Annotated in this window: 55 protein-coding genes (1 of these 55 only partly in view); 25 read left to right on the top strand and 30 right to left on the bottom strand. The window is 70.6% G+C overall.

The window, feature by feature from the left end:
* Together aspS and Ato02nite_RS40305 are read right to left on the bottom strand one after the other, a co-directional pair.
* Window positions 1-1,592 carry the 5' portion of an aspartate--tRNA ligase gene (aspS, locus tag Ato02nite_RS40310; RefSeq protein WP_213011977.1) on the bottom strand. The gene continues 211 nt to the left of window position 1, outside the view, so only the first 1,592 of its 1,803 coding nucleotides appear in the window; the start codon lies at window positions 1,590-1,592; its stop codon lies beyond the left edge, outside the window.
* Window positions 1,593-1,677: 85 nt separating this feature from the next.
* Window positions 1,678-2,388, bottom strand: a complete 711-nt coding sequence (locus Ato02nite_RS40305) for a hypothetical protein (RefSeq protein ID WP_213011976.1) — start codon at window positions 2,386-2,388, stop codon at window positions 1,678-1,680.
* A gap of 123 nt (window positions 2,389-2,511) precedes the next feature.
* Here Ato02nite_RS40305 and Ato02nite_RS40300 point away from each other — a divergent pair, with 123 nt between their 5' ends.
* Entirely contained in the window at window positions 2,512-3,522 is a 1,011-nt protein-coding gene (locus tag Ato02nite_RS40300) for an Lrp/AsnC family transcriptional regulator (RefSeq protein WP_213011975.1), read from the top strand.
* Here Ato02nite_RS40300 and Ato02nite_RS40295 read toward each other — a convergent pair.
* From Ato02nite_RS40295 to Ato02nite_RS40250, 10 genes are all read right to left on the bottom strand, one after another.
* A complete protein-coding gene (locus tag Ato02nite_RS40295) occupies window positions 3,519-3,908 on the bottom strand; it encodes a RidA family protein (protein WP_213011974.1) in 390 nt (129 codons plus the stop codon). The genes Ato02nite_RS40300 and Ato02nite_RS40295 overlap by 4 nt on opposite strands.
* Before the next feature lie 10 nt (window positions 3,909-3,918).
* Window positions 3,919-4,944 (bottom strand): glycosyltransferase, encoded by a 1,026-nt coding sequence (locus tag Ato02nite_RS40290; RefSeq protein ID WP_213011973.1) that lies wholly within the window; start codon window positions 4,942-4,944, stop codon window positions 3,919-3,921.
* Window positions 4,941-6,080, bottom strand: a complete 1,140-nt coding sequence (locus tag Ato02nite_RS40285; RefSeq protein ID WP_213011972.1) for a glycosyltransferase — start codon at window positions 6,078-6,080, stop codon at window positions 4,941-4,943. The genes Ato02nite_RS40290 and Ato02nite_RS40285 overlap by 4 nt, the downstream gene beginning before the upstream one ends.
* A complete protein-coding gene (locus Ato02nite_RS40280) occupies window positions 6,077-6,250 on the bottom strand; it encodes a hypothetical protein (RefSeq protein WP_213011971.1) in 174 nt (57 codons plus the stop codon). Before Ato02nite_RS40280 ends, Ato02nite_RS40285 begins: the two co-directional genes overlap by 4 nt.
* 189 nt (window positions 6,251-6,439) lie before the next feature.
* A complete protein-coding gene (locus tag Ato02nite_RS40275) occupies window positions 6,440-7,624 on the bottom strand; it encodes an esterase-like activity of phytase family protein (RefSeq protein ID WP_213011970.1) in 1,185 nt (394 codons plus the stop codon).
* Window positions 7,625-7,700: 76 nt separating this feature from the next.
* Complete coding sequence (locus Ato02nite_RS40270) at window positions 7,701-9,155, bottom strand: MFS transporter (RefSeq protein WP_246607999.1); 1,455 nt, start codon at window positions 9,153-9,155, stop codon at window positions 7,701-7,703.
* 161 nt (window positions 9,156-9,316) lie between these two features.
* Window positions 9,317-10,075, bottom strand: coding sequence for a 2-phosphosulfolactate phosphatase (locus Ato02nite_RS40265; protein ID WP_213011968.1), 759 nt, complete (start codon window positions 10,073-10,075; stop codon window positions 9,317-9,319).
* 62 nt (window positions 10,076-10,137) lie between these two features.
* Window positions 10,138-11,322 carry an alanine racemase gene (locus Ato02nite_RS40260; protein WP_213011967.1) on the bottom strand — a complete coding sequence of 395 codons (1,185 nt, stop codon included), beginning with the start codon at window positions 11,320-11,322 and terminating at the stop codon, window positions 10,138-10,140.
* Window positions 11,323-11,326: 4 nt separating this feature from the next.
* Window positions 11,327-11,713: a hemerythrin domain-containing protein gene (locus Ato02nite_RS40255; protein ID WP_213011966.1), complete on the bottom strand. Its 387-nt coding sequence runs from the start codon at window positions 11,711-11,713 to the stop codon at window positions 11,327-11,329.
* Window positions 11,710-12,660, bottom strand: coding sequence for a quinone oxidoreductase family protein (locus tag Ato02nite_RS40250; RefSeq protein WP_213011965.1), 951 nt, complete (start codon window positions 12,658-12,660; stop codon window positions 11,710-11,712). Before Ato02nite_RS40250 ends, Ato02nite_RS40255 begins: the two co-directional genes overlap by 4 nt.
* Before the next feature lie 61 nt (window positions 12,661-12,721).
* Here Ato02nite_RS40250 and Ato02nite_RS40245 point away from each other — a divergent pair, with 61 nt between their 5' ends.
* Window positions 12,722-13,318, top strand: coding sequence for a TetR/AcrR family transcriptional regulator C-terminal domain-containing protein (locus tag Ato02nite_RS40245; RefSeq protein WP_213011964.1), 597 nt, complete (start codon window positions 12,722-12,724; stop codon window positions 13,316-13,318).
* Here Ato02nite_RS40245 and Ato02nite_RS40240 read toward each other — a convergent pair.
* Window positions 13,315-13,767, bottom strand: coding sequence for an NUDIX hydrolase (locus Ato02nite_RS40240; protein WP_213011963.1), 453 nt, complete (start codon window positions 13,765-13,767; stop codon window positions 13,315-13,317). The genes Ato02nite_RS40245 and Ato02nite_RS40240 overlap by 4 nt on opposite strands.
* Before the next feature lie 48 nt (window positions 13,768-13,815).
* The gene (locus Ato02nite_RS40235; protein ID WP_246607998.1) at window positions 13,816-15,486 is read right to left on the bottom strand and encodes a beta-N-acetylhexosaminidase; all 1,671 of its coding nucleotides are present in this window, start codon (window positions 15,484-15,486) and stop codon (window positions 13,816-13,818) included.
* 99 nt (window positions 15,487-15,585) lie between these two features.
* Between Ato02nite_RS40235 and Ato02nite_RS40230 the strand changes: the two genes are divergently transcribed.
* From Ato02nite_RS40230 to Ato02nite_RS40220, 3 genes are read left to right on the top strand one after another with little or no spacing between them, the layout of a single operon-like run.
* Window positions 15,586-16,866 carry a MarR family transcriptional regulator gene (locus Ato02nite_RS40230; protein ID WP_213011962.1) on the top strand — a complete coding sequence of 427 codons (1,281 nt, stop codon included), beginning with the start codon at window positions 15,586-15,588 and terminating at the stop codon, window positions 16,864-16,866.
* Between the two features lie 52 nt (window positions 16,867-16,918).
* Window positions 16,919-18,127: an amidohydrolase/deacetylase family metallohydrolase gene (locus Ato02nite_RS40225; protein ID WP_213011961.1), complete on the top strand. Its 1,209-nt coding sequence runs from the start codon at window positions 16,919-16,921 to the stop codon at window positions 18,125-18,127.
* Window position 18,128: 1 nt separating this feature from the next.
* Window positions 18,129-18,506 (top strand): RidA family protein, encoded by a 378-nt coding sequence (locus Ato02nite_RS40220; RefSeq protein WP_213011960.1) that lies wholly within the window; start codon window positions 18,129-18,131, stop codon window positions 18,504-18,506.
* Window positions 18,507-19,099: 593 nt separating this feature from the next.
* Here Ato02nite_RS40220 and Ato02nite_RS40215 read toward each other — a convergent pair.
* Window positions 19,100-20,032: an alpha/beta hydrolase fold domain-containing protein gene (locus Ato02nite_RS40215; RefSeq protein ID WP_213011959.1), complete on the bottom strand. Its 933-nt coding sequence runs from the start codon at window positions 20,030-20,032 to the stop codon at window positions 19,100-19,102.
* 35 nt (window positions 20,033-20,067) lie between these two features.
* Between Ato02nite_RS40215 and Ato02nite_RS40210 the strand changes: the two genes are divergently transcribed.
* The 6 genes from Ato02nite_RS40210 (at window position 20,068) to Ato02nite_RS40185 (ending at window position 27,405) form a co-directional block, all read left to right on the top strand.
* Window positions 20,068-20,697, top strand: coding sequence for a DUF1961 family protein (locus Ato02nite_RS40210; RefSeq protein WP_213011958.1), 630 nt, complete (start codon window positions 20,068-20,070; stop codon window positions 20,695-20,697).
* A 103-nt stretch (window positions 20,698-20,800) separates the two neighbouring features.
* Window positions 20,801-21,397, top strand: coding sequence for a YesL family protein (locus Ato02nite_RS40205; RefSeq protein ID WP_213011957.1), 597 nt, complete (start codon window positions 20,801-20,803; stop codon window positions 21,395-21,397).
* The gene (locus tag Ato02nite_RS40200) at window positions 21,394-22,914 is read left to right on the top strand and encodes a type 2 periplasmic-binding domain-containing protein (protein ID WP_213011956.1); all 1,521 of its coding nucleotides are present in this window, start codon (window positions 21,394-21,396) and stop codon (window positions 22,912-22,914) included. Before Ato02nite_RS40205 ends, Ato02nite_RS40200 begins: the two co-directional genes overlap by 4 nt.
* A gap of 29 nt (window positions 22,915-22,943) precedes the next feature.
* On the top strand, window positions 22,944-23,879 hold the full coding sequence (locus tag Ato02nite_RS40195) for an ABC transporter permease (RefSeq protein WP_213011955.1): 936 nt from the start codon (window positions 22,944-22,946) through the stop codon (window positions 23,877-23,879).
* Entirely contained in the window at window positions 23,879-24,754 is an 876-nt protein-coding gene (locus Ato02nite_RS40190; RefSeq protein ID WP_213011954.1) for a carbohydrate ABC transporter permease, read from the top strand. The genes Ato02nite_RS40195 and Ato02nite_RS40190 overlap by 1 nt, the downstream gene beginning before the upstream one ends.
* 80 nt (window positions 24,755-24,834) lie before the next feature.
* Window positions 24,835-27,405, top strand: coding sequence for an exo-rhamnogalacturonan lyase family protein (locus tag Ato02nite_RS40185; protein WP_213011953.1), 2,571 nt, complete (start codon window positions 24,835-24,837; stop codon window positions 27,403-27,405).
* Here Ato02nite_RS40185 and Ato02nite_RS40180 read toward each other — a convergent pair.
* Window positions 27,392-28,030, bottom strand: a complete 639-nt coding sequence (locus Ato02nite_RS40180; RefSeq protein ID WP_213011952.1) for a TetR/AcrR family transcriptional regulator — start codon at window positions 28,028-28,030, stop codon at window positions 27,392-27,394. The genes Ato02nite_RS40185 and Ato02nite_RS40180 overlap by 14 nt on opposite strands.
* Window positions 28,031-28,064: 34 nt before the next feature.
* On the opposite strand from Ato02nite_RS40180, the gene Ato02nite_RS40175 reads away from it, so the two are divergent.
* From Ato02nite_RS40175 to Ato02nite_RS40165, 3 genes are all read left to right on the top strand, one after another.
* The gene (locus Ato02nite_RS40175; RefSeq protein WP_213011951.1) at window positions 28,065-29,477 is read left to right on the top strand and encodes an MFS transporter; all 1,413 of its coding nucleotides are present in this window, start codon (window positions 28,065-28,067) and stop codon (window positions 29,475-29,477) included.
* 67 nt (window positions 29,478-29,544) lie between these two features.
* Entirely contained in the window at window positions 29,545-30,462 is a 918-nt protein-coding gene (locus tag Ato02nite_RS40170) for an RpnC/YadD family protein (RefSeq protein ID WP_213011950.1), read from the top strand.
* Window positions 30,463-30,508: 46 nt separating this feature from the next.
* Window positions 30,509-31,372, top strand: a complete 864-nt coding sequence (locus Ato02nite_RS40165; protein ID WP_213011949.1) for an arylamine N-acetyltransferase family protein — start codon at window positions 30,509-30,511, stop codon at window positions 31,370-31,372.
* Here the strand turns inward: Ato02nite_RS40165 and Ato02nite_RS40160 are convergent.
* Window positions 31,359-32,525 carry a hypothetical protein gene (locus tag Ato02nite_RS40160; protein WP_213011948.1) on the bottom strand — a complete coding sequence of 389 codons (1,167 nt, stop codon included), beginning with the start codon at window positions 32,523-32,525 and terminating at the stop codon, window positions 31,359-31,361. The genes Ato02nite_RS40165 and Ato02nite_RS40160 overlap by 14 nt on opposite strands.
* 114 nt (window positions 32,526-32,639) lie before the next feature.
* Between Ato02nite_RS40160 and Ato02nite_RS40155 the strand changes: the two genes are divergently transcribed.
* On the top strand, window positions 32,640-32,984 hold the full coding sequence (locus Ato02nite_RS40155) for a VOC family protein (protein ID WP_213011947.1): 345 nt from the start codon (window positions 32,640-32,642) through the stop codon (window positions 32,982-32,984).
* Here the strand turns inward: Ato02nite_RS40155 and Ato02nite_RS40150 are convergent.
* Both Ato02nite_RS40150 and Ato02nite_RS40145 read right to left on the bottom strand, forming a co-directional pair.
* The gene (locus Ato02nite_RS40150) at window positions 32,957-33,523 is read right to left on the bottom strand and encodes a TetR/AcrR family transcriptional regulator (protein WP_213011946.1); all 567 of its coding nucleotides are present in this window, start codon (window positions 33,521-33,523) and stop codon (window positions 32,957-32,959) included. The two genes, Ato02nite_RS40155 and Ato02nite_RS40150, sit on opposite strands and share 28 nt — an antisense overlap.
* Window positions 33,520-34,647 carry an FAD-dependent monooxygenase gene (locus Ato02nite_RS40145; RefSeq protein WP_213011945.1) on the bottom strand — a complete coding sequence of 376 codons (1,128 nt, stop codon included), beginning with the start codon at window positions 34,645-34,647 and terminating at the stop codon, window positions 33,520-33,522. The genes Ato02nite_RS40150 and Ato02nite_RS40145 overlap by 4 nt, the downstream gene beginning before the upstream one ends.
* 288 nt (window positions 34,648-34,935) lie before the next feature.
* Between Ato02nite_RS40145 and Ato02nite_RS40140 the strand changes: the two genes are divergently transcribed.
* From Ato02nite_RS40140 to Ato02nite_RS40115, 6 genes are read left to right on the top strand one after another with little or no spacing between them, the layout of a single operon-like run.
* Window positions 34,936-35,238, top strand: coding sequence for an urease subunit gamma (locus Ato02nite_RS40140; protein ID WP_213011944.1), 303 nt, complete (start codon window positions 34,936-34,938; stop codon window positions 35,236-35,238).
* On the top strand, window positions 35,235-35,606 hold the full coding sequence (locus Ato02nite_RS40135) for an urease subunit beta (RefSeq protein WP_213011943.1): 372 nt from the start codon (window positions 35,235-35,237) through the stop codon (window positions 35,604-35,606). Before Ato02nite_RS40140 ends, Ato02nite_RS40135 begins: the two co-directional genes overlap by 4 nt.
* Window positions 35,603-37,321, top strand: a complete 1,719-nt coding sequence (locus tag Ato02nite_RS40130; protein ID WP_213011942.1) for an urease subunit alpha — start codon at window positions 35,603-35,605, stop codon at window positions 37,319-37,321. Before Ato02nite_RS40135 ends, Ato02nite_RS40130 begins: the two co-directional genes overlap by 4 nt.
* Entirely contained in the window at window positions 37,321-37,989 is a 669-nt protein-coding gene (locus Ato02nite_RS40125) for an urease accessory protein UreF (RefSeq protein WP_213011941.1), read from the top strand. Before Ato02nite_RS40130 ends, Ato02nite_RS40125 begins: the two co-directional genes overlap by 1 nt.
* Window positions 37,979-38,755: an urease accessory protein UreG gene (gene ureG, locus Ato02nite_RS40120; RefSeq protein ID WP_438873109.1), complete on the top strand. Its 777-nt coding sequence runs from the start codon at window positions 37,979-37,981 to the stop codon at window positions 38,753-38,755. The genes Ato02nite_RS40125 and ureG overlap by 11 nt, the downstream gene beginning before the upstream one ends.
* Entirely contained in the window at window positions 38,755-39,501 is a 747-nt protein-coding gene (locus tag Ato02nite_RS40115; protein ID WP_213011940.1) for an urease accessory protein UreD, read from the top strand. Before ureG ends, Ato02nite_RS40115 begins: the two co-directional genes overlap by 1 nt.
* 40 nt (window positions 39,502-39,541) lie before the next feature.
* Here Ato02nite_RS40115 and Ato02nite_RS40110 read toward each other — a convergent pair whose 3' ends face one another.
* The 7 genes from Ato02nite_RS40110 to Ato02nite_RS40080 form a co-directional block, all read right to left on the bottom strand.
* Window positions 39,542-40,444, bottom strand: a complete 903-nt coding sequence (locus tag Ato02nite_RS40110) for a sigma-70 family RNA polymerase sigma factor (protein WP_213011939.1) — start codon at window positions 40,442-40,444, stop codon at window positions 39,542-39,544.
* Between the two features lie 121 nt (window positions 40,445-40,565).
* Window positions 40,566-40,814, bottom strand: a complete 249-nt coding sequence (locus Ato02nite_RS40105; RefSeq protein ID WP_213011938.1) for a hypothetical protein — start codon at window positions 40,812-40,814, stop codon at window positions 40,566-40,568.
* Window positions 40,815-41,043: 229 nt separating this feature from the next.
* Window positions 41,044-43,050, bottom strand: a complete 2,007-nt coding sequence (locus tag Ato02nite_RS40100) for a serine/threonine-protein kinase (protein ID WP_213011937.1) — start codon at window positions 43,048-43,050, stop codon at window positions 41,044-41,046.
* A 506-nt stretch (window positions 43,051-43,556) separates the two neighbouring features.
* A complete protein-coding gene (gene cphA / locus Ato02nite_RS40095; RefSeq protein ID WP_213011936.1) occupies window positions 43,557-46,343 on the bottom strand; it encodes a cyanophycin synthetase in 2,787 nt (928 codons plus the stop codon).
* Window positions 46,340-47,137 carry a cyanophycinase gene (locus Ato02nite_RS40090; protein WP_213011935.1) on the bottom strand — a complete coding sequence of 266 codons (798 nt, stop codon included), beginning with the start codon at window positions 47,135-47,137 and terminating at the stop codon, window positions 46,340-46,342. The genes cphA and Ato02nite_RS40090 overlap by 4 nt, the downstream gene beginning before the upstream one ends.
* A 64-nt stretch (window positions 47,138-47,201) precedes the next feature.
* Window positions 47,202-48,776: an MFS transporter gene (locus tag Ato02nite_RS40085; protein ID WP_213011934.1), complete on the bottom strand. Its 1,575-nt coding sequence runs from the start codon at window positions 48,774-48,776 to the stop codon at window positions 47,202-47,204.
* Between the two features lie 10 nt (window positions 48,777-48,786).
* On the bottom strand, window positions 48,787-49,257 hold the full coding sequence (locus Ato02nite_RS40080; RefSeq protein WP_213011933.1) for a winged helix-turn-helix transcriptional regulator: 471 nt from the start codon (window positions 49,255-49,257) through the stop codon (window positions 48,787-48,789).
* Window positions 49,258-49,313: 56 nt separating this feature from the next.
* Between Ato02nite_RS40080 and Ato02nite_RS40075 the strand changes: the two genes are divergently transcribed.
* Window positions 49,314-49,817, top strand: a complete 504-nt coding sequence (locus tag Ato02nite_RS40075; RefSeq protein ID WP_213011932.1) for a PaaI family thioesterase — start codon at window positions 49,314-49,316, stop codon at window positions 49,815-49,817.
* Window positions 49,818-50,029: 212 nt separating this feature from the next.
* On the opposite strand, the gene Ato02nite_RS40070 is transcribed toward Ato02nite_RS40075, so the two are convergent.
* Both Ato02nite_RS40070 and Ato02nite_RS40065 read right to left on the bottom strand, forming a co-directional pair.
* On the bottom strand, window positions 50,030-50,371 hold the full coding sequence (locus Ato02nite_RS40070) for a cupin domain-containing protein (protein ID WP_213011931.1): 342 nt from the start codon (window positions 50,369-50,371) through the stop codon (window positions 50,030-50,032).
* A 118-nt stretch (window positions 50,372-50,489) separates the two neighbouring features.
* The gene (locus Ato02nite_RS40065) at window positions 50,490-51,416 is read right to left on the bottom strand and encodes an acyl-ACP desaturase (protein ID WP_213011930.1); all 927 of its coding nucleotides are present in this window, start codon (window positions 51,414-51,416) and stop codon (window positions 50,490-50,492) included.
* 136 nt (window positions 51,417-51,552) lie between these two features.
* Here Ato02nite_RS40065 and Ato02nite_RS40060 point away from each other — a divergent pair, with 136 nt between their 5' ends.
* Window positions 51,553-52,731, top strand: a complete 1,179-nt coding sequence (locus tag Ato02nite_RS40060; protein WP_213011929.1) for a serine hydrolase domain-containing protein — start codon at window positions 51,553-51,555, stop codon at window positions 52,729-52,731.
* Here the strand turns inward: Ato02nite_RS40060 and hisS are convergent.
* A complete protein-coding gene (gene hisS, locus Ato02nite_RS40055; RefSeq protein ID WP_213011928.1) occupies window positions 52,712-54,028 on the bottom strand; it encodes a histidine--tRNA ligase in 1,317 nt (438 codons plus the stop codon). The genes Ato02nite_RS40060 and hisS overlap by 20 nt on opposite strands.
* A gap of 11 nt (window positions 54,029-54,039) precedes the next feature.
* A complete protein-coding gene (locus Ato02nite_RS40050; protein ID WP_213011927.1) occupies window positions 54,040-54,723 on the bottom strand; it encodes an MBL fold metallo-hydrolase in 684 nt (227 codons plus the stop codon).
* A gap of 131 nt (window positions 54,724-54,854) precedes the next feature.
* Here Ato02nite_RS40050 and Ato02nite_RS40045 point away from each other — a divergent pair, with 131 nt between their 5' ends.
* Window positions 54,855-55,715, top strand: a complete 861-nt coding sequence (locus Ato02nite_RS40045; RefSeq protein WP_213011926.1) for a peptidylprolyl isomerase — start codon at window positions 54,855-54,857, stop codon at window positions 55,713-55,715.
* Window positions 55,716-55,748: 33 nt separating this feature from the next.
* The gene (locus Ato02nite_RS40040) at window positions 55,749-56,576 is read left to right on the top strand and encodes a peptidylprolyl isomerase (RefSeq protein ID WP_213011925.1); all 828 of its coding nucleotides are present in this window, start codon (window positions 55,749-55,751) and stop codon (window positions 56,574-56,576) included.
* Window positions 56,577-56,643 lie beyond the last annotated feature (67 nt).

Raw genomic sequence — 56,643 nt, 5'->3', positions numbered from 1 at the left:
TCCCAGCCCAGGGCGATGCCGGCGTGCGGCGGCGGGCCGTACTTGAACGCCTCGAGCAGGAAGCCGAACTTGTCCTGCGCCTCCTCGGGGGTGATGCCGAGCAGGTCGAAGACCCGGCTCTGCACATCGGCCCGGTGGATACGGACGCTGCCGCCGCCGATCTCGTTGCCGTTCACCACGATGTCGTAGGCGTAGGCGAGGGCCTGGTCGGGCGCCTCCTCGAAGCGGTCGAGCCACTCGTTGTTCGGCGAGGTGAAGGGGTGGTGGACCGCGGTCCAGCCGCCCTCGTCGGTCTTCTCGAACATCGGCGCATCGACGACCCAGCAGAAGGCCCAGGCGGACTCGTCGATGAGGCCGGCCCGCTTGGCGATCTCGATGCGGGCGGCGCCCAGGAGCTCCTGGGCCTCGCGGCGCTCGTTGGCGGCGGCGAAGAAGATCGCGTCGCCCGGCTTGGCGCCGGTGGCGTCCGCCAATCCGGACAAATGGTCAGATGACAGATTTTTCGCCACAGGTCCGCGGGCCTCGCCCGTCTCGGCGTCCAGCACCACGTAGGCCAGGCCCCGCGCGCCCCGGGCCTTGGCCCAGTCCTGCCAGCCGTCGAGTTCCTTGCGGGTCTGCGCGGCGCCGCCCGGCATGACCACCGCGCCGACGTAGCCGCCGTTGTCGATCGCGCCCGCGAAGACCCGGAACTCGGTGCCACGGAGATAGTCGGTCAGTTCGACCAGCTCCACCCCGTACCGCAGATCGGGTTTGTCGGATCCGTAGCGGTTCATCGCGTCGGTCCAGGTGATCCGCGGGATCGGGAGCTGCACCTGGTAGTCGGCCAGCTCGCTCCACAGCCGGCTGACGATCTCCTCGCCGAGCTCGATGATGTCGTCCTGGGTCACGAACGACATCTCGATGTCGAGCTGGGTGAACTCGGGCTGCCGGTCGGCGCGGAAGTCCTCGTCGCGGTAGCAGCGGGCGATCTGGTAATACCGCTCCAGGCCGGCCACCATCAGCAGCTGCTTGAACAGCTGCGGGGACTGGGGCAACGCATACCAGGTGCCGGGCTGCAAGCGGACCGGGACCAGGAAGTCGCGGGCGCCCTCCGGGGTCGACCGGGTCAGCGTCGGGGTCTCGATCTCGTTGAAGTCGCGGGCGTGCAGCACCTCGCGGGCAATCTGGTTGGCCCGGCTGCGCAGGCGCAGGGCGGCGGCCGGACCGGAGCGGCGCAGGTCGAGGTAGCGGTATTTCAGCCGCAGGTCGTCCGACGCGGTGATGGTGTCGTCGACCGGCAGCGGCAGCGGGGCCGCCTCGGAGAGCACGGTCAGCTCGGACACGACCACCTCGACGGCACCGGTGGCCAGGTCGGGGTTCTCGTTGCCGGCCGGGCGGGCGTTGACCTCGCCGACGACCTTCACGCAGTACTCGTTGCGGAGCGCGTGCGCGTCCTCCTCGCGGAAGACCACCTGCACGACCCCGGAAGCGTCGCGGAGATCGACGAAGATGACCCCGCCGTGGTCGCGCCGGCGGGCCACCCACCCGGCGAGCGTCACCGTCGTGCCGGCGTCGCTCGCGCGGAGGCCGCCGGCGTCATGGGTACGGATCACGGGAACTCGACTCCTCACCGATTCTTTTCAAAAACTACGCAGAGCGCTCCCGACATTCTGTCAGGAGCGCCCCGCGCGACCGCCGTCAGCCCGCGACTTTCCAGGAGGTGGCCCGCATGCCGGCGGTGCCGGTCCGCCCGACCTCGGTCACCTCCACCAGGGTCATCGCGGCCGGCTGGGCGGCGGTCAGCACACACAGCACGGCGCCCTTGCGCACCTCGACGCCGCCGCCGGGCCCGATCGGACTGTTCCGGATGGCCCGCGCGCAGCCGGCCGCGTCCAGGTCCAGATCCTTCACCTGGGCACCGGCGACCGCGCCCGGCCCGAGCGTCAGGCGCGGCAGGTCCGTGCCGCACCGGCTGTCGTACCTCAGATCGCTGACTTTCTCGTCGGCGTTGGCCCGCGGCTCGTCCAGATCGACGAACAGGACGGCGGCGCAGCCGACCTGCACCCGCAGCGGCTCCTGGGCGTAGCTGACCGCGAAGCCGGTGGTCCGGCTCTCCTGTTCCGCGTGGCTGACCGGTTCCCCGGCCATGGCGACCATCCGGGCCACCTTCATCGCCTGCCAGGCCGCCAGGGCGGCGATCGACGAGGTGATCAGCGCGAACACCGCGACCAGCATGCCGAGCCAGGCGAGCCGGTCGCGGAACCGCGACGGCCGGTCCTCGATGCGCTCGGTGGGCCCGTCCGGGACGGGCTCCTCCTCCCGCTGCCGATTGATCGGGTACGGATCCCGGGGTCCCGCGTTAGGGCCGGGCGGTCGGTTGACGTTGTTCGCGGCGCGGAACACGGACATAGGGGCGGCTCCGGTTTTGGGGCTTTTGGTCCGGGTTCCTGACGTTAGAGGTGTCGATCATTCGATCCCATCCCCCGCCCTGGTGACCCACCTCCCCGAGGGATGCCGCCGTACGCTGGCTTCATGGCGACGGAATCCCGCACGCTCGACGGCCTGGATCGGCAAATCCTCCACACCCTGCAGATCGCCCCGCGTGCGCCGTTCGCCCGGATCGCCACGGTGCTCGAGGTGTCCGAGCAGACGGTCGCCCGCCGCTTCCAGCGGATGCGCACGTCCGGGTTCGTCCGGATCGTCGCCCGGCCGGAGGCCACCCACCGCGAGGGCTCCAGCTACTGGACGCTGCGCATCGGCTGCCGCCCGGGCACCGCCGGCGTCCTGGCCGGCGCTCTCGCCCAGCGGGGCGACACCTCGTGGGTCAGCATCGGCGCCGGCGGCGCGGAGGTCACCTGCCAGGCCGAGGTGGGCGACCCGCAGTCCGGTCTGCTGCACCACCTGCCGAGGGCGGCCAGCGTGCTGGCCTTCAGCGCCCACCAGATGCTGCACCGCTTCGCCGGGCGCGGCGAGACCGACTGGGTGGCCCCCGACCACGACCTGTCGGCCGAGCAGCGCGCCTTCCTGCTGGACGGCGCCCCCGTGCAGGCCCCCAACCCGACCGGCGCGGCCCGCCTGGAGGCGTCGGACCGCCCGCTGCTGGACGCGCTGAGCCGGGACGGCCGCTCGAGCTGGGCGGCGGTCGCGGCGGCGGCCGGGGTGAGCCAGCGACAGGCCGCGCACCGGGTGAGCGAGCTGACCGCCGCCGGCGCCATCTATTTCCACGTGGACGTCGCCACCACGGCGGTGGGCATGCACGCGGTGGCCAACCTGTGGTTCACGGTCGCGCCCGCGCACCTGGCGTCGACCGGCGCCCGGCTCGCCGACCACCCCGAGCTGGCCTTCGTCGGCGCCGTCACCGGCAGCGCCAACGTGATGGCGTCGGCGCTGGCCACCGACGCCGAGGCGCTCTACCGATACCTCACCACCAAGGTGGCCGAGATCGACAGCATCCAGCGGGTCGAGATCGTGCCGCAGATGGTCCGGCTCAAGCATTCCCACTCACTGGTGGAGAACGGCCTGATCCGCGAGCCACCCGGCTAGTGCTCGGGCCGCCGGGCGTACGCCTCGATCTCGATCTTCATTCTGGGGTCGGACAGGCCGCACACCATCATCGTGGCGGCCGGCCGGGTCGTGCCGAAGGCGCGGCGCAGCGCCGGCCAGCAGGGCTCGAAGTCGTCGCGGTCGGGCAGCAGGTAGCGGACCCGGAGGACGTCGGCGAACGTGCAGCCGGCCTCCGCCAGGGCCGCCTCGATGTTGCGCAGGCACTGCTCGACCTGGTCGACGACGTCGTCCGAGATGGTCATCGTCCGGTAGTCGAAACCGGTCGTCCCGGACACGTGCACGTCGTCGCCGTCGACCACGGCCCGGGCATAGCCGATCTGCTCCTCGAACGTCGAGCCGCTGAGGATCACCCGCCGCTGCGTCATGCCGCCGACGTTAGCGGTGCTGCAGCGTCGCGATCAGGGCGAGGGTCGATTCGGCCCCCTGGTTGAGGTTGACGCCCTGCAGCGTCAGCCCGTCGTAACCACCACCGGTTTCCTGGTCCCACATGACGTGGTCGGCGTCGTTGTCGCCGAGGAACCACGCGATGCACCGGCTCACGCCGTCCCGCCACTCGTGATCGCCGGTGATGGAGGCGGCCGTGGCACAGGCGTCGGCCAGTGCGGCCACCTCGATCGGCTGCTGATCGTGCCGCAGCCGGGGACCGCCGCGCTGCCAGCCCGCCGCCGGCAGCACCGACAGGTGGTCGTCGCTGGTCTGGATCTCCAGCAGCCAGGTCAGCATCCGCAGGCCGGCGGCGAGGGCGGCCGGGTCGGCCAGGAGGTCACCGGCCGCGATCAGGGCCTCGGCCAGGGCGGCATTGGCGTAGGTGAGCCGTTCGTCCGGCCACGGCCAGCGCGGGTCGAGGCCGGGCCGCCCGATCGCCGTGGCGGCGTCGGCCAGCAGGTCGGCGGCCGGCTCGTGGTCCGGGTCGACCCGGAGCAGTTCGGCGGCGCCGAGCGCGGCGAAGACCATCGCCCGCGGGGCGGGAGACCGGCAGGTGGCACCGCGGGTGAAGGCCAGCAGCGCCTCCTCGCGGATCCACGAGGCCGGGCTGCGGGCCGCGGCCGTGCCCAGACCCCACAGGGCCCGTCCCCACCAGTCGCCGAGGCTGGGCTGGTCGGTCCAGGTCCGGTTGAAGCCGAGCCGGTTGTGGAAGGCTCCCTGGGCATCCTGCGCGTGGGTGAGGAAGGCCAGATATCGCTCGGCCAGCCGCAGGACCTGTCGGGACGGGTCGGATTCCCGGCTGGTGACGACGAGGCCGCGGGCGACGTCGTCGGTGCAGTAGCCGTGCTCGCGGCGGGGGATGGCGTGCCGGGCGTGTTCGAACAGCCCGGTGTCGTCGGTGAGCCGCACCAGGTGCGCGAAGGTGGGCGCCGGAACGGTCGGGGTCGGCGAGGATACGACGGCGGCGGCGGTCATGCCCGCGCCGCCGCGACCGGACGAGCGTGCAGGGCGACCAGCGTCTCCGCGAGGGCGTGGTACCGCTGCGCCACGGCCGGCCAGAGCAGCGTGGACTCGATCGAGCCGTTGCGGGCGAGCAGGGAGGCGGCCAGGCCGGGCTTGGTAAGGATCTTGCGGATGGCGGCTGCCATGGCGGCCGGATTCCGGTGCGGCACCACCAGGCCGGGCCCGTCGGTGAGCAACTCCACCGCGTGCGGGAACGCGGTCGCGACCACCGGGATCCGGGCCACCACCGCCTCGACCAGCACGCCCGAGCTGACCTGCTCGGTGGAGTCGTACGGCAGCACCACGACGTCAGCCGACCGGATCAGTCGGCCCAGCGCGGCGTCGTCGAGGTAGTCCGACTCGTAGTTGACCGTGTGTGCGACGCCGAGGGTCGCGCCGAGCCGGTGCAGGCTCGCCCGGTAGGCCTCGCCGTGCAGCTCGACCACCTTGGGATGGGTGCGGCCGGCCACGGTGTAGACCGGTGCCGGTTTGAGTTTCTGCAGCCGGGCCAGGCTGTGCAGGGCCCATTCGATGCCCTTGCCCGGTCCGAGCAGACCCCAGGTCAGCAGGTGCGGCCGGGCGCGCGGACCGGCCGGTACGCCGGCGTGATCGGCGGCACCGTGCGGGATGACGGAGACCTTCGTGGGGTCCACGGCGTAACCGAGGAGCAGCCGGTCGTGCGCGGTGGCGGAGATGGTGACGACCGCACCGGCGACGGCCACGATCTCCTCGAGCAGCGACTTCTGGCTCGGGGTGGGGCGGCTCAGCACGGTGTGCAGGACGACGATGCTGGGCACCGTGAGCCGGCGCAGCACGGCCAGGACCTCCCCGCCGTCCCGGCCGGGATAGATGCCGTACTCGTGCTGGACGACGGCGATGTCAAAGGTGTTCAGCACCTCGGCGGTCGCCCGCCAGCCGGCCGTTTCCCCGGCCGTCCAGGTGTGCTCCACGCCGGCCACCGGGGCGGGGTCGTCACCGCTCGCGGTCACCCGCACGATGCCGCCCGGCAGTCCGGTCCCGCCCAGGTGGGCGGCGAGGGAGGCGTTGAAGGTCGCAAGCCCGCAGCGAGTGGGCGGATGGGTGCTCAGGAATCCGTAGCGAATCGTCACCGAGTCGCCGCGGCGGCCAGCTCGGCGATGTCGAGGTGGAGTGTCGAGAGCAGCCCACCATGCTTGTCGGAGTCGATGAGGTCGGGCAGTTCCCGGTCGACGAAGTCGGCCCTGGCCTGCAGGCCGCGCTCACGGAGAACGGCTAGGACAACATCTTTTGCGATGATCATGATTTTGCTCTCAATGCTTGCCGACAGGGGCCAGAACGGCGCGTCCGTGTCGGAGGGCGGAGGTACGCGCGCTCCCTCGGAGATGAGGCGCACCCGCCGGCGGCGGCTGTGGCCACCGAAGTCTGGGGCAACCACCGCCATACTACGCCTGTCCGGCCCCGAGACCGCGAACGTGAATGTCGCCGCGCGCTACCTGTTCGCGACAACCCCGTAGGACTTCGGGAGGTCGATGGTGATCCACTCGTTGTTGTCGGCCGCGGTGGCCGAGCGGCCGGTGGAGAACGGGAAGTTGTTGTCGTTCAGGACGGCAATCCGGTTGTCGCCGAGGACGACGACGTCCTCGATCGTCTGGAACGGGAAGGTGAACGTGTCGCCGAAGCCGCCCAGGTGGCGCGGGTTGGCGATGTTCATGAGGTCGACCACGAGGGTCTTGTCCAGCAGGCCGTCGTGGTTGCGATCGCGCTTGTCGGCCAGGTAGATGCGCTTGACGACGGCCGTGGCACCCTGCCCGTTGTCCCGCTCGATGATCAGGAAGCGGTTGTCGTCGACCGCGATGGCGTCGCCGATCGCGTTCGCGGGGCTCTCCAGCTGGTAGGTGTAGCGCTTGCCGGTGTATCTCTGCGTGCGCAGGTCGAACTGGTTCAGGCGCAACCGACCGGCGACATCACCGTTGACCGTGCCCTCCAGCAGGCCGTAGAGGTAACGGCCGTCCGGGGCGGCGGCCAGACCTTCGTACCCCTTGCTGCTGTTCGTCGTGGCCGGGACGCCGGTGCGCGCGGCGGTCTCCGGGGCGACCACGCCGTCCAGCGGGATCGGGGCGGCCAGCAGCCGGCCGGCCCGGTCGAAGTGCAGCAGGTACGGGCCGAACTCGTCGCCGATCCAGTAGGTGCCGTCGGCGGCCCGGACGATCGACTCGACGTCGAAGTCGGCACCGGTCAGCACGCGGTCGGGGCGGGTCAGCGCCCACGGCACCTTCCCGGACGGGTCGCTCAGCGTGATGCCGCCGACCACGTCGACCGTGTTGGTGGCGAAGGCCGGGGTCAGGCGCTGGATGCGCAGCAGGAAGTCGCCCGAGTTGGCCTGGTTGCCGTAGCCGTTGTCGGAGAGGACGTCGAAGGAGCCGTCGCGGTTCTTGACGATGCCGGAGAAGCCCTGGATCGGCTGGTCGTCGAAGGGAACCGCGAACCCGTTGGTGTTGCCGGTGACCTTGGCGGCGGAGGGCTCGCTGCCCGGCACGAACGTGCCGGCCGGCAGCGACGCCCAGCCACTCAGGGTGGGGACGGTGAGGTGGTCGTGGCCACCGGCCACCGCGGCGGTGCCGCCCAGGGCGAGCGAGAGGGTGAGGGCGCCCGCGACGGCGGGGATCTTCATCATGTGCGCCGAGGCTAGGGACGACGGGTGACGGGAACGGAAACAGCCCGGGTCCGGAGTGGACCCGGGCCATGACCGGTCAGGACGCCATGGCCGGTTCCGGCGCGGCTGCCGGGGCGGGTGCCGGGCGTACCAGAAGGAAGACCGCGAGCGCGCCGACCAGGCCGACCGCTCCCCCGATGTAGAAGCCGGCGTCCAGGCCGGCCGCCGCGGCCGCGCGGATGACGTGCTCGGGGAAGGCTCCGGCCAGGCGGCCGGCCTGACCGCCGGCCACCGCGTGCGCCGCCTCGGTGCTGCCGCCCAGGTGAGCGGCCGCCCGGGAGGCGAAGACGGTGCCCAGAATGGCAATGCCGATCGCGTAACCGAGCTGCCGCGCCGTGGTCAGTGAACCCGCCGCCATGCCGCCGCGGGAGTGCGGGACCGCGCCCATCGCCGACGACGCCAGGGCCGGCATCACCAAGCCGACGCCCAGGCCGACGATCGCGTAGCCGGCCATCAGCGCCGGCCAGCTCGAGTCGGCGGTGATCAGGAAGCCGCTGAGCAGGCTGCCCAGGCCGATCAGCAGCATGCCGCCGCCGATGATCAGGCGCGGGGACCGGCCGTGCAGGCGGGCCCCGGCGAAACCGGAGGCCAGCACCGAGCAGATGGAGACCGGCAGCCCGGTGAGACCGGCCTGCAACGGCGACAGGCCGAGCACCGATTGAAGCCAGATCGAGGTGTACGTGAACGCGGCGAACGCCGCGAAGTTGACCAGCAGACCGGCCGTGAGGATGCCGCTGAACGAGCGGTTGCGCAGCAGGGCCAGGTCGAACATCGGGTTCTTGCCGAACCGTTCGATGGCGGCGAACGCGGCCAGCGCCACGCCGCTGACGATCAGCAGGCCCCAGGTCTTCGGCGACGACCAGCCCTCGTCGTTGGCGCGGATCACGGCGTACGTGAGGGTGCCGGCCGCGACGGTGAAGGTGACCGTGCCCCACAGGTCGAAGCTGCCCGGGCGGCGGGCGCCGTCGGCGCGCAGCGTGGTGACGCACATGACCACCGCGGCGATGCAGATCGGCAGGTTCACCAGGAAGATCCAGCGCCAGCTGAACGCCTCGGTGAGCAGGCCGCCGAGGATCGGGCCGATGGCGGTGGCGGCACCGGAGACGCCACCCCAGACGCCGTACGCGACACCCCGGTCGCGGCCCTGGTAGGAGCTGTTGAGCAGGGCGAACGTGGTGGTGAACATGGCCGCGGCCCCGGCGCCCTGCACCACCCGGGCGGCCACCAGCAGGCCCGGGTCGGCGGCCAGCCCGCAGGCCAGCGACGAGACGGCGAACAGGATGAGGCCGCCGATGTAGAAGCGGCGATGCCCGTACATGTCGCTGAGCGCACCGGCGCCGAGCAGCAGCACGCCGAGGGACAGGGCGTAGCCGTCCACCACCCACTGCAGGGAGCTGAACGACGTGCTCAGGTCGGTGGCCATCGGAGGCAGTGCCACGTTCACGATGGTCACGTCGATGAGCAGCATGAAGGTGCCGAGACAGACGGTCACCAGTGGCCACCATTTACGCATGGGGGTTCTTCCTCTCTTGGTTACGCCCCCAACGATCGGCCCGCGGTGGCCGCATCACCCAGCCAGGCTAGGGATTTCGCTACTTTCCGCCTTCGCGCCATTGAAATCCGCAAGATCCGCCGTTCGCGGCGAGGACAGCATCAAGAACCGCCATCGACGAACCAGCCGTCGGTCAGCACCGGCACGACCCTGCTCGCGCCCACCGCCGCGGCCACCGCGACATCGCCGGAGAAACCGAAGGCCCGCAGCTCGCGGCCGCTGACCGACTCGCGCAGGGCGTCGCTCAGGCTGGGCGAGATGCCGCGGTACGCCCACAGCGCCGCCTCCGCCTCCGGGGAGAACCCGTCGGCCGTCAGCCCGTCGAGGAACGCGCCGGCACCCCACAGGTCCTCCACCGCCGGCCGCAGCGAACCGTCCGGCCAGCGCTCGCCGGACGCCACCACCCCGACCGGGCGGTCACCGGCCCGATCCCGGACCCACGCCGCCGCGGCGGCCGCGTTGCGCAGCGACACCCCGATCACGGTCACCCCGGCGTCGGCGAGCCGGGCCGAGATGGCCGAACCGTTCGGCGACGGCAGCACCAGCCGGTCGATGCCGTCGGCCCGCAGATCGGCGTGCAGGATGCTCTCCGGCGACAGGGTGATCTGGCCGGGGCCGGTCTGGTTGCGCAGCACCGCGAGCATCGCGCCGTGCCGGCGGGCCACGTCGACGGCCGAGTCGTCGCGCCAGCGGTAGGGCAGCACGCTCAGGCCCTGCTCGACCGCCACGGTCAGGGTCGTGGTGAACGACAACACGTCGACCACCGCGACGAACGCGGCCCCGGCCGCCACCACATCGGCCCCGACCGGACCCCAGTCGAAGCGGACGCGATAGCCGCCCTGGCCGTCCGCCAGGCTCATCGGGGGCAGCCCACCGGATTGACCGTCACCAATGCAGTGTGCCAGTCGGGCGGCGTGCATCGTCAGAGGTACGTCTGGAGCACGTCCACCACTCGATGGTCATCGTCGACGACCGGGATGTAGCGCCACTTGTCGAACGCCGTGCACGGGTGCGAGATGCCGAACCGGATCAGGTCACCCGGCCGCAGGCCGTCGCCCTCCACATAGGTGTGATGATCGTTGAGCCGGGCCACCGTCAGCGGCCCGGTCTCGATCACCTCGCCGTGCCGGCGCACCTCCCGGGCCACCGGCAGGCCCTCGTCGAACGGGGCGTCGCGCTTGCCCATGCCGACGATCGCCAGCCCCTTCTCCGGCACCGACAGCACCTGCGCCCAGATCTCCAGGGCGGCGGTCAGCGGCCCCTCCCCGGGGACGCGCCGGAACGGCGTACGTTCGGCATAGAAACCGTCGTCGTGGGTGACCGACGCGCCCGACCGCAGGATCAGGCGGACGTCGCGCGGCAGCGCGGCGAGCCGGGCCACCACCCGGTCGAACCAGGCACTTCCGCCGGCCGACACCCGCGCGCCGGCCGGCATCAGGCCGGCGGCCTTCAGCCGCGTCACCCCGGCCACCAGCAGGTCGAGGAAGTCGTCCACCTCCGGCTGGGTTTTCAACTGACCTTCGTACGCCGTGATGCCCGCGAACTCCAGGTTGCTCGCGTCGGCGACCGCCCGCGCCACCGTCTCCAGCTCGTCGAGAGTGCGCACGCCGGTCCGCCCGCCGGCGTGGCCCAGCTCGGCGAACACTCTCAGCCGTCCGCCCGCGGCGGCCGCCGCTGCCACACCGGCCACCGAGTCGGCCTGGAACCAGATGTCCTCCTGGGTGGCCAGCCAGGACAGCGCGGTCGGGTCGAGCACCTCGTTGGCGATCAGGATGCGGTCGACGCCGAGGCGGCGCAGCACCAGCGCCTGGTTGGGCGTCGCCACCGTCATGCCCCAGGCGCCCGCCGCGAACTGGGCCGCGAGCAGGCCCGGGGCCATCGTGGTCTTGGCGTGCGGGGCGAAATCGAGATCGTGGCGGGCGCAGTAGGCGGCCATCGTGGCGATGTTGGCCTCGGCCGCCGACCGGCGCAGGGTGAGGACCGGCCAGGTGAACCCGCCACCGAACAGGCTCGGTTTCTCGCGCGCGTAATCGCTCGCCGACCGCTCCCCCGATGGCAGGAAGAAACCCTTGCTGCGCCAGTCGACCCGCGGCTCCGGAACGTCCACGTCCCTACCCCCTGACCTCGTTCAGCACGGCGACCAGGCGTTTCTCCTCGCCGCGGAAGTGCGTCTCCAGCACCGCGGCGAGGGCGCTCAACGCCTCGGGATCATCCTGCCGCACACCCCGGACAAGACCGGAGATGATCGCGTGGTCCTGGCTCAGCTGGGCGAGAAAGGCGCGAAGCTCCGGATGCCGGGCGGACAGCAGCGGGAAAACGTTGACGTCCTCGTCGGTGTGGTGCTCGATGAGGGCGTCGCAGAAGGCCATGCAGTGGGTGGCGAGCTCGTCGCCCGGGTAGATGCCGTCGCGGAGGTCGTCGAGCATGTCGCGCAGACGGGCGTGGGTGAGGATCAGCTGGGTTCCATACGCGCTCAGGCGTTCGTATTCATCAGTCACTGTCCCCGCATCGTAACGACGAGCCGCCGGCCGTGCAGGTCCGTACGCTGCCAGTCCGTCTCGATGTCACTGAGGTTCGCCTCGTGCAGGTCGTAGGTGAGCGCGCCCTCCCGGGTCCAGCTCACCACCTGCCCGTACGCCTCGGCCATGCCGCCGCCGTCCAGCCCCCGCGCGGCACCGTAGATCTCGACGCCGGAGGTGCGCAGCGCCGACGCGGGCACGGTGAGCTCGGCCCCGGCCGACTCGCCGATCTGCACGAGCCGGGTCGGCTTGGCGAACGAGAACCCGGCCGGGATCAGCGACCGCAGCAGGACCTCGGTGGGACGGCCCCAGAGGAAGTCGACCACCACGTCGTACGCCTCCCGGTGGTAGGCCTCGGCCAGCTCCTCGTCGCTCACCGCGGTGTTGATGACCGCGTCGGCGCCGAGAGCGTTCAAGCGAGCGTCGTCCCGGCCGCTCGCGACGACCCGGCCGGCGCCGAGCAGCCGCGCGATCCGGACCGCCAGCCGCCCGGCGACCCCGGTGGCCCCCTGCACCAGGACCGTCTCGCCCGGTTGCAGCCCGGCCGCGGTCTTCATCGACATGCCGGTGATGGCGGTGGAGAGCACGGTTGCGGTGGCCGGGTCGATGCCGTCGGGGATCGGGCCGTAGTGCCCTTCGGCCACGACTGTGCGCTCGGCGAGTGCCCCGTACGGCGGTCGCGGATTGCCGAAACCGACCACCCGGCCGTCGGGCAGCCGGCCGATGCCGTCGAAGCACGGGACGGCCGGAAACGCGGGCATCATCGAGTCGCTCGCGTAGTGCGTTCCGTCGGCCACCGCGTGATCGACGTTCTCCACCGCGGTCGCGAGCACTTCGATGACGACCTCGCCGTCACCGGCCACCGGGTCGGGAAAGTCTTCGTAACGCGGGACTCCGCCGCGCTCGTGCAGGACTGCTGCTTTCATCTCCGCCGCTCCCGTCTCTCTAACAGTGTTAGAGACTCTAACACCGATAGAGTGTGTGGTCGTGGCCCTGGACCGGAAGCGCATCGTCGACGAGGCGGTCGCCCTGCTCGACGCCGAGGGCCTGGAAAGCGTCACGCTGCGCAAACTGGCGACCCGGCTGGGCGTGCAGGCCCCCACCCTGTACTGGCACCTGCCGAACAAGGCGGCCCTGATCACGGCCATCGCCGAGGAGGTGCTGACGCCGTCCCCGGCCATCCCCCTGACCGCCGGGGAACGCTGGCAGGACTGGCTGATCGCGCTGGCCACCCGGTTGCGCACCGCACTGCTCGCGCACCCCGACGGCGCCCGCGTGGTGTCGATGGCCCAGCTGTCGCACAACATGGCCGCCATCTCCGAGCTGGCCATGAAGACCCTGGTGGAGCAGGGTCTGTCACTGCACCGAGCGCGGCTGACGGTGCTGACGGTGGAACGCTTCACGATCGGCTACGCGCTGGAGGAGCAGGCACCGAGACCGCCCGCGGAGGACTTCGACCTGACCGCCTACACCGAGGCCTATCCCACGGTGATAGCCGGCATCACGGAGTACTTCGCCCCCGGCCGCACCCCCGACGACCTGTTCCACGAGTGCGTGACCCTGGTCGTCGAGGGGCCCGGCTAACTGCGGAAGCCGGTCAGGGCGAACGGGACCGCGTCCAGGAACGCCTGGACGCAGGCCGCGGTGTACGGGACGGCGTCGGCCGGCAGGTCGGTGGCGGGGAACCACGCGATGCCGCCGCACTTGTGTGGCTCGGCGTTGATCGGGGTGCCGTGCCGGGCCGGGTCGTGGGTGGCCAGGAAGACCAGGCCGATCCGGGTGGAGCCGTCCGGGTTCTGCTGGTGGATGGTGGTGGCCAGGCGTAACTCGTCCGGGGTCAGCCGCAGGCCGATCTCCTCACGCGCCTCGCGGATCATGCCGGTCAGCGCGTCCTCCCCGTGTTCCAGCTTGCCGGAGGGCAGGTTCCACTGACCGTCGGCGTAACCGGTGTTCTCCCGCCGGGCGAGCAGGACACGATCGCCGTGGCTGAGCACGAGCAGCAGGTCGACGGGGTGTTTGGGCGCGGGGTTCAACGCGGGGAAGCCGTCACGGCCGAGAGCCAGTTGTCCACCGCGGCGATCCTACCGGCGCAGGTCGGCCGTCATCCGATGCAGCTCGGCGAGTCGGTCCGGCAGACTGCGCGGATGTCCCGGGGCGCCGGGGCGGGCATCCTCCGGGCGTGGACCGGCCGGCGGGCGGTAGTTGACGCCCAGCGCGTCCAGTCGCGGCAGGTGCTCCGCCAGCCGGGCCTGGAACTCCGGGAGATCCCGCCCGGCCGGGGACCACACGGTCTCGGCGAAGGCGCACAGCCGCGGATAGGTCATGTAGTCGACGCGCCGGGCCGATTCCATGTGCTCGGTCCAGACGTTGACCTGGCCACCCAGCACGTTGGCGGCCTCCTCGGCGGACAGGCCCGGCGGGACCGGGTCGAAGCCGTACACGTCGGCGAGGGTGAGCCGGGTGCCGACCGGGGTGGGTTCGCCCGGGTCGTCCGACTGCCGATAGTCCAGGTAGCAGGAAATATCCGGGCAGGAGACGACCAATATCCCGGCCCGGGCGGCCATCACGGTCGGGGGCACGCCACGCCAGGCGGCAATCACGGCATTTGCGGGTACGCCGTAAGCCAGTAACTCGTCCCACCCGAAAACCCGTCGCCCCCGCTCGGCCAGGAACGAGGCCATCCGTCCGGTGAACCATCCCTGCAGCTCGGCCGGGCCGGCCAGCCCTTCCCGCGCGATCACCGGACTGTCCGCCCATTCGTCGGCCGGGCACTCGTCGCCGCCGATGCCGATCAGCTGCGACGGGAAGATCTCGCAGACGAACGACAGCACGTCCCGGCAGAACGCCAGCGACTCGGCCGACAGGTTGAGCACATGGGTGGAGATCCCCCAGCCGGTGCGGACCGGCCCGTCGTAGCCGTTGCCCAGCGACGGGTAGGCGGCGATCGCGGCCTGCATGTGCCCCGGCATGTCCACCTCGGGCACCACGGTCACGAAGCGTTCCGCCGCGTAGGCCACGATCTGGCGCAGGTCGTCGGCGGTGTAGAACCCTCCGTGCGGACGCCCGTCATACCGTCCGTGCACCCGCGACCCGAGCATCGTCTCGGACCGCCAGGCCCCGACCGAGGTGAGCCGCGGCCACCCCGGCACCTCGATCCGCCACCCCTGGTCGTCGGTCAGATGCAGGTGCACCACGTTGAGCTTGTGAAACGCCGCAAGGTCGACGAACCGCAGCACATCCGCGACCGGCATGAAGTGCCGAGCGACATCGAGCATCACTCCCCGCCACCCAAACCGCGGCGAGTCCGAAATATCAACAAAAGGCACGGGCCGCGCCCCGACCCCGTCCGGCGAGGCCGCCGTTCCCGGCCCGGAATGGCCCGGCGGCGCGGGCAAAGCTCCCGGCGCGGGACGGCCCGGCGGCGCGGGCAACGCTCCCGGCCTGGAGCGGCGCAGAGCGGCGGGCGGCAGTAGTTGCCGCAGCGTCTGTGCGCCGTAGAAGACCCCGGCGGCCGACCCTCCGGTGATCGAAATACCGTCCGCCGCGACGCGCAGGGCGTAGCCCTCACCCGGCAGCCCCGGATCGACCGCGAGCCGCACCGCCGCCGGCTCCCCCGAATGAAGGGGGAAGCCCAACTCGCCGCGCAGCCAGGCACCGACCCCGTCGAGCCCTTCGCCCAGGGACAGGCGGGCGTCCGGCCCGAATGTGAAGGTCCCACTATCCCGCCGCACGCGGGCCGGCCGCGGAATCACCGAGTCACCTCCGTCGGGGATCGGAACACAAGGGCCTCCAAAACGAACCAGGTTCGCATATAGTTCGTTGGTCGGGGCGAGGTGTCAACGGAGCTGCGGATGAGGATCGGGCTGGTGGTGCATGCCGGGCATCGGCAGCGCTTCGCCGACGCCGCGCGGACCGTCGACGGGGTCGAGCTCGTCTGGGCGGTCTACGACCGGGACGAACAGATCCGCGAGCTGATCGGTGGGTTGCTCCGCGAGACGCGACTGGACGGCTTGCTGCTGGGCCTCCTGCCGTACGCGCATGGCCGTGATCTTCTCCCGCCCTCCCTGCCGGTCGCCGTCATGCGGGCCGCGGCTCTTGATCTTGCGTTGGCGTGGGCGAAAGCCCGCGGCAACGGCTGGGCGGCGACGCCGGTGGCGATCGACACGTTCGATCGGGAGATCGTCGACGAGGTGGCGGGGGCACTCGAACTCGATCCGGACCGGATCGCCGCGCTGCCGTTCGATGCGGACCAGCCGATCGACGAGATCGTGGCCTTTCACCGGAAGCGGCTGGCCGAGACCGGGGCGGGCTACCTGATCACCGGGCGGACGGCGGTCGCGGCCGCACTCGGCGGGGAGATCGCGGTGCTGCACGCGGCACCGACGGCGCAGACCATCCGCGCGGGGCTGCACGAGCTGGTGTTGCGGGCGCGCGAGCGGCAGCGGTTCGCCACCGGGTTGTTCCTGCTCGGCGCACCGGGCAGCGATCGGGCCCGGGTCGGGTTGCAGCATCTACTGCTGCACGCGCCGGAGTTCGCCGACGCCTGGATCGACCAGCGCGGGCACCGGGCGTTGCTGGCGTTCGCGCCGGCGTCGCTGTTCGAGGCGGCCACCCGGCAGTGGGTCGGGCTTCCGGTGCTGGCCGAGGCCCGTGACCAGCTGGGCGTGCGGGTGGTGGCGGGGTTCGGGATCGGCGCCTCGGCCCGGCTGAGCGTCGACCTGGCCGAACAGGCGGCGGCCCGGGCCGAGCAGGAGCAGGGTTCGGTGGCCTACCTGTTCACCGACGACGGCGTCACGATCGGGCCGATGGGCGCGACCGGCTCACCGGCGCCGCTGACCTGGACGCACCGCCAGCACGGCGAGCTGGAATCGCTGGCCGGTCGGGCGGGCCTGAGCCCGGCGACGCTGTCCCGGCTGGCGTCGGTGGAGCGCGGGCTGGGCGGCCGCCTGGTCTCACCGGGCGAGCTGGCCCGCGCGATGGGCATCACCGACCCGAGCGGCCGTCGCCTGATCCGCAAGCTGACCGACGCGGGCCTGGTCATCGAGGGCGGCAGCACCCAGATAACCCGCAAGGGCCGCCCGGCCCGCCTCTACCGCCTGGCCATCACGAGCGCGCTGGAGGCAGCCGAATGACCCGTCCGATGCCTCGACCGCAGGCGGCCGGCGCAGAGCTGGAGGCGTGCGGATGACCTGGGACCTGTTGCTGGCCGGGGGTGACCCGGTCGACGTGGCGGTCAAGGACGGGCTGATCGCGGCCACCGGCCAGGACCTTCCCCGCAGTGACGCGCTGACCGTGGTGGACGTCGGCGGGCTGCTGGTCACGCCCGGGCTGGTCGATCTGCACACGCACGTCGGACCGGGCTACTGGGGCATCGACCCCGATCCGATCGCCTGGCACACGGGCGTCACCACCTGGGTGGATGCCGGGACGACGGGGGCCTACACGCTCGACGGGCTGCTGCGAAAGAGCTTCGACGTCCGGGTGGCGGGGCTGCTCAACATCTCGGCGGTGGGGCTCGCGGGCCGCACCGGCGAGAGCCGCGACCTCGCCAACTGCGACGTCGCGCTGGCCATCGACACCGTGCAGCGGCACCGGGACCGGATCTTCGGGATCAAGGTGCGGATCGACCGGGAGACGGTGGGTGACAACGGGGTCGCCCCGCTGCGGCGGGCCCTCACCGTCGGGGACGCCTGCCGGGTGCCGGTCATGGTGCACGTAGGGGCCGCTCCCCCGGCGGTCGACGAGGTGCTCGAGCTGCTGCGGCCCGGCGACATCGTCACGCACTGCGCCAGCGGCATCGCGTCGCCGGTCGGGCCGGCAGCGGTCGCGGCCGGGGAGCGCGGGGTGGTGTTCGACCTGGGGCACGGGTCGGGCGGGTTCGCGTTCGACATCCTCGAGCAGCAGCTCGACCTGGGGCTGCGACCGCACACGATCTCGACGGACCTGCACGCGAGGTCGGTGCTCGGGCCGGTCTTCGACCTGCCCACCACGATGGCGAAGATGCTGGCGGCGGGGCTGCCACTGGCCGAGGTGATCGCGGCGGTCACGGTGCGGCCCGCGACGGCGCTCGGGCTCGACGCGGGCACGCTCGACGTCGGCAAGCCCGCCGATCTCGCCGTCTTCGCCATCGAGCACGGCAAATTCGAGGTGACCGACGCCCACCTGGCGGCACGGATCGCGCCGATGCGTTTGGCGAACGTGGCCACGTACCGGAAAGGGCAATTGCTTCCGCCGCGCCTGCCGGTCCCGCCGGCACCGTGGATTCCGCTGACCGGCGCGCAACGCGCGGCCCTGGGTCGCCGGGACCGCGACATTCGCGCTCTGCTCAACCAGCCGTTGGTCGGCCGGGACGGACTTGCCGATCAATTCCCACGAGAAACCAGGAGTGAATGACATGCCCAAGCGCGCGATAATCACCGACAAGGCGGCCCCGGCCGGCGGCCCCTATTCGCACGCGGTCGTCGCCGGCGACACGATCTACCTGGCCGGAGCCATCCCGGCACTGCCCGACGGCACCCGCGTGACCGGCAGTTTCGCCGAGCAGGCGCACGCCGCTTTCCGCAACCTGGCCACGGTCGCCGAGGAGGCCGGCGCGAGCCTCGACGACGCCGTGCGGGTGGGTGTCTATCTGCGAGACTTCGCCGATTTCGCGGAGCTGAACGAGATCTACGCGCAATACATCAAGGGCGACAACCTTCCGGTGCGCACGACGCTGCCGGTTCCGCTGGAGGGTTTCGACATCGAGATCGACGCCATCCTCTACATCGGATAGGCCGGCACCGCCGGACAGGGCCGCTTTCGCAGGAGTCGGGCTGCGGCGTAGCCGCCGCCCATTCCTGCCGTCCCGCACAGGTCTTTTGGTACGCGGTGGGACCGGTCCCGTGGCACTCGGTTTCGCCGAGCGGGACTCATTCTCCGCGCGCCACCGCCGGGCGGGCCCGGCCCGCAACGCCACTTCACTGCCGGGCCCATCTCCGCCCGCGAGCGCGGCGACGGCCCGGCCCACGTGGCCCGGCGACTCACGACCCGTTACCTCGCCAGGACACCCCTGGACATCCTTCCGCCCGCGTTCTGCCCTGCTGCCTGATACTCGCAGACCCGCGCGCACGGATGAGCAAGGCAAAGCGCCGCAGCACCACGTCGGGGGCTGAATCGCCAAGATCTGATCCGCCTTCAAGACCGACGCATCCCATGCGAGGCGCGGCACGCGAGAGGCATCACGCGAAAGGCGCGGCACGCGCCGTGCCCGCGCGCAGGTCGCGCCGAGCGGCGGCCCGCCCGATGTTGCGGTTGTGGGCCCCCGGACCGTACTTGAAAAGGAGCGCGAGTTCGGCGCTCAGCGGGCCGTTCTCGTGGTTTCGGACCCTACGAAAGACTGACCAGGGCCGCGGCGAAGAACGACAGTGAGCCGGTCGTGCCGGGCAGGTCGGCAGGGTGATTCAGGTGGCCGTGCGGCGCGCCCTCGGCGACGAAGACTGTTGCCGAGTCCAGTTGCCGGGCCAGTAGCTCGCCGGACGTGCGTAGATCGTCGTATTCGGACAGCAGGATCCAGGCCGGCGGCAGGCCGGTCAGCCGGGCCGCGCCGGGCAGCGCGTCCGGTGGCAGGTCGCTGATCCGGCCCACGTAATTGCGGACCATGTCCTCGATCCCGGCCGCGGTGAACCGCGCGCCCGGCGGCAGCGCCTCGGACAGTGCTGCCGCCAGGTCGGCGTCCGCGGCCGGGTTGGGGAAGTGCGCGAACGGATAGGCCAGCAGCAGCGCGTCCGGGACGGGCCCGCCGGCGTCCCGGGCGCGCAGCGTGGCGGCCAGCGCGAGGGCAGCGCCGGCGCTGGCCCCGCCGATCGCCCGCCGGTCCGGCAGGTCGGCCGCGCCGGTGAACCAGGTCCAGGCCGCGAAGACGTCGTCGAGCGGCACCGGATAGCGCACTCCCTCGGTGGCGAGCCGGTAATCGACCGACACCACGTAGGCCCCGGCCCGGGCGGCGAGCTGTGCGCTGACCCAATCCCCCTCGGGCATGTCGGCCGAGCCGTGCCGGAAGCCGCCACCATGCGCCCAGAGCAGCGCCGACCCGGGCCCGGCCGGCGGGCCGGCACTGCCCGGTGCGAGCCCGGCCGGTGGGCCGTCGGGGCGGTAGGTGCGCAGCCGGATCGGGCCGTGCGGGCCGGGAATGCTGATCTCGCCGGTGATCACGCCGGCCGGTGCGGGCGGGCTGACCGGTGGGGCGGGCTCGGGGCCGGCGCCGGTTCGGAACCGTTCGAGGGCGGCGAGACGGTCGGCGTGGAAGCGTTCGATCGGCATGATCCCTCGCAGTTGAAACGTATAGATTGATGTCTATGCTTTACCACAATCGCCTCGCCGAAGCCGCCGATCTCGCCGACTTCCGGATGGAGGGTGACGGCGCCGTGTCGTTCCCCTGCGGCCGCCTGCGACTGGAGAGCCGGCGCCCGCCCGAGGACGGCCAGGACGCCAACATCGTGCTGTGGTGCCCGGCCGACTTCGGCCCGAACATCGTCGCTACCTGGGATTTCTGGCCGATCCGGGAACCGGGCCTGGCGATCCTTTTCTTCCACGCGCGGGGCCGCGACGGCGAGAGCATCTTCGACCTGGCCCCGCGCACCGGACCGTACGAGCAGTATCACCACGGCGACCTCAACGCCTACCACGTCTCGTATTTCCGCCGCCGATGGCCGTCGGAGCGCCGGCTGCACACCTGCAACCTCCGCAAGAGCTACGGCTTCCACCTCGTGGCGCAGGGACCCGATCCGCTCCCGCCGGCCCTCGACGCGCAGGGACCGTATCGAATGCGCCTCACAGTCCATGATGGATTCATAACGTTCGAGGTCGCGGACCTGTTGACCTTCCGGTGGACCGACCCGGAGCCGTTGCCGGGCGGCCGGATCGGCTTCCGGCAGATGGCGCCGATGATCGGCGAGTACTCCGACCTGCGAATTGTCACCCCCTGATCTACCTGCCGGAAAGGGTTTTCCGGAGCGTTGACTTTGAGACGATTCAAAGTTACGTTCCTCGATACCTGTTAACCCGCCCGTCACAACGGCAGGGGGCGCGATGACTCCGGCGGCGTGGGCACTACGGCTGTACGAGGCGGCCGACGAAGTTTTCTGGGCGGTCAAGTTAAGTCTGATGTGGACGGTCGGCACCCTGGCCGGTGGCGTGGTCCTCGGGGTCGGCCCGGCCACGCTCGCGGCGTACACCGTGGCCCGCCGGCACGCCGAGGGTGAAACGGGATCGTCCTTCGTCCGCGCCTACCGCACCGAGTTCCGGCGCGGCTCCGCCCTCGTCCTTCCGATCGTCGCCACGGCCACGCTGCTGATCACCAACTATCACTGGCTGGCCGACCGCAACGCCCGGATCGCCACCCTGGCCGCCCTCGCCTTCCTCGCCGTGATCGCGGCCTACCTGCTGCCCATGGCCGTGCACTACGACCTCCGGACGCCGGCTCTTCTCCCCAAGGCCTCGCGGTTCGCCCTGCTGCGCACACCCGCATCCGTCCTGCTGCTGTTCACCCTCGTCGCGTTCGGTTTCGCGGTAGCCGCGTTCCCCGTCCTGCTGGTGGTGGCCGTCGGCGGGTGGATCCAGCTGGACACCTGGCTCTGCCTGCGCCTGTTCGCCGAGAACGAGGCACTCCGAAAGGGACTTACATGAAGAAAAGCCTGGCGGCGCTGGCCGCCCTGACACTGATAACGGCCGGTTGCGGCGACAGCGGGAGCGAGACGAGCAGCGACACCATCACCGTGATGGCGCCGCTGTTCGGCACCGCGCCCGACCCGAACGGCGAACTGCAGCAGGCCGTGCAGAAGCTGATCGGCAAGAAGCTCCAGATCACCTGGGTGCCGAACGCCGACTACAACGAGAAGACCAACGTCACCCTGGCCTCCAACAACATGCCGCAGGTCATGGTCATCCAGGGCGACAAGCAGGCGGCGTTCGTACAGGCCGCGCAGGCCGGCGCGTTCTGGGACCTGACCGGCAAGCTCGACAAATATCCGAACCTCGTCCCGGCCGACCCGACGACCGGTAAGAACGCGACGGTCAACGGCAAGACCTTCGGCATCTACCGGGTCCGCCCGCTGCTGCGCTCGGCCATCTCGATCCGCAAGGACTGGCTGGAGAAGCTCGGCCTCCAGATGCCGAAGACGGTCGACGACCTGCAGGCCATCGCGAAAGCCTTCACCGAGCGGGACCCGGACGGCAACGGCAAGAAGGACACGTACGGGCTGATCGTGCCGAAGTGGCCGGGCAACTACGCCAGTTCCAGCCCGTACGACGTGATCGAGACCTGGTTCGGCGCCCCCAACGGCTGGGGTGACCGGGGCGGCAAGCTCGTCCCCGGCTTCGACACCGAGGAGTTCGTGACCGCCAACAAGTGGCTCAAGACCTGGGTCGACAACGGCTGGATCAACCCGGACTTCGCCACCCTGGACAGCGCCAACTGGAACAAGCCGTTCGTGCAGGGCCGGGGCGGCATCATCATCGACGTCAACGTCCGCTCCGGCGACCTGGTCAAGCTGTTCAAGGAGGGTGACCCGAAGAACTTCGACAAGGTCGCCCTGGCCGGCAACCTCGCACGCTCCGACGGGCAGAAGTTCTCCGCCCCGTTCCCGGGTTACAACGGCATCGTCGCGATTCCCAAGCAGAAGGTGAAGACCGAGGAACAGCTCGACCAGGTGCTGCAGGTGCTCGACAAGATGCAGACCAAGGAGGGCACGGTCCTGCTCACCAACGGGATCGAGGGCCGCAACTTCAAACTCGAGGACGGGTACGCGGCGCCGCTCGACGAGGACAACCCGCAGATCAAGCAGATCAACAACGACGTCGAGAAGGCGTTCATCCAGCTCGGCACCCGGGCCAGCATCGGCCTCGGCGCCTACCCGCCGAAGCCGGCCGACGAGCCGTCCCGCAAGCTGGTCGTGCTTCGTGACCAGCTGGCGGCCGAGGACCTGAAGACCGCGGTGCACAACCCGGCGCTCGGCGTCGTCTCGGAGACCTACATCAAGCAGGGCAAGACCCTCGACCTGATCATCCCGGACGCCCGGATCAAGTTCCTGTCCGGCGACATCACCGAGGAACAGCTGCGGGCCGAGGTCAAGCGGTGGTACGCCGAGGGCGGCGAGAAGGTCGCTCAGGAGACCAACGATCTCGTGGCGAAGCTCGGCAAGTAACCGTGGCCACCGACCTGGAACGTCCGCCGGTGGTGCAGCCTGAGATCGCGCCACCGGCCGCTGTCAAAGCGCGCCGAGTGATCCGCCACGGCTGGCTGTATCTGATGCTGCTGCCCGGCCTGGCCTACTTCCTGATCTTCCGGTACTGGCCGATGTACGGCCTGAGCATCGCGTTCCAGGACTACCTGCCGTTCCTCGGCTACGCCGACAGCCCGTGGGTGGGGCTCAAGCACTTCGAGGAGTTGTTCACCGGCTCGGACTTCACCCGGCTGATGACCAACACCCTGATCCTGGCCCTGCTCACCGTGGTCTTCGTGTTCCCGGCCCCGATCATCGTGGCGCTGCTGCTCAACGAGCTGCGGCAGCGAACGCTGAAGAACTCGATCCAGTCGATCATCTACATCCCGCACTTCCTGTCCTGGACGATCGTGGCGTCGGTGAGCTACCTGCTGTTCTCGGCGGATTTCGGGGTCATCGCCGGGTTCATCAACGACATCGTCGGCGGGCCGCGGGCCGATTACGTGGCCCAGGAGGCGTGGTTCCGGCCGATCGTCGTGCTGCAGCTGCTGTGGAAGCAGACCGGCTGGGGCACGATCATCTACCTGGCCGCACTGGCCGGTGTGGACACCCAGCTGTACGAGGCGGCCCGGGTCGACGGGGCCGGCCGGTGGCGGCAGTTCTGGCATGTCACGCTGCCCGGCATCCGGCCGGCCATCGTGATCATGGGAATCCTGACCTGCGGGCATCTGCTCGACTCCGGGTTCGAGCAGATCTGGCTGATGACCACCTCGCTGAACCGGTCGGTGGCCGACGTCTTCGACACGTACGTCTACTACATCGGCATCACCCAGGGCTCGTACAGCTACTCCACCGCGGTCGGCCTGTTCAAGGGCGTGGTCGGGGTGCTGCTGATCTACGGCTCGAACCTTCTCGCCAAGCGGTTCGACGAGCGGGGGTTGTTCTGATGGCCCGGGACGAGTCGGTCGGCGGCCGCGTGTTCGACGTACTCAATGTTGTTCTTCTTCTTGGTCTTGCCCTGATCACGCTGTTGCCGTTGCTGTATGTGGCGGCCGGTTCGTTCGCGTCGGAGGGGGAGATCGCCGCCCGGCCGTTCTTCCTGTGGCCGAAGCACATCGTCACCGACACCTACGACTACATCTTCGGCACCGGGGTGTTCGTCCGCGCGCTGGCCACCACCGTCGGCGTCACCCTGGTCGGCACCGCGGTCCAGGTCGGGCTGACGCTGACCATGGCCTACCCGCTGTCCAAGCGGCGGCTGCCAGGCCGGGCCCTGGTGCTCAACCTGGTGATCTTCACGCTGGTGTTCAGCGGCGGGATGATCCCGACCTACCTGGTGGTGCGCAACCTCGGGCTGCTGGACAGTTACTGGGCGCTGATCCTGCCGCTCGCGATCAACCCGTTCTACCTGATCATCGTGAAGACGTTCTTCCAGCAGCTGCCCGAGGCCCTGGAAGAGGCCGCGATGATCGACGGCTGCACCGAGCTGGGCGTCTTCCGGCGGATCGTGCTGCCGCTGTCCAAGCCGATCATCGCGACGTTCTCGCTGTTCTACGCGGTCGGCATCTGGAACGACTACATGTCTCCACTGCTTTACATCAACGACAGTCAGAAGTGGACCCTCCAGGTGCTCGTCCGCCAGCTCACCGCGCCCAACGCGGACTCGGCGAACGTGGTGCAGCAACTGGACTCCACCCTCTTTCCCGAGCAGGGCCTGAAGTTCGCGATCATCGTGATCGCGACGCTGCCGATCCTGCTGGTCTACCCCTTCCTGCAAAAGCATTTCGCGAAGGGCGTCCTGATCGGATCCGTCAAGGAGTAACCGTGGAACGTCGCCGCGTCCTGGCCGGCATGGCCGCCGCCCCTTTTGTCCCGATGATTCCGAGAGTGGGGAGAGCCGCCGTGCCCGAAGTACGACTCACCTGGCTGGAGGGCCGCCCCGGCTCGTCGGCCACCACCACCTGGGGAACCCCGTGGCCCAAGGGCACGGTCCCCGGCGACCAGGCCTTCCGGCTGGCCGACCCGGCCGTGCCCGTGCAGAGCTGGCCGCTCGCCTACTGGCCGGACGGCACGCTCAAGTGGAGCGGGCACGCCATCGCGGACGGCGCGCCGTCCGACGCGTACACCCTGCAGGCCGGCACCCCCGATCGGCCGGCGCAACCGGTCGTCGTCACCGACCGTAAGAAATACGTCGAGATCGACACCGGCGTGATCGTCGCTCGCGTCCCGCGCAGCGGGCGCGAGCTGATCAGCGAGATCCGCCGCGGCGAGACGGTGATCGCCCGCGACGGCGTGCTGGTCGCCTACCGCCAGGAGCACATCTCGGACGAGCCGTCGCCGCGCCACCTCGTCCAGAGCGACGTGCGGAAAGTTGTGGTCGAGCAGTCCGGGCCGGTGCGCGCGGTGGTGCGGATCGAAGGACGGCACGGACACGACTGGCTGCCGTTCACCGTGCGGCTGGTCTTCTTCGCGGGCGCCGAGAGCGTCAAGATGATGCACACGTTCGTCTATGACCGGGACGGCTCGAAGGACTACATCGCCGGGCTCGGCGTGCGCTTCAAGGTGCCGATGCGGGACGCGGCCTACGACCGCCACATCCGCTTCGTCGGCGACGGGCACGGCCAGCTCACCGAGGCCGTCCAGGGCATCACCGGCCTGCGGCGGGACCCGGGGCTGGCGGTACGCAACGCGCAGATCGCCGGGACCGCATTGCCCGACCCGGCCACCTGGGACCAGCGCGTCACCACCCGCCTGCAGTACATCCCGCTGTGGGGCGACTACTCGCTCAGCCAGCTCTCGGCCAACGGCTTCACGCTTCGCAAGAGGACCAAGCAGGGGTACGGGTGGGTAGCGGTCGACCAGGGTCAGCGGGCCTCCGGGCTGGCCTACGTCGGCGGGGTCACCGGCGGGGTGGCGGTCGGGCTCAAGGACTTCTGGCAGCGGCACCCCACCCAGCTCGACATTCGCCGGGCGCACACCGCCGAGGCCGAGGTCACGGTCTGGCTGTGGTCACCCGATGCCGGGCCGATGGACATGCGCTTCTATCACGACGGGATGGGCCAGGACACCTATCCGGAACAGCTCGAGGGTCTCAACATCACCTACGAGGACTACGAACCCGGCTTCGGTACGCCGTACGGCATCTCCCGTACCAATGAATTGGTTCTGTGGGCCTTGCCCTCGACTCCCCCGGCCGAGCGCCTCGGCGCGATGGCCGACCAGGTCCGCACTCCCCCGCAGCTGATCAACCCGGTCGAGCACCTGGTCTCCTGCAACGTCTTCGGCGGCCTGTTCGCGCCGGTCGACCGGACCGACCCGCTGAAGGCCACCATCGAGGACCATCTGGACTTCCTCTTCGACTTCTACCGCAAGCAGGTCGATCAACGGCACTGGTACGGCTTCTGGAACCACGGCGACATCATGCACACCTTCGACGAGGACCGTCTGGTGTGGCGCTACGACATCGGCGGTTACGCCTGGGACAACTCCGAGCTCTCCCCCGACCTGTGGCTCTGGTACGCGTTCCTGCGTTCCGGCCGCGCCGACATCTACCGGTTCGCCGAGGCGATGACCCGGCACACCGGCGAGGTGGACGTCTACCACCTGGGCAAATGGGCCGGTCTGGGCACCCGGCACGGCGTGCAGCACTGGGCCGACAGCGCCAAGCAACAGCGCATCAGCACGGCCATCTACCGCCGGATCTACTACTATCTGACCGCCGACGAACGCACCGGCGACCTGCTCTCGGAACTGGTCGATTCGGACCGTACGTTCCTGGTGCTCGACCCGATCCGCAAGATCCGCACCGAGCCGTACACTCCCGACCCGCACGCGCTGTCGATCGGCCTCGGCACCGACTGGAGCGGTCTGGCGGCCGCCTGGCTGACCGAGTGGGAGCGACGGGGGCCGCTCGCCGAGAAGGCCAAGGCGAAACTGCTCGGCACGATGGAGACGATCGGCGCGATGCCGAACGGCTTCGTCACCGGCAGCGGCCTGTACGACCTGGACACCGGCCGGTTCGCGCCGGTCACTGCCAAAACCGTCAGCGTCTCCCACCTGAGCGCGATGTTCGGCCAGGTGGAGATCTGCGCCGAGGTCATCGACCTGGTCGACATGCCGGCCTTCGAGGCGGCCTGGTTGCAGTACTGCCGCCTGTTCAACGCGACCGCGGCCGAGCAGACCGCCGAGTGCGGTGCGGCGTTCGGCAACCTCATCCTGCGCCAGGGCCACGCCCGGCTGACCGCGTACGCCGCGGTGCGGTTGAACAACGCCGCGCTGGTCACCCGGGCCTGGCGCGACTTCTACACCGGTGACGGCTACGCACCGACCCTGCCGTGGAAGAGCGAACGGGTCACCTCCACGCTCACCCCGACCGACGCCGCGAAGTGGGTGTCCACCAACACGACCGCGCTCTACGGCCTGGCCGCGATCCAGAACCTCGCCCTGGTGGGCGACCAGATCATCGCGCCCTGAGCAGCCCGTCGACGAAGGCTCGCAGGCCCGGGACGTAGGTGTCCCGGGCCGCGAGAACCGGCCACTGCGGACCGATCGCGGCCAGGCGCGGGGTCTGTTCGGGGTCGAAGCCGGTGAAGTCGCCGTTCTTTTTCTTGCTGGAGTGCACCCGGACCAGAATCTCGCCGACCGTGTAATACCAGATGCTCCGGAACAGCCCGGCCGCCTGCTCCTGGGTGCATCCGGCGTCCTCGGCCGCGGCCACGATGACCTCGACCAGTCGCACGGCCGAGCCGCCGAGCAGGCCCAGGAAGCCATCGGTGGTCAGCACCTCGGCGGCCCACGGCCAGCCGGCCAGGGTGTCGCGCATCGCCGCGGCGGCCACCACGATGCGTTCCCGTGGATCGTCCGGCAGATCCGGGAACGGGGCCTGCGCCGCGTACTCGTTGAGCAGCAGGAGCAGCAGGTCCTCCTTGTCCCGCACGTGGTGGTAGAGGGTCGTCGCCCCGATGCCCAGCTCGCCGGCCAGCCGCCGGATCGTCAGCTTCTCCCAGCCGCTCTCGTCGATGAGCCCGCGAGCCGCGGCCAGAATCTCCGCGCGCGAGGTGACCGGTGGTCGGCCGGTGCGGCCGTTCGATGTCGACACCCCACCATCTTGCGTCGTCTGCTACTTTCGGAACATGTTCCGAAAGTCGAACCGCACCCTGACCGCAGTAGCTCTCGTGCAATTCATGGTGTCGCTGGACCTCTCGGTGGTGAACGTCGGACTGCCCCGGATCGCGTCCGGCCTGGGTTTCAGCGCCGCCGGCCTGACCTGGGTGATCCACGCCTACGCCCTCACCTTCGGCGGCCTGCTCCTGCTCGGCGGCAAAGCCGCCGACCGCTTCGGCCGCAAACGGATCCTGCTGCTCGGCCTGGCCGCCTTCGGCGTCGCCTCCCTGATCGGCGGCTTCGCCCAGACCCCCGGCCAACTCGTCACGGCCCGCGCCGCCCAGGGCATCGGCGCCGCCGCCCTGTCCCCCGCCGCACTGGCGCTGCTCACCGCGGCCTTCCCCAGCGGCAAGCCCAGAGTCCGAGCCTTCGGCGTGTGGGCCGCGACCAACGCGGCCGGCGGCGCCCTCGGCGTCCTGATCGGCGGCGTGCTGACCCAGTACGCGGGCTGGCGCTGGGTGATGTTCATCAGCGTCCCGATGGCCGCCGTCACCCTGGCCCTGACCTGGCGGGGCGTCCCCGCCGACCGGCCGGCGACCCCCACCGGCCGCCCCGACGTGCTCGGCGCCGTGCTGGCCACGGCCGGCATGGGCCTGCTGGTCTTCGGCATCGTGCGCACCGACCGGCACGCCTGGACGTCACTGTCCACCCTTTTCACCCTCGCCGCGGCGGTCGCCCTGCTGGCCGCGTTCCTGGCCGTCGAACGCCGCACCACCCGCGACCCGCTGATCCGCCTCGGTCTGCTGACCAACCGCGCGGTGGCCGGCGCGAACGCCTACAACCTGCTGGTCGGCGCGGCCATCACCGCGACGTTCTACTTCGCGTCCCTCTACCTGCAACGCGTCCTCGACATCGGCCCGGCACTGACCGGCGTGATGTTCCTGCCGTTCGCCCTGGGCGTGATCGCCGGCAGCATCCTGGCCATCCGACTTGGCTACCGCACCAGCTCCCGCAACATCCTGGTCGGGGGCGCCCTGCTGACCGCGGCCGGCTTCGCGTGGTTCAGCCGAATCAGCCCCGACGGCTCCTTCCGCACCGACGTCCTGGGCCCGTCGATCGTCGCCAGCATCGGCTTCGGCCTCTGCCTGGGCCCACTCGTCTCGGTAGCGACTGCGGACGTGGCGCCCGAGGAGTCCGGCACGGCATCCGGCCTGCTGAACAGTTCCCGCCAGATCGGCGCATCACTGGGCCTGGCCGCCCTGGGCACCGCGGCCCAGCACCGCACCGGTCCGCTATCCACCCCAGTCGCCCTGACCAGCGGCTATGCATTGGCGCTGACACTCAGCGCGCTCCTCCTGCTGACCGCCGCCGCAATAGCGGCCACAGCCATGCCCCGAAGCGCCACTGCACCCTCCCCTGAACCAACAGCGGCGAAAGCTTGAATAGAAATCTAGGCATAAGACAACTGGTCATATAACCTCTAGGCGTTCGTCAACCAGGAGGACGAAAATGCCAGTCGATGCGACGCCCGGGAGTAAGGCGTCAAGGAAGGACTACGACGGCCTGTTCAAGTCGATGTTCGAGGCGCACCCCGAGGACACACTGAGAATCCTGTTCGGTGCGGAGTTGGACGGCCGGCAGGTGGTTCTGGAGGGGCCGACGGAACAGCAGCGTCGACTGACCCGAAGCAGAGACAAGGTCTACTTGGCCCTGCGAGACAGAGAGGAGCAGGACCGAGCAGAGAAGGACGGACTCCCGATCCCCTTGCACGACGTATACCACCTCGAGGTACAGGTCGAGCGGGTGACGGACTTCGAGGAACGGATGATGTCCTACTGGTCGTCGCTGGCACTTAAGTACTCGCGCGCACGGCATCGGCTCCACCAGGTGGTGGTTTGGCCGTTCGGCGGCGGCTATCCCGGAAACTTCCAGCGGGACGGCGCCGCGCTGCGGTACACGTCATGGAACCTGGCGGAGGATCTGGACCCTGAGTACATCCTCGCGAGCGGCCTGGCGCCGCTCGCCCTGTGGTCCAAGAACCCGCCACCCGATGCGGTGGAACGGGTGGCCGAGACGATAGCCGCAACAGCCGATCCGGACGAACGGCTGGTCTTGGTTGAGCTGGGTAAACTGGGTCCCAGACCCATCGCGACTCAGTTGGTCAAAGCGTTGATGAGGAGAGGAATGAGCGACATTCTGGAAGGTACCGAGTTCGCCCGCGACCTCGCCCGCCGCAAGATCGAAGAGGGCCGGGCAGAAGGCCGCGACGAAGGACGTGTCGAGGCTTTGGCGGCACTTCTGAAGCACCACTACGGGGCCATCGACGATCTTCCTGAGCTCGCGCGCAAGCTGGCGGCCGTCGACTACGAACAGCACCTTCAGTGGGTCACCGATCGCGTGCCGCTGGAGCAGTTGCGGGCGGTCTGAGCATCAGGGTTCACCCGCCCACTCGCCGATCGAATAAGGTTGGCGGGTGGGCTCTGCCATCGACTTTTCCGGATATCTGCGGCGGCTCGGGGTGGAGCGGGAGCCGCCCAGCCTTGACGGACTGAAGGCTCTGCATCGGGCTCACGCCGAGCGGGTGCCCTACGAATGTCTGGAGATCTGGCTCGGGCGGCCCACCACCGTCGAGCCCGAGGATTCGATCGGGCGGATTCTGCGAGGGCGCGGCGGATACTGCTTTCACCTCAACGGGGCTTTCTCGGCGCTGCTCACGGAGCTCGGCTATGCCGTCACCCGGCACTACGGCGGGGTGCAGGGCAATGCTTCGCACCCGGCCGGAGCGGTCGGCAACCATCTCGTGCTGACCGTGTCGGGACTGCCGTCCGATACGGCGCCCGACGGGAACTGGCTGGTCGACCTCGGCATGGGCGACGGCATCTACGAACCGCTGCCGCTGGCCGAAGGCGAATACCAGCAGGGCCCGTTCCGGTACCGACTGTCGCGGTCGGCGGCGGAGCCCGGTGGCTGGCGGTTCGATCACGATCCGCGGGGCGGGTTCCTCGGGATGGACTTCCGCGGCGAGAGCGTGGAGATGTCGGCGTTCGCGGCCAAGCACGAGGAGCTCTCCACCTCCCCCGACTCCGGGTTCGTGCGGGTAGCCACCGTGCAGCGGCGAGACGCGCACGGCATCGACATCGTGCGCGGGCTGGCACTGAGCCGAACCGGTGACATCGAGCAGAAGACGATCCTCGATCGGCGGGACGACTACTTCGCGGCGCTGGCCGACGTCTTCGGGATCACTCTCGACGACGTCGGCCCGGCCGACCGAGACGCGCTCTGGCGACGCCTCACCGAAGCACACGAGAAGTGGCTGGCCGGCGTCAGCTCTCCGTGATGGTCAGGGCCGACATTCCGGCCACGGCCTCCACGTCGAAGCCGGCTTCGCCGTTCCCCCAGCCGTTCGCGGTGAAGGACCGGCCGGGGGCTATGCCCTTGTGGGTTGCGCCGGCCAGCGTCACCTGGCCGGCCCCGGACTGCACCTGCACCCGCACCGGGGTCGCGCCGGCCAGCCTCACCAGGAACTGGTCCACGCCGCCGGTCATCCGCACCGGAACCACGCTGGTCGGCACCGGCAGGGTCAGGTCGATGCGGCTGGCGCCGCCGGTCAGGTCTACGCCGTCCACGACCGCGCCGGTCAGGTCGACGGTGGTCTGGGCGGTGCCGCCGTTCATCTGCAGCGTCCACCGCACCTTGTTGTTCAGCACGATCGTCACCTCGGACGGGCCGCCGTGCACGCCGGCCGGCAGGTGCAGCCGGACCGCGCCGTCCGCATCGTCCACCTTCGGGGTCACGCCGCTGCCCGCGGGGGTCGTCACCCGGTAGAGGTCGTCGCCCAGGTCGTCGGTGCGCAGCCGCACCGAGCCGGCGCCGTCGACCAGCTCGAAGCGGGCCGACTCGCGGCCGTCGACCGGGCCGCTGACCGCGTCGCCGCTGACGCCGGTCCGGCCGACCGCCTCGGTCCGGTCCGGGTCGTCGCCGACCCAGCGCGGGGCGATCAGGATCGCCGCCGCCATACCGGCCAGGAACAGGACCACCCCGGCGACCAGCAGCGGGCGCCGATATCGACGCACCCGGGCGCCCTGTGCGGTCTCGGCCTCCTCCGGCGCACCCCAGCCGGGCAGCTCGAAGCCCTGGTGCGTGGTGAGGTAGTCGAGGTCGTCCGAGTCGTCGAACGGGTCGGCGGGCGGCGGGTAGTCGCGGGCCTCGACCGGTTCGAACCCCACCGGGTCGGTGTCCTCCTCGCCGGGGGCCGGCCACTCCCCGGTCAGCTCCTCGTCGTAGGGCGTCCGGGCCGGATAGTTCTGCGCCAGCGGCCCCGCCACGGGGTAGCGCTCCACCGGGTGCTCGCCGGTCGCGTACTCCTCCGCCCCGGGCCGTTCGCCGAGGAACTCCGATGCGGGCGAGTCCGGGCCGTAGTCGTCACCGACGTAGTCCTCGTAGTCGAAGACGTCGGCGGGCGGATCGTCACCGGGCGGGTTGGGGGCCATCGTTCCTCCTGGGACGGAGCCGGCACCATCCGGCGCGGCTCCTCGGCCTTCACTACGGACGGGAGGCGCCCGGGGGTTGACCTCTACCGAGGTTCACGTTGTCGGATGGGACTCATGGAGATCACTGGGCTGGGCTGGCTGGGCACGAGGACGGCGCAACCCGAGGCGCTCGCCGACTTCTACCGGCGGGTGCTCGGACTGCGGGAGACGTACACCGCACCGGGGTTCTGGGTGTTCACGCTGCCGGACGGGCGGAACGTCGAGGTGTTCGCGCCGGGTCGGGGCAAGGACTTCTTCGACACCGGGCCGGTGGCCGGGTTCGCGGTGCGGGACCTGCCGGCGGCGATCGAGGAGCTGCGGGCGGCGGGGGTGGAACTGCTCGGTGAACCGGGCGAGTCCTGGCAGCATTTCCGGGGACCGGACGGGAACGTCTACGAACTGGTCGCGGACGTCAGGTAACGCTGGATGGTCGGGCCCACCCAGGCTGCGGCCTCGTCGGCGGTCATCGCCACGACCGGCGGCAGCCGCAGCACGAAGCGGCACAGGGCCAGCCCCAGCATCTGGCTCGCCACCAGTCCGGCCCGGCGCGGGGCGTCGGCCGGGTCGGGACAGGCGGCCGTCGCCAGCGGCAGGAGCTGGGCGCCGAACAGTTCCCGCATGCGCTCGGCGGCCGCCTCGTTGGTGGCCGCCGCCCGCAGCAGCGCGGTCAGCGTCTCGTCGCTCTCCCAGCGGTGCAGGAAGTGCCGGGCCAGGGCGGCGCCCAGCTCGTCGCGGGGAATGCCGGCCGCGTCGGGCAGCTGAAGGTCGAACTCGGCCGCCGCGGCGAACAGCTTCTCCTTGTTGCCGTAGTACCGCATCACCATCGACGGGTCGATCCGGGCGTCGGCGGCGATCGCCCGGATGGTGGCGCGCTCGTAACCGTCGCTGGCGAACCGTTCGCGGGCGGCAGCCAGGATCGCCGCCCGGGTCGCGTCGGATCTGCGCACGGCCGAGGTCATGCTGCGATCGTAGACAGCTCGGACAGTCGCATCGCGAGCCGCCGCCGCACCACCGGGAGGCGGCCGGCCAGCGGCAGCAGGCCGGTCAGCAGGCGGTTGCGTGAGGTGGCCACGCGGGTCATCCGGTCGGTCATCGCGACCACGCCGGCCGCGACCGGGCGGCGGCGACGCTCGTAACCGTCGAGGTCGGTGCCGTCGGCGAGCACGGCAGCGAGATCGACCGCGTCCTGGATGCCGGTGTTCATGCCCTGGCCGCCGGCCGGGCTGTGCACGTGGGCGGCGTCCCCGGCCAGGAAGATCCGGCCGTTGCGGTAGTGGTCGGCGAGCCGGTGGTGGACCCGGAAGCGGGAGCTCCACACGACCTCCCGGACGCGGGCCGGGACCCGCTCGGGCCCGCGGGTGTCCAGCAGCGCCTGGACGTCATCCAGGGTGGGCTGCTCGGGTGCCTGGTCGAGGGTGGCGACGATCCGGTGCCGGCCGTCCGGCAGCGGCGCGACCACGACCAGCCCGGCCGGCGAGAAATACAGCATCACCTCGTCGCCGGGCAGATCCCAGTCCATCCGCACATCGGCCAGCACGAACGAATGCGCGTATCGGTCGCCGGTGAAGCCGATGCCGCTGAGCTCGCGCACGGTGCTGTGCATGCCGTCGGCACCGACCAGGTAGCGGGCGCGCACGGTCTCGCCGCCGGTCAGGGTGACGGTGACGCCGTCGGCGTCCGGCCGGGCGCCGGCCACCTCCGCCGGACGGCGGACCGAAACCCCGAGCTGAGTGAGGCGTCCGGCGAGGATTCTTTCGGTCTCGCTCTGCGGCAGCATCAGGGTGTACGGGTACGCCGTGGGCAACCCTCCGAAGTCGATGGTCATGAGTTGCCGATCACGATCACGCACCGTGAATCGGGGCACGATCACTCCTCGTTCGACGATTTCGTCGGCCACCCCCACCGACTCCAGCACCTCGAGCGTGCGGGCGTGAATGACGGCGGCCCGCGACGTGTTGGCGCCCTCGGCCGCGCGGTCGACGATCGTCACGCCGAGCCCGCGGGCGGTCAGGGCGGCGGCCAGGGTGAGCCCGACCGGCCCGGCCCCGGCGATCAGCACGTCGGTCTGCGGTGAGCTGCTCATGATGGCACCCTCCTCGGTTTTGCCAACAAGTGTTGGCATGACAGTAACCGATGCCAACGCCCGTTGGCAAACGCTTGTTGGCATTGAGGGTGACCGACGTCTTCCGGCCGGTGGCCGGGAACGGCCCGGTGGACCGCCCGGCGTGGCCCGCCGATTCGGGACCTGGCATGTGCGTACATTTCCCAGGGTTTCGCTGGTCTTGAATTGCTCCGATGCTTCGATAAGCACGCGGTAACACGTGGGAAACTTCCGGCTGCGAGCATTTCGCCGGGAATCAGGGAGGCTCGTTTGTTCCTCAGCCAGCACGAGCAGGAACGCCTGCTCATTCACGTCGCGGCCGACGTGGCCCGGCGCCGGCAAGAGCGTGGGCTCAAGCTCAACCATCCGGAGGCGACCGCGATCATCACGGCCTTCCTGCTGGAGGGCGCGCGGGACGGGCGGACGGTGGCCGAACTGATGGACGCCGGGCGGCGCGTGCTGACCCGCGACGACGTCATGGAGGGTGTGCCCGAGATGCTGGGTGAGGTGCAGGTCGAGGCGACCTTTCCGGACGGGACCAAACTCGTCACCGTGCACGGGCCGATCGCATGATCCCGGGCGAGGTCATCCTGGGCGACGGAGTCATCGAGATCAACCCGGGCCGCGAGGTGCTGTCGCTGACCGTGCGTAACACCGGGGACCGGCCGGTTCAGGTCGGTTCGCACTTCCACTTCGCCGAGTCGAACGCGGCGCTCGACTTCGACCGCGGCGCCGCCTGGGGTTACCGGCTCGCGGTGCCGGCCGGGACGTCGGTGCGCTTCGAGCCGGGCATGCCCCGCGACGTCGACCTGGTCGCGCTGCGCGGCAACCGGATCGTGCCCGGCCTGCGCGGCCTGGCCGGCGGTTCGCTGGACGGTGTGGATGCCGAGGCGCCGCCGGCTCCGATAAAAGAAGAACCAGAGAACGGCAGCCCGCGATGACCGCACTCGACCGGGGGCGGTACGCCGCCCTGTACGGGCCCACCACCGGCGACCGGATCCGGCTGGCCGACACGAACCTGCTGATCGAGGTCGAGGAAGACCGCAGCGCCGGGCCGCAGCCGGGCGACGAGGTCGTCTTCGGCGGCGGCAAGGTGATCCGCGAGTCGATGGGGCAGTCGCGCGCCACCCGCGCCGAGGGCACCCCGGACACCGTGATCACCGGCGCGGTGATCCTCGACCACTGGGGAATCATCAAGGCCGACCTCGGCATCCGGGACGGCCGGATCGTCGGGATCGGCAAGGCCGGCAACCCGGACACCATGGACGGCGTGCACCCCGACCTGGTGATCGGCCCGGGCACCGAGATCATCGCGGGCAACGGCAAGATTCTCACGGCCGGCGCGATCGACAGCCACGTGCACCTGATCAGCCCGACCATCCTGGACACCGCCCTGGCCACCGGCATCACCTCGATCATCGGTGGCGGCACCGGGCCGGCCGAGGGCACGAAGGCCACCACCGTCACGCCGAACGCGTGGCACCTCGCCCGGATGCTCGAGGCGATCGACACCTTCCCGATCAACGTGCTGCTGCTGGGCAAGGGCAACACCATGTCGGAGGAGTCGATGTGGGAGCAGCTGCGCGGCGGGGCCGGCGGGTTCAAGCTGCACGAGGACTGGGGCACCACGCCGGCGGTGATCGACGCCGCGCTGCGGGTCGCGGACGCCTCCGGGGTGCAGGTCGCCATCCACACCGACACGCTGAACGAGGCCGGCTTCGTCGAGGAGACGATCGGGGCGATCGCCGGTCGATCGATCCACGCCTATCACACCGAGGGTGCCGGTGGCGGGCACGCGCCGGACATCATCACGGTCGCCGCGCTGCCGAACGTGCTGCCGTCGTCGACCAACCCGACCCGGCCGTACACCCGGAACACACTGTCCGAGCACCTCGACATGCTGATGGTCTGCCACCACCTGAACTCGGCGGTGCCGGAGGACCTGGCGTTCGCCGAGAGCCGCATCCGGCCGTCGACGATGGCCGCCGAGGACCTCCTGCACGATCTCGGGGCGATCTCGATGATCGGCTCGGACTCGCAGGCGATGGGCCGGGTCGGCGAGGTCGTGATGCGAACGTGGCAGACGGCGCACGTGATGAAGGCGCGGCGGGGAGCGCTGGCCGGCGACGGTGCGGCCGACAACAACCGCGCCAAGCGCTACGTCGCGAAATACACCATCTGCCCGGCGGTGGCGCACGGCATGGACGCGGAGGTCGGGTCGGTCGAGACCGGCAAGCTCGCCGACGTCGTGCTCTGGGACCCGGCGTTCTTCGGGGTGCGGCCGGCTCTGGTGATCAAGGGCGGCATGATCGCCTACGCCCAGATGGGCGACGCGAACGCCTCGATCCCCACCCCGCAGCCGATGCTGCCGCGGCCGATGTTCGGATCGTACGGCGCGGTGCCGTCCCAGACGTCGCTCGCCTTCGTCGCGCCCGCCGCGATCGACGCGATGCTCGGCGACCGGATCGGGGTCAAGCGCGCCCTCGCGCCGGTCGGCGACACCCGGCAGGTCGGCAAGGCGGACATGCCGCTCAACGACGCCACCCCGCGCATCGAGGTCGAGCCGGACACGTTCACGGTGCGTATCGACGGCGAGGTCGTCGAGCCCGACCCGGTGACGTCACTGCCGATGGCTCAGCGTTACTTCCTGTTCTGATGAGCCTCGCCACCCTGCTCGTGCTCGCCGATGGGCGGCTGCCCGCCGGCGGGCACGCGCACTCCGGCGGGCTCGAGGCCCAGGTCTCGGCCGGCCGGGTGCGCGACCTCGACGACGTGTTCGGCTTCCTGCGTGGGAAGCTCGCCACCGGCGGCCTGGTCTCGGCCGCCTTCGCGGCGGCCGCCTGCCGCCGGCCCGGCGAGTGGGCCGCGCTGGACGACGGACTCGATGCGCGTACGCCGTCGCCGGCGCTCCGCAAGGCATCCCGCGCCCAGGGCCGGGCCCTGCTGCGGGCCGGCCGATCGATGTGGCCGCTGCCGGCGGTGGTCCGCACGGCCGGCGGCACCGTGCCGCGCGACATGCACCAGCCGGTTGCGCTGGGCCTTCTGGCGGCCGGAGCCGGGCTCGGGCCGCTCGATGCCGCCGTCGCGGCCGCGCACGGTGTCACCACCGGGTCGGCCGGCGCGGCGGTGCGGCTGCTCGGCCTAGACCCCTATGCGGTGCACGGGCTCCTCGCCCGGCTCGCCCCCGAATGTGATCGGATCGCGGCCGAGGCCGCGTGCCGGTCCGACGACCCGGTCGACGATCTGCCGGCCGCGGGTTCCCCCCTGCTCGACATCGGCGCCGAGCACCACGCCACCTGGGAGGTGCGTCTCTTTGCTTCCTGACCACGCGCCCGGCTCTGCCGGCACACCGTCGGGTGGGGCCTGGCCCCGGCCCTCCGAGAACTACATCGCCCCGCACACGCACGAACCCGACGAGGTGCCGCACACCCACCCGGACCCCGGCGTGGACCCGCACGAGCCGCTCACCACCGGGCCCCGCGCCCTGCGGATCGGCATCGGCGGCCCGGTCGGCTCGGGCAAGACCGCGCTGGTCGCGGCCCTGTGCCGGGCGCTCGGCACGGAACTGCGGCTGGCCGTCGTCACCAACGACATCTACACCACCGAGGACGCCGACTTCCTGCTCCGCAACGGGGTGCTGCCGGCCGAACGGATCCGCGCGGTGGAGACCGGCTGCTGCCCGCACACGGCGATCCGCGACGACATCTCGGCCAACCTGGACGCGGTCGAGGAGCTCGAGGAGAAGCTGGGCCCGCTCGACCTGGTGCTGGTGGAGAGCGGCGGGGACAACCTGACCGCGACCTTCAGCAAGGGCCTGATCGACCAGCAGATCTTCGTGGTCGACGTGGCCGGCGGCGACAAGGTGCCGCGCAAGGGCGGCCCCGGCGTCACCACCGCCGACCTCCTGGTGATCAACAAGACCGACCTGGCGCCGATGGTCGGCGCCGATCTCTCGGTGATGGAACACGACGCCCGGCACCGCCGGGGCGAGCTGCCCACGGTGTTCCTGTCGCTGGTCGAGGACCGCGGTGCCACCGCCGTCGCCGACTGGATCCGCGCGCTCGTCGCGGCTCGCGTGCCGGCCGCCTGATGCGGGCTTTCGCCCAGGTCGTCGCCGAGGCGGACGGTCGCGGCGGCACCCGGCTCGCCGTGTTGCGCGGCGAGTCGCCGCTGCTGCTGCGCCGCACCGGCGGCCGGTCCGGCGGCGACGCCACGGTGCACCTGGTCGGTGGTGCGGCCGGGCCGCTGCGCGGCGACGACCTGCGGTTGGAGGTCACGGTGCGTGCGGGCGCGGTGCTGACCGTACGCAGCGTGGCCGCGCAACTGGCCCTGCCGGGGCGGCCCGCTCCGGCCTCGCGGCTGGTCATCCACGCGTCGGTGGCCGGGACGCTGCGCTGGTTGCCGGAGCCGCTGATCGCCGCCGCCGGCTGCGACCACCACACGTCGAGTGTGATCGAGGTGGCCGAGGGCGGCGAACTGGTGTGGCGCGACGATCTCGTGTGCGGCCGCCATGCCGAGCCGTCCGGTGACGTCCGGCTGGACACCACGATCCGCTACGGCGGGAGGACGCTGTACCGGCATGACCTCACAGTGGGCCGGCACGCGGACGGCTGGGACGGTGCCGCCGTTCTGGGTGGCGGCCGAGCCGTGGGGACGGTGGTCGCGGTCCCCGGTCTGCCGGGCACCCTGACCGCGTCGCCGGGTGCGGCCCTGATGCCCCTGGCCGGCCCGGGAGTGCTCGCCACCGCGGTCGGCGCCGACATCCGCCAGGTCCAGGCGGCCCTGGACCCGCTGTGCGCGACGGAAGCGCCCACTCCCCTGCCGGTGGCGGCCTGAGCGGATGGGAGCGGCACAAAGCCGCCCCCATGCGGACAAATCAGGCCGCTACCGCTATCGGGACGCCATGCGCGTCGGTCAGTGCCAGCCGGGTGTGCAGGTTGCCCTGCTGAGCCACCCGGGCGAAATACTCGGAACGGCGGCGCTGCAGGCAACCCTTGCGGGTTCGCGGTCCGCCGGCCGCCACCGTCAACAGCTCGGGTGCGAGAGAGCTGTTCAGGCCCTCGCGCAGCAGCTGCAACGCCTCGGTGCGCAGCTGCGAGATCCGGGACTCGGTCACGCCCAGCCGGGCGGCGACGTCGCTCAGTGGCTGTTCCTGCAGGAACGACTCGGTGACCACCATGCGCAGCCGTTCCGGCAGGGCCTGGATGGCCTGATGCAGGTAGCCGAGACGCTCCCGCTTCAGCAGCAGGTCCTCCGGGCCCTCGGACAGCTCGGGCACCATCTCCTCGGCGGCGCCCGTCGGGAAACCCTGGAGACTGAGCAGGGCCGCCTTCTGCACGTCGTCCTCCACCGTCGCCAGCTCCGCCACGCCGATGCCGAGGAACTCGGCCACCTCGGCGTCGGTCGGCGTGCGGCCCAGGGCCGCGGTGAGCTCCTGGCGGGCCGACGCGCTGCGCCGGGCCCGGGCCCGGACCGAGCGGCTGGCCCAGTCCTGACCGCGCAGTTCGTCCAGGAGAGCACCGCGGATGCGGACCGCGGCGAAGCGGTGGAACGGGATGCCCCGGGTCACGTCGAACGAACGGGCCGCACCCAGCAGCGCCGCGAATCCGGCCGAGGACAGGTCATCGGCGTGGACGTGGCCCGGTACCCGGTTGAGCAGCTCCCGGACCAGATGGCCAACCATCGGCATGTGTTCGCGGACGAGGTCCTCGATGTCACGCGCGGACGGCGCGTCGTGGGTGACGCCGATGGTGGCGGGGAGCTCGGTCGTGGTCGTCACGTAGTCCTCCTCGCGCATACGACCGGTTGATGAAACCGGCTGACGAGGAAGACCTTGGTCGCCGAAAGGTGCAGCGGCGGCCGAACTCGGTTGCTTTTATGGTGCTTTTTGCGAGAAAAGCTCAGGTAAGCACGGGGGTGGGCGCGACCACGCCCGTGAGCTCCTCGTTCACCCAGTGCATGCGGCGAACCGCGACCTCCGGGTGGTCGCCGAACTCGGTGGCCACCTCGGCGGCACACCCGTCACTCCCGTGCAGCAGAAGCATTGCCGTCACCGCCTGCTCCACCGTTTTACGGCTCGGGCATTCAGACGGCTGGATGCTGGAGACGAACAGCGCCTCAGCCGCCAGATCCTTCACGATGCTGATCATGTCGAAACTCCCCGATGTACGACCCTTATTGGCCCGCTGGAGCGATTCTGTCCCGTGCGGGCGGCAGCAGGTGGCTGCCACGCCGGTCGGTGTCGCATCGGTCGCCAGGCACGCGGATCACGGCGGATCGCTCCAGAAAGTGCCTGCTCACATCGCTTCCACCCTAACGCGGCGATCGGCCGCCCGGCGGATGGTTTTTTCCCCGGACGGCCGATCGGAAACGCAAAGGTCAGGTCGTCGGGCAGTCCAGGTCCGTTTCCGGGTTGCACGCCTCTTCCTGCGGAGCCGTCGTCGGCGACGTCGTGGTCGTCGGCATCGTCGTGGTCGGCTCCGTCGAAGGCTCGTCGTCCTTCGGCTTGGTCGTGGTTTCCTCGGGGTTCGGCGCCGGCGCCTTGGTCGTGGCGGTCGTCGTGACCGTGGTGCCGGGCGTGGTGGTCTCGGTGCCCGGCGTGGTCGTCGTGGTGCCCGGCGTGGTGGGGGTTGCCCCGGTGGTCGCGCCGGTGGTCGGGTTGATGGTTATGGTGCCACCGGGCCCGATCGTGACCCCCGGGATGGGCGTGGCGCCCGTCGGGGTCGGAACCAGCACCGTCTTGCCGTCGGACAGGTTCTGCACCAGCTTGGTCGGCTCGCCCGGTCCCTCCGACACGAACGTCTCGCAGCTGCGGTCGTTGAGGTTGAACGCGAGCGGCGTGGCGTTGTTGAGCGTGTACCGGCCGGAGATCGGCAGGGTCACGGCCTTCCGCCCGGCCAGCGGCGCGCTGGAGGCCACCGTCACCTGGTTCCCGGTCTGGACCAGGGGCACCTTGCCGTTGCCCGACACGACCTGATCGCCGGGCATGATGAACCACAGCTTCCAGGCGCTGATCGGGGACGCGTCGCGGTTGGCCACGGTCACCTGGGCGCTGAACTTGCCCTTCGAGTCGCTCCAGATCGCATAGCTGACCACACACTTGCCGCTGGCCGCCACGACGCTCGGCTGCGGCGCACCCTTGCCGCCTTCGGGTGCCGTGTTGCTGGCCAGGCTCCAGCCGTAGGTGCCGGTGCCGAGCAGCAGAACCGCACCGGCCGCGATCATGATCCGGCGGGTCGGGTTCTGCGGGCCCCGGTTGCGCTCCTTGGGCCCGTTGCCCGGGGACGGCGGCTCGGGCGGCTGGTTGCCGTCGAACGCCGGCCGCAGGGCCGGGCCACCGGCGGCCGCGGCCGCCATGACCGGGCCGGAGCGCAGCGCCGCGAAGCGGCTGTTACGGACCGGCGGCTCGGCCTCCTCGGCGTGCGGCCGGGCCGGCGGCTGGTCGGCGCGGATCACGTCAGGATAGGACCGCTGGCTCGGCAGGATCGTGGTGTCCTCGCCGCTTTCGGCCCAGTCCGGCACGTAGCCGCGGGCCACCGACGGCGCACCCGCCGCGATGCCGGCCAGCACGTGCGCCAGCTCGGCGCTCGACGGCCGGTCCTGCGGACGTTTCTCCAGGCAGCGGCCGACCAGCGCGGAGACCGCGTGCGGCAGCCCCTCGACCGCCGGCAGCGGGTCGGGCTCGACATACTGGTGGGCGCGCAGCAGCGCGGTGGTGGTGCCGACGTCCCACGGCAGCTGGCCGATCAGCGTGCGGTAGATCAGCAGACCCACCGCGTAGACGTCGGTGGCCGGGCTGACCTGGCCACCCTCGAGCCGCTCGGGCGCGAGGTAGGCCGGCGTGCCGAGCAGGCTGCCATCAGGGTCTATGTCGTTCTCCCCGATCAGCGCCGAGATGCCGAAATCGACAACCTTGGCCCCGGTCGGGGTAAGCATGACGTTGGCCGGGGTGACGTCGCGGTGCACGATGCCGCGCGAGTGCGCGGCGGCCAGCGCGGCGGCCACCTCAGCGGTGATCCGGACCGCGTGCTGCCATGGCAGCCGGCGAGCCCGGGCGAGAACGGCGGCGAGCGACTCACCGTCGATGAGCTCCATCACGACATAGGGAACCGGCTCACCGTCGACGGTGACCGCCTCGCCGTAGTCGTAGACGTTGGTGATGTGCGGATGGCTCAGACGTGCGGCCGCCTGGGCCTCAGCCCTCAGCCGACGCCGGAAGGCCGGGTCCGCGCTGGTCGACGGCGGCAGAACCTTCACCGCGACCTGGCGTCCGAGGACTTCATCAAATCCTCGCCACACCACTGACATCCCGCCGGCACCGAGCCGCTCCACCAACCGATATCTATCGGCCAGCAGGCTCGCTCCGGGCAGGTCCGTCGTGCTCATGTGCCCCCACATGCGCGCTCCGAAGAAAACGCCGAGACGCACCGCCATGCTCCTCGACGCCGGGTAGAACCCGATTACCGGGCGTTCCCCATCGACGGCGAGATGTTAGCCCAAGTAGGCCGTCTACCACGAGCGGTCGAGACCAGCATCTACCTGCGACTCGTTACCGTCCGTTTCCCGCCATAAGCCACCCGTGGAGGCCAGGCCGACCGGACCGAAAGTCGGATCTTGGACTGACCGGGAGACTCTTTTCGCGACTAAATCCCGCTTTACTAGGGAAAATCGGAAGCTTCGCTAGTTCAACGTTCTGAACGTCTACTCGGGAGAGATCTACCAACTGTCGTCATCCGGTCACTGATCGAGACGAAGTCCGTCACGCAGCGATGATCTTTAAATAGTGGCCTTATGACAAATGTTGAAGGATCTAGCAGTGCAACCCCATCTGAACGGGTGACCCCCTCGGCTTTTCAGCCAGTTCCGCGTGCCAAATTTTACCGGCCCGCGTGTCAGCCCAGGAGCACGCCCTTGACCAGGTCACGCGCCGGTGAGGGCATCGCGCCCGGAGCCCGCGCCGGCAGCCCGGCCGGCACCGGCATGTCCCCGCCGCGCACCGCGCCCAACTCCGCCAGCAACGCCAGGACCGGCGCCAGCTCCTCGTAGAGAACCAGCACGACCTCGCCCGGGCGGGCCAGCCGGATGGCCGTGCTGATCGCCTCGGCGTAACCGTCCTCGCGCATCGACATCAGCTTCGGCCGCCGGGCGCGCATCTCCCGCTCGACGAGGGCGGACACCTCCCCCGGCTCCCGCCCGCGCGGGTCCTCGTCGTCGTAGAGCACGGCCCGGCCCACGCCGTCGGCCACGACCTGCGCGCAGGCCGCCAGCAGGTCGTCGCGCCGGTCACCGGGCAGCGTCACCGCGGCCACGCACCGCTCGGCTCCCCACAGCCGGTGCAGGGTCCGCAGCGTGGCGGCCAGGGCGGCCGGGTTGTGCGCGTAGTCGACGAACACCGACACGTCGCCGACCCGCATCAGGGTGGCCCGGCCCGGGTTGGCGACCGGCGGATCGAAATCGGCGAGCCGGCGAGCCACCGACTCCTGACCGGCCCCCAGTGCCCGGGCGGCCGCGGCGGCGGCCAGGGCGTTGGCCGCGGCGTGCAGGGCCGCTCCCCCGTACGCCCCGGGCAGGTCGGCCAGCCGCAGCAGGGGTGTCCGGCGGGCCCCGGTCGCCTGCATCAGCCAGCCGTCGTGCAGGAGATAGGCGGTGCCGCCCTTGGCGAGATGCTCGACCACCACCGGGTGCCGCGGGTCGAGACCGAACCAGACGACCCGCTTGCGGTCGGCGCGCACCCGCGGCCGGTCGACCAGCGACCGCACCCACGGGTCGTCCACGTTGAGCACGAGCGTCCCGCCGTCCCGCACCCTCTCGGCCACCAGGGCCTTCACGTGCGCCAGGTCCTCGATCGTGGCCAGCCCGTCCTGCCCGAGGTGATCGGCCGTGATGTTGGTGATCACGCCGACGTCCGACCAGTCGTACCCGAGGCCGCGCTTGAGCAGCCCGCCCCGCGCGGTCTCCAGCACCGCGGCCTGCACACCCGGGTCGCCGAGGACCATCTGCGCCGACAGCGGCCCGGTCGCGTCGGCCCGGAAGATCTCCCGGCCGTCGATGCTGACCCCGTCGGTGGTGGTGAGCCCGATCCGCTTGCCGGTGTCGGCGAGCAGGTGCGCGGTCAGCCGGGCCACCGTGGTCTTGCCGTTCGTGCCGGTCACCGCAGCGGTCGGGATGCGGCCGTCGGAGCCGGCCGGGAACATCGCCCGCACGATCGCGTCGCCCACGTCGTGCGCGCGGCCGCGCACCGGGGCCAGGTGCATCCGCAGACCGGGCACCGCGTTCACCTCGATCACCCCGCCGGTCACCTCGTCGCCGTCGCGCACCGGCGGCAGCGGCTCGGCGATGTCCGGCAACCGCAGGTCGATCCCGCAGATGTCCAGGCCGACCAGCGCGGCCACCCGCAAGCAGAGCCGGATCACGTCGGGGTGCACCCGGTCGGTGACGTCGTGGCTGGTGCCGCCGGTGGACAGGTTGGTGGTCTCGCGCAGCCACACCTGCCGCCCGGTGGCCGGCACGAACGACAGGGTGAGCCCCTGGTGCTCCAGCACCCGCAGGGCCGCGTCGTCCACGGTGATCCGGGTCAGCACCCGGGAGTGGCCGGCGCCGCGCCGCGGGTCGGTGTTGGTGCGGTCGACCAGCTCGGCCACCGTGCTGCGGCCGTCGCCGACGACGTGCGCGGCGATCCGCTCGGCGGCCGCCACCACTTCACCGGCCACCACCAGCACCCGGTAGTCACGGCCGGTCAGCTGCCGTTCGATGACCACGTCCTCGCCGGCCGCGCTGAACGCGTACGCCGTCTCCGCCCCGGTCGTGACGCTGAGGGTGACCCGGTCGCCCTGCCGGCCCTGCCGGGGTTTGACCACGACCGGCGCACCGAGGTCGGCGAAGAGCCGGGCCGCCTGAGCGGCGGTGCGCGCCACCCCGCCGGCCGGGATCGGCACGCCGGCCTCGCTCAGCAGCCGCCGGGTGATCTCCTTGTCGCCGGCGATGTCGATGCCGACGCCGCTGGTGCGGTCGCTCATCGCGGCCCAGGCGAGCCGGCGCCGGGTGCCCCAGCCGAGCCGCACCAGGCTGAGGTCGCCGCAGCGCTCGACCGGGATGCCCCGGCGGCGGGCGGCCGCGATGATCGCCCGGGTGCTGGGCCCGGTGGCCTCGCGTTCGGCGAGAGAGGCGATCGAAGCGAGGGCGGCCGCCGATCCATGCTGCATCTCCGGCACTCCGGCGGCGGCGGTGGCCAGCGCCACGCTGGAGAAGGAGCGCCCTTCGGCGATCTCGGTGACGAGATCGACGGCCGTCGCGAGCAGATCGCCGGGCACGGTCGAGGTGACCGGCTCATCGATCGGGCATTCCAGAATCAATTGATAGACGTCCGGTTCCTCGGTCGACACCGTCCGGCCGAAACTCACGTCCCGCCCGATCAGCTGGGACAGTTCCAGGCAGACGTGCTCGGTGACGTGGCCGAAGTAGGTGCCGCCGCGCAGCCGGCTGACGAACCCGCCGGGCGCACCGGCCGCGCAGTGGTGTTCGGCCAGTCCGGGCAGCGCACGCAGCAGCCGTTCCGGGAAACCGGTGATGTCGGACGTCTCCCGGCCGGTCAGGTCGCCGAGCCGCAACCGGGCGACGACCGCCGGCCGGGACAGGTACACGTTGGGTCCGCGCAGGCGGCGCAGGCTTTCGATCTTCATCCGACTCCCCGTTCGGCCGCGGGTTCGTCGACGACCGGCCGGCGTCCCGTGAGATGGAAGGTGTGCCCGGCGGGCAGCACGTGGATACACGCACCGGCCAGGGTGATCGGGCCCCGGTCCGGAACCCGGATGTCGGTGGCGCCGCCGGCGTCGACGACGGTGACCGCGCCGCTGCCGAGCACCTCGAAGCAGTCGCCGTCGGTGAGGATGGCGGTGTCCTCGTCGATGCCGAGGCCGAGCTCGTGCGGGTAGAGGGCGACCGCGCTCAGCAGCCGGTTGATCCGGCCGCGTTCGGCGAAGTGCTGGTCGATCAGCACGCCGGGGAGGAACTCGAGGCCGGGCCCGGTGCGCACGGCGGCCCGGTTGACGCCCGGCGCGTCCCCCTCGGCGATCATCGTGCCGGACATGGCGGCCGCGCCGGCGCTGGTGCCGGCCAGGATCACGTCGCCCGCGGCCACCCGGGCCTGCAGCAGCGAGTCGGTGGTCGTTCCGCCGATGACCGAGGTGATCCGCTCCTGGTCGCCGCCGGTGAAGAAGACACCGGTGGCGCGGTGCAACGCGGGCTGGTCCCGGTGGGCGTCGGCCCGGGTGGTCAGCCGCAGCGGGACGACCTCGCCCGCGCCGAGGGCGGTGAACGCCTCCCGGTGAGCGGTCTCGGCGGCGGCGGGCGCCGAACTGGCCGTGGCGATCACCACGATCCTCGCCCGGCCGCCCCCGGCCAGCTGGACGAAGCGGGCGAGCAGCGAGGGCCCGGCTGCGCCACCGATGATCAGGAGCCGGCCGTGACTCGACACCGTTCCCCCTCAGAAATGCAGCCAACATCCCTGAGGTTAAACGGAACAAATACGAAACATCCGCCTAATGCTGGTAGTCCGCGGGCAGCAGGTGGGTAACCTCGGCCGGCCCGCGGGCCAGGGCCACCGCCCGCTCCTCGACCCCCTCGTCCCGCTGGGTCAACCGGCCCTCGTGCTGGCGCAGATGCTCGGCCCACGTCGGCACCTGGTACACCTCGACGAACTTCGCCGGGTCCGCGCCGTCCCGGAACAGCCCCCACCGGGTCGCACCGGTCCGCTGCCGCGACCCGCGCAGCTGCCGCATCGCCGCCCGGAACGCGTCCACGTTCGCGTCGTCCACCCGGTAGACCGCGGTGACCAGCACCGGCCCCTCGTCCAGGTGCGGTTCGAGCATCAGATGCGGCTCGGCCCAGTAGACCGCCGGGCTCCGATCGGTGCCGTCCACCTCGTGGACCGGCCACCAGAGGACGGTGACCGTCCCGGCCAGCATCAGCGCGGCCGCCGCGAGGAAAGCCGCGTCCAGGCCGAAAGCCGTGGTCACCTGGCCCCAAATCAGCGCGCCCACCGCCTGCCCACCCGCGAACACCACCTGGTAGATCCCGAACCCCCGGGCCCGCACCCAGTTGGGCAGGAACAACTGCAGGGTGGCGTTCATCCGCGACACCAGCGTCATCCAGGCGAGGCCGGCCGCCACCAGGGCGACCGCCACCGGCAGGAAATGCGGCACCAGGGCGACGACCACCAGGGCCAGGCCGTAGACGACGCCGGCCAGGACGATCAGCCGGTTCGGGCTCAGGTGCCGCCGGATCCGGGGCATCAGCAGCGCCCCCGCGATCGCGCCCACCCCGAGCGCGGCCAGCAGGACGCCGTAGCCGCTCGCCCCCATCGCGAGGTCCTGGTGCGCGACCAGCGGCAGCAGACCCCACACCACGCTGCCCGGCAGCACGAACAGGGCCACCCGCAGCAGCAGCAACCGCACGGTCGGCGAGTAGCGGACGTACCGGCCGCCGGCCCGCAACGCCGACCCCAGGTGCTCCGGATGCGAGTCCGGCACCTGGGCGGGCCGCCGCCACCAGGCCAGTGCCGCCGCGAAGACGGCGAACGACAGCGCGTTGAGCCCGAACACCGCGGCCGACCCGATGTGCGCCACCAGCAGGCCGGCCACGGCGGGCCCGGCCGACCGGGCCAGGTTGGTGTTGACCGCGCCCAGGGCCGACGCCGACGGCAGTTCGTCCCGCGGCACCACCTCCGGGATCACCGCCTGCCAGGTCGGCAGGGTCAGCGCCTGCCCGACCCCGAGCAGGAACGTGAAGACCAGCAGCAGCGCCGGCGGCATCAGGTCGAGCCAGGTCAGGACGGTCAGCACCGCGGCGACCGCGAACAGCCCGACCTGCACGGTCAGCAGCAGCCGGCGCCGGTCGAACCGGTCGGCGAGCGCCCCCGAGGGCAGCGCGAGCAGCAGCACCGGCAGCATGGTCACGGTCTGCACGAGGCTCACCCAGGTGGCCGGGTGCGGCTCCTTCACCACCAGCCACTGGGCGCCGACCGTCTGCATCCAGGTGCCGACGTTCCCGGCCAGGACCGCCACCCACAGCACGCGGAACACGGGTTGGCGCAGCGGCGCCCAGGAGGAGGTCACAGCGAATTTTCTACCGCCGGGACGCGCCCGGTCCCGGCCGGGGTACCACCTCGCGCACGTCGTCGAGCCGGTGCCCGGCCGAACAGTGGATCTCCGCGTGCACCTCCGCCTCGCAGTCGCGGTGGGTGAACTTCAGCGGCGGCCCGCCCGGATCGGCGAAATACCGGTTACCCCACTCCAGCAGCGTGATCAGCACCGGATAGACGTCCAGGCCCTTGGCGGTCAGCCGGTACTCGTGCCGTTCCCGCGCCCCCGGCTCTCGGTAGGGCACCCGCCGCAGCATCCCGTGCTCGACCAGCGCGGCCAGCCGGTTGGTCAGTACCTGCCGGGGGATGCCGGTGCGCACCCGCATGTCGTCGAACCGGCGCACCCCGTTGAAGACCTCGCGCAACACCACGACGGTCCACTTCTCGCCGAGCACCTCCATGGCCCGCCCGATCGTGCATCCGTCGATGGACCAGTCGAGGGCCGTGGGATTCATGACAGCCAGGCTAGGTCTGCTTGACAGACGCAGCAAGCGCGGGCGAGGCTGCGTCCATGACGCAGACCCAGGAGCGCACCCGCACGTTCGGCTGGTCCGACCCGTCACTGCACGCGAACCAGATCGGCCGCCGCAGCGGGCTGGACTTTCTGCGGGCCATGGCGACCGGCGAATTTCCCGCCCCGCCGATCATGAATTTGGTCGACCTGGCCGGCATGGAGGTCGAGGAGGGCTCGGTCACCGTTCACCTGGACCCGCAGGAATTCCATTACAACCCGCTCGGCAGCATGCACGGCGGCGTCATCTCGACAATGCTGGACACGGCCGCCGGCTGCTCGGTGCACAGCACCCTCCCGATCGGCGTCGGCTACACCAGCCTCGATCTCTCGGTAAAATTCCTCCGGCCGATCACCATCGCCACCGGCCGCATCACCTGCAAAGGCGCGGTCCTGCAGAAAGGCCGCCGGACCGCTCTCGCCGAGGCCCGGCTCACCGATTCGGCCGGCCGTCTCCTGGCCCATGCGACAAGCAGTTGCCTGATCTTCGAAATGCCTTCATAAGTACGGGCATCAAAAACCGTCCCGTTGTTTCCGGCCCGCCGGGCGGTGGGTTACGGCCGTTCCCCGCTACCGGCCCATTCCCGGTGGTCACCCAAAACCCAGCCGGGGCCGAGAGGGCCGCCGACAGGGGTGCCGGCCCGCGGCGCACGACTCTCCCGCTCAGCGACATCGGCCTCTCCCGACAAGCCCGCCGACAGCCGATCGGCAGGCAGTCAACGAGCCTGAGCGGGCATGTCCTCCATCTCGACGACCACGGCGGTGATGCCCGCCTCGGCGCGGGTGGCATGGTCGACACCGGCCCGCCACAGGATCGCCTGGCCCGCGCCGATCGGCTCCCAGTCGTCATCACCGGTCCGCACCGCGCCCCGGCCGGCGGTGACCAGGAAGAGTTGATCGGCCGTGGCCGGATGCCGCCCGATCTCCCCACCGGCCGCGACATGCAGCACGGTGACCTCGACGGCGGCCCCCCGGACCAGCTTCTGCGCGGTCAACCCCACGCTGCCGTAGGCGTCCACCGGCCGCCCTACCGAGACATCGAACGAGAAGATCCCCATCCCGGGCACAGTAGTGAAAGAAAGCGCGACCACCGGGGCCGGGCCGGAAGCCGGGAACGGCCGCGACCCACCGCCCGGCGTGGCCGCGAACAACGGGACCGTTTTGATGCCCGTACGGTCAGCGATTTTGGCGTAGGCGCCGGGCCTCGCGCTTTTCCTCGAAGCGGGCCGCCTGGGTTTCGAGTTCGTCCATGTGGGCGGCCAGTTCCTCGCGTGCCTTTTCGCCCTCGGCGCCCAGGTCGGTGCGGCCGAAGATGTTCCATTGGCGCAGGACCGGCTGCAGCACCTCGTCGCGGTGCTGACGCAGGTCGTAGATGCCCGCCAATGCGATGGAGAGCGCCTTTCGCTGGAAACCCTCGATGTTGGCGCCGGGCATCTGGAAGCCGGCCACCACGTCGGTCACCGCCTGCATCGCGTGGTCGGGATCCAGGTCGAAAGCGGCGGCCAGCAGGTTTCGGTAGAAGACCATGTGCAGGTTTTCGTCGGCCGCCACCCGGGCCAGCAATTGCTCGGCGATCGGGTCGCCGGTGGCCTTGCCGGTGTTGCGGTGCGAAATGCGGGTGGCCAACTCCTGGAACGCCACATAGGCGATGGAGTGCATCATTTCTTCGGGGTGGTCGTTGTTGTAGCCCGCCTGCATGTGGACCATGCGGGCCCGTTCCAGAGCGATCGGGTCGACCGCGCGGGTGACCGTCAGGTAATCGCGCAGTGCGATGCCGTGCCGGCCCTCCTCCGCCGTCCAGCGGTGCACCCAGGTGCCCCACGCGCCGTCGCGGCCGAACAGCGTCGCGATCTCGTGGTGGTAGGACGGCAGGTTGTCCTCGGTCAGCAGGTTGACGATCAGCGCGGTGCGCGCCACGTCGGGCAGCGGGGAGTCGGTCGGCTTCCAGGGCTCGCCGTTCAGGAGGCCGTCGTAGGTGCGGCCCTCGCTCCACGGCACGTACTCGTGCGGAAACCACTCCTTGGCCAGCGACAGGTGCCGGTCGAGGTTGGCGGCCACTACGGGTTCCAGCTCGATGAGCAGGGCGGTCTGGTCCACGTTCACTCCCCTACGGTTGCGTAACCTACGCAACCGTAACCTCTTACCCGCCGGTATCCGAACGGGGCACGCAATTCACAGCTGACTCTCCAGTGGCACGCGTAGACCATCATGGATGGCTCAAACGACCTGGGAGGCAGCAGTGTTGCGACGCGCCCTGACCGTTCTGACCATTTTAGCCGTCGTCATCGCCCCGGCCGGGCCGGCGGCGGCCCAGACCGACACGTTCGGCCGGACCCTGCAGGAACAGCTCGACGCGGTGCACACCGCCGGCATGCCGGGCGTGTTCGCCGAGGTGCGCGACGGCCGCCGCACCTGGACGCCGGCCGCCGGCGTCGCCGACGTCGCCACCGGTGCGCCGGTGCGGGACGGCATGCGACACCGGGTGGGCAGCATCACCAAGACCTTCGTGGCCACCACCATGCTGCAGCTGGTGGGTGAACGCCGCGTCGCGCTGGACGCACCGATCGGGCGCTATCTGCCCCGGGGCCTGGTCCCGGCCGATTTGTCCAAGCAGGTCACCGTGCGGATGCTCCTGCAGCACACCAGCGGCATCGGCAACTACACCAGCGAAATCATCAAGACCGAAGAAGACATCATCACGATGGGCCGGACGATCTACACCCCCGAGCAGCTGGTTCATCTCGGGCTCGTCGCCGGCCCGACCAACGCACCCGGGGAAACCTGGTCCTACTCGAACACCAACTACATCCTGGCCGGGCTGATCATCGAGCGGGTCACCGGAAACCGCTACGAGTCCGAGGTGAGCCGGCGGGTCCTGCGGCCGCTCGGCCTCACCGGCACCTACTTCGAGGGGGCCGACCCGAAGATCCGCGGGCCGCACATGCACGCGTACGTGCCGTGGATCGACGGCACCCTGAAGGACTTCACGATCTACAACATGACCTGGGGCTGGGCGGCCGGCGAGATCGTGTCGACCGCGCACGACCTGGACGTCTTCTACCGGGCGCTGCTGAGCGGGCGGCTGCTCCGGCCGGCCCTGCTGGCCGAGATGCAGAACACCGTGCCGCAGTTCCCGGAGGAGCCGGCGGCCGGCGGTTACGGACTCGGCCTCTACTGGGTCGACCTGCCGTGCGGGCGCTTCTGGGGGCACGACGGCGGAACGATCGGGCACCAGACGATCTCCTGGCACAGCCCGGACGGGCAGCGCCAGGTGTCGTACGCGCACAGCATGGCGTTCTACGTCAATCCCGCGATCGACGAAGCGGTGGCCAACTTCCTGATCACCGCTCTGTGCGGTGGGCCGTCGCAACTCAAGGCGGCGACGGCCCGGCCGCGAACTATCGAGGCTCTCCACTGATCGACGGGTGCAGGTCGGCGTCCGGCGGCTGCCACGCGGTGACGTCGGCGTCGACCTGCTCCCCGGAACGGATGTCCTTCACCGTGTCCGGCTCGCCCGGGAACCACACGTAGGGAATGCCGCGCCGATCGGCGTACTGGATCTGCTTGCCGAATTTCGCCGCCGCCGGCGCCACCTCGGTGGGAATGCCGCGACGGCGCAGCGCGCCGGCGATGCGATCGCAGGCGACCCGCTGATCCTCGTGCGGCAGAGCGACGAGTACGGCCGTGGGCACCGACCGGGACACCGTCAGCGCCTGCTTGCCGAAGAGCACGCCGAGCATGCGGGACACCCCGATGGAGATGCCCACGCCCGGGAAGCGTTCCTTACCGGAGGACGCGAGGTTGTCGTAGCGGCCGCCCGAGCAGATCGAACCGAACCGCTCGTAGCCGCGCAGCTGGGTCTCGTAGACCGTCCCGGTGTAGTAGTCGAGACCACGGGCGATCTTCAGGTCGGCGACGACCAGGCCGGGCGCGTGCTCCCGGGCCGTCTCGACGACCCGGAGCAGCTCGTCCAGGCCCTCGTCGAGCAGCGGGTCGCTGACGCCGAGCTTGCGGACCGCGTCCACGAAGGAGCCGTCGTCGGCCGAGATCGCGGCCAGCTCCAGGCAGGCCGCGGCCTGCGCCTCGGTGGCACCGGCCGTCTCGATCAGCAGCTGCCGGGTCTTCGCGGCGCCGATCTTGTCGAGCTTGTCCACCGTGCGCAGCACCTGGTCGGTGTCGGTGAGGCCGAGCCCGCGGTAGAAGCCCTCGCACACCTTGCGGTTGTTGACGAGGATGCGGGCCTGCGGGATCGGCAGACCGCTCAGAGCGTCCCCGATGACCAGCGGCATCTCGGTGTCGTAGTGGAACGGCAGCGATTCGCGGTTGACCACGTCGATGTCGGCCTGCAGGAACTCGCGGTAGCGGCCCTCCTGCGGCCGCTCCCCCCGCCACACCTTCTGGATCTGGTAGCGGCGGAACGGGAACTGCAGCTTGCCCGCGTTCTCCACGACGAAGCGGGCGAACGGGACGGTCAGGTCGAAGTGCAGGCCGAGCTGATCCTCGCTCTTCTCATCCTCCGAACCCTGCAACCGGTGCAGCAGGTAAACCTCCTTGGAGGTCTCCCCCTTGCTCAGCAGTGTGTCGAGAGGCTCGACCGAGCGGGTCTCGAGCGGGGCGAAACCATACAGCTCGAACGTCGACCGGATGCGGTCGATGACCCGCTGCTCGATCATGCGCTGCGCAGGCAGCCATTCAGGAAAACCAGAGATAGGCACGTACGTTGCTCCTAGAGTCCGCGACCGGGCGCAGCGGTCAACTCCCGCAGGTACGGGTTCGTCGCGCGCTCGCGGCCGATGGTGGTGGCCGGTCCGTGGCCGGGCAGCACGACGGTCTCGTCGGCCAGCGGCAGGATCTTGTCCCGCAGGCTGACCATCATCGTGTCCGTGCTGCCGCCCGGCAGATCGGTGCGTCCGATGGATCCCGCGAAGAGGACGTCGCCCGACAGACAGAGCGGAGCGTCGTCCCCCGGCAGGCGGAACAGCACCGACCCGCCGGTATGGCCGGGTGCGTGGTCGACGGTGACCTCGATGCCGGCCAGGCTCAGCGTCGCGCCGTCGGTCAGCTCGGCGACGTCGTCCGGCTCGGTGTAGGGCAGGCGGCCACCGAACAACTGGTTCAGGTCCATGCTCAAGCCCTTGGACGGATCGGCCAGCATCTCCCGGTCGGCGGGGTGCACGTAGGCCGTGATGCCGCGGGCGCCGCAGACCGGCGCGACCGAGAACGTGTGGTCCAGGTGCCCGTGCGTGAGCAGCACCGCGGCCGGGTGCAAGCGGTGCTCGGCGAGCAGCTCGTCGAGCTGGTCGAGCACGCCGATGCCGGGGTCGACGATCAGGCACTGCTCGCCCGGCCCCACAGCCACCACATAGCAATTGGTGCCGAAGGCCTGTGCCTCAACGCCGGTGACGAGCACGCCACGACCTCTCTGCAGATCCGGAGCAAATCGTAACGAGCCTAGCCGGGCGGGGGCACACCACTTTCTCAGGAGGTACCCGTACACTCTTGCGGGCATGTGACTAGGAACATGAGGAAGGGCAACGTTCGGTGACTTCCAGTAAGGACCGGCAGCGCAAGCTGGCACGGGCCAAGCACGATCGGCAGTTGGCGCGGCGTGCCGCCAAGGAGCGTCGCAGGCGACGCATCTATGCCGGCGTTGGTTCGGGTGTCGCGGTCCTGCTGATCGTCGCGGGCATCGCCTGGATCGGCGGCGCGTTCGACTCCGACGACAAAGCGGACACGGCCGCGCAGGACGTGTGCGCCTGGACGCCGCAGAGCGCGACGACGAACACCAACCTCAAGGACGTCGGCACTCCGCCCACCACGGACATCCCGACGCTCGGCACCGACACGATGACCATCAACACCGACCAGGGCGACCCCATCGTCGTCGCGCTGGACCAGGAGAAGGCGCCGTGCGGCACCGAGGACCTCCGGTACCTCGCGGGCAAGAAGTTCTACGACAACACCACGTGCCACGAGATCACGACGTACGGCGCGATCCGCTGCGGCGACCCCAGTGGCACCGGGCTGGGCGGCCCGACCTACAGCGTCTACAGCGAGAACACCCCGGCCCAGCCGGACCCGTCGCCGAGCACCGGCGCGGCCACGGCCACCACCCCGCTCTACCCCAAGGGCACGGTTGCCCTGCTCGGCAACCCGCCCGGCACCAACGGCAGCCAGTTCCTGATCTTCTTCAAGGACTACTCGCCGGCGTCCCCGGAGTACTCGATCGTCGGCACGGTGACCGCGGGCATGGACACCGTCACCACGATCGGCAAGATCCCCACCGTCGATGACTCCGCCGGCGACAAGATCAAGCCCAAGACGAAGATCACGATCAAGAGTCTCACCGTTGGCGATGCCGCCGCAGCCTCCGCGGCGCCGTCGGCGAGCGCACAGTCTTAAGTCCCCCAGGCCGAACACAGCAGGAGGAACACCGTGTCGTCGATCAAGGACCGGCAACGCGCGGCGGCGCGGGCCCGGCTCGAGAAGGAGATGCAGGAACGCGCTGCAGCCGCTCGCAAGCGCCGGCAGAAGCAGGCGATCATCGGCACGGCGCTCGCCGTCGTGGTCATCGCCGGCGCCGCGGTCTGGATCGTCACCGCGCTCAAGGACGACAAGAAGACCACCAGCACGGCCGGCAGCGCCGTGCCGGCCGGCTCCGTCGCCTGCACGTGGACCCCCGACACCGGCGGCGGCAAGGTCAAGGATGTCGGCACCCCGCCCACCACGGCGCCCAACACCGGCACCGCGACCCTGACCATGGACACCAACCTCGGCAAGATCGTTGCCACCCTGGACAAGTCCAAGGTCCCCTGCACCACCGCCAGCTTCACCTACCTGGCGAGCAAGAAGTTCTGGGACAACACCAAGTGCCACCGCCTGGTCAACGAGGCAAGCTTCAAGGTGCTGCAGTGCGGCGACCCGTTCGCCACCGGCAAGGGCTACCGCGAAACCGACGGGCAGGGCGGCCCGAGCTACACAATGGGCGAGGAAAACCTCCCGACCGACACCAACAAGCCGTACCCGGCGGGGTCGATCGCTATGGCGAACACGGGGCAGGCGGGAAGCACCGGTTCGCAGTTCTTCATCTGCTCGGAGGACACGCAGCTGCCGGCCAGCTATACGCTGCTCGGCACCATCACCACTGGTCTTGACCTGGTCAAGGGAGTGGTCAAGGCCGGGGACGACGGCGCTTTCGCCTCGTCTGCCGGTGGTGGGCATCCTAAGAAAGAGCTCGACATCAAAGCTCTGACGATGTCCTGATTTTTGAGCTTTTGAGGGAGGGCGGGGCCTTTGGCTTCGCCCTTTTCTTGCGCTGGGACGGTTGTGG

Source organism: Paractinoplanes toevensis (assembly GCF_018332695.1).
In the GTDB taxonomy this organism is placed as follows: Bacteria; Actinomycetota; Actinomycetes; order Mycobacteriales; family Micromonosporaceae; genus Actinoplanes; species Actinoplanes toevensis.
This window is presented reverse-complemented; position numbering and strand designations above follow the sequence as displayed.

Coding starts and splice junctions, on each gene's coding strand:
- Ato02nite_RS40305 (WP_213011976.1), bottom strand. CDS start 2,388: ATGTCCGTGTTCCGCGCCGCGAACAACGTCAACCGACCGCCCGGCCCT.
- Ato02nite_RS40300 (WP_213011975.1), top strand. CDS start 2,512: ATGGCGACGGAATCCCGCACGCTCGACGGCCTGGATCGGCAAATCCTC.
- Ato02nite_RS40295 (WP_213011974.1), bottom strand. CDS start 3,908: ATGACGCAGCGGCGGGTGATCCTCAGCGGCTCGACGTTCGAGGAGCAG.
- Ato02nite_RS40290 (WP_213011973.1), bottom strand. CDS start 4,944: ATGACCGCCGCCGCCGTCGTATCCTCGCCGACCCCGACCGTTCCGGCG.
- Ato02nite_RS40280 (WP_213011971.1), bottom strand. CDS start 6,250: ATGATCATCGCAAAAGATGTTGTCCTAGCCGTTCTCCGTGAGCGCGGC.
- Ato02nite_RS40275 (WP_213011970.1), bottom strand. CDS start 7,624: ATGATGAAGATCCCCGCCGTCGCGGGCGCCCTCACCCTCTCGCTCGCC.
- Ato02nite_RS40265 (WP_213011968.1), bottom strand. CDS start 10,075: ATGAGCCTGGCGGACGGCCAGGGCGGCTATCGCGTCCGCTTCGACTGG.
- Ato02nite_RS40250 (WP_213011965.1), bottom strand. CDS start 12,660: ATGAAAGCAGCAGTCCTGCACGAGCGCGGCGGAGTCCCGCGTTACGAA.
- Ato02nite_RS40230 (WP_213011962.1), top strand. CDS start 15,586: ATGAGGATCGGGCTGGTGGTGCATGCCGGGCATCGGCAGCGCTTCGCC.
- Ato02nite_RS40225 (WP_213011961.1), top strand. CDS start 16,919: ATGACCTGGGACCTGTTGCTGGCCGGGGGTGACCCGGTCGACGTGGCG.
- Ato02nite_RS40220 (WP_213011960.1), top strand. CDS start 18,129: ATGCCCAAGCGCGCGATAATCACCGACAAGGCGGCCCCGGCCGGCGGC.
- Ato02nite_RS40215 (WP_213011959.1), bottom strand. CDS start 20,032: ATGCCGATCGAACGCTTCCACGCCGACCGTCTCGCCGCCCTCGAACGG.
- Ato02nite_RS40210 (WP_213011958.1), top strand. CDS start 20,068: ATGCTTTACCACAATCGCCTCGCCGAAGCCGCCGATCTCGCCGACTTC.
- Ato02nite_RS40205 (WP_213011957.1), top strand. CDS start 20,801: ATGACTCCGGCGGCGTGGGCACTACGGCTGTACGAGGCGGCCGACGAA.
- Ato02nite_RS40200 (WP_213011956.1), top strand. CDS start 21,394: ATGAAGAAAAGCCTGGCGGCGCTGGCCGCCCTGACACTGATAACGGCC.
- Ato02nite_RS40190 (WP_213011954.1), top strand. CDS start 23,879: ATGGCCCGGGACGAGTCGGTCGGCGGCCGCGTGTTCGACGTACTCAAT.
- Ato02nite_RS40175 (WP_213011951.1), top strand. CDS start 28,065: ATGTTCCGAAAGTCGAACCGCACCCTGACCGCAGTAGCTCTCGTGCAA.
- Ato02nite_RS40170 (WP_213011950.1), top strand. CDS start 29,545: ATGCCAGTCGATGCGACGCCCGGGAGTAAGGCGTCAAGGAAGGACTAC.
- Ato02nite_RS40160 (WP_213011948.1), bottom strand. CDS start 32,525: ATGGCCCCCAACCCGCCCGGTGACGATCCGCCCGCCGACGTCTTCGAC.
- Ato02nite_RS40155 (WP_213011947.1), top strand. CDS start 32,640: ATGGAGATCACTGGGCTGGGCTGGCTGGGCACGAGGACGGCGCAACCC.
- Ato02nite_RS40150 (WP_213011946.1), bottom strand. CDS start 33,523: ATGACCTCGGCCGTGCGCAGATCCGACGCGACCCGGGCGGCGATCCTG.
- Ato02nite_RS40145 (WP_213011945.1), bottom strand. CDS start 34,647: ATGAGCAGCTCACCGCAGACCGACGTGCTGATCGCCGGGGCCGGGCCG.
- Ato02nite_RS40135 (WP_213011943.1), top strand. CDS start 35,235: ATGATCCCGGGCGAGGTCATCCTGGGCGACGGAGTCATCGAGATCAAC.
- Ato02nite_RS40130 (WP_213011942.1), top strand. CDS start 35,603: ATGACCGCACTCGACCGGGGGCGGTACGCCGCCCTGTACGGGCCCACC.
- Ato02nite_RS40125 (WP_213011941.1), top strand. CDS start 37,321: ATGAGCCTCGCCACCCTGCTCGTGCTCGCCGATGGGCGGCTGCCCGCC.
- Ato02nite_RS40115 (WP_213011940.1), top strand. CDS start 38,755: ATGCGGGCTTTCGCCCAGGTCGTCGCCGAGGCGGACGGTCGCGGCGGC.
- Ato02nite_RS40105 (WP_213011938.1), bottom strand. CDS start 40,814: ATGATCAGCATCGTGAAGGATCTGGCGGCTGAGGCGCTGTTCGTCTCC.
- Ato02nite_RS40100 (WP_213011937.1), bottom strand. CDS start 43,050: ATGAGCACGACGGACCTGCCCGGAGCGAGCCTGCTGGCCGATAGATAT.
- cphA (WP_213011936.1), bottom strand. CDS start 46,343: ATGAAGATCGAAAGCCTGCGCCGCCTGCGCGGACCCAACGTGTACCTG.
- Ato02nite_RS40080 (WP_213011933.1), bottom strand. CDS start 49,257: ATGAATCCCACGGCCCTCGACTGGTCCATCGACGGATGCACGATCGGG.
- Ato02nite_RS40075 (WP_213011932.1), top strand. CDS start 49,314: ATGACGCAGACCCAGGAGCGCACCCGCACGTTCGGCTGGTCCGACCCG.
- Ato02nite_RS40070 (WP_213011931.1), bottom strand. CDS start 50,371: ATGGGGATCTTCTCGTTCGATGTCTCGGTAGGGCGGCCGGTGGACGCC.